Genomic DNA, 57,671 nt, shown 5'->3' on the forward strand with positions numbered 1-57,671 from the left:
GAAAGTAGTAAAGCAAGAAAAAGAAAATAAGTCAAAATTCCACCCTTATGAGCGGAGAAACAAGCAAAGGGGTGGAAATCCTGGAAAGTAGTAAAGCAAGAAAAAGAAAGCAAGTCAAAAATCCACCCTTATGAGAAGAGAAACAAGCAAAGGGGTGGAAATCCTGGAAAAGTAGTAAAGCAAGAAAAAGAAAGCAAGTCAAAATTCCACCCCTATGAGCAGAGAAACAAGCAAAGGGGTGGAAATTCTGGGAAAGTAGTAAAGCAAGAAAAAGAAAACAAGTCAAAATTCCACCCTTATGAGCAGAGAACATTTTTATGGTGCTCAAGTTACCTTGTAATCAATCGTGGAATCAGCAATGAGACGGAGGCGAAGTTTGCTTCATTTGTATACATAGGAATTACTATAGGTAGATTTTTATGCGGATTTGTAGCAGACCGACTAGGTGACAGAAAAATGATTTGAATGGAAATTGTTGTAATTGTAGTTGGCTTAGCACTTATGTTTATTCCTACAGGATTAGATACGATACCCCTTACTGCATTAATAATTATAGGACTTGGATGTGCACCAATTTATCCATCAATTATACATTCAATACCATTTAATTTTGGAAAAGAGAACTCACAATCTGTTATTGGAATACAAATGGCATTTGCGTATGTGGGTACAACTTTTATGCCACCACTATTTGGTATAATTTCGCAACACATAACAATAGCGTTATTTCCTGTGTATATTTTAATTTTTACATTACTAATGCTGTTAAGTACAGAGAGACTTAATAAAATGAAAAGTGTAAACGAAAGAAATTAGATTATGTAAAGTAAAACGATAAATTGGAAATATTAAAACAGAAAAAAGTAAAGTAACTGAAAGTAAATATGGAACAAAAAGTTATAACTACGACCAAAAATCAAACGCAAAACAAAAACTGAAAATATGACTAAAAATCAAATGCAAAACAAAAACTGAAAATACGACTGAAAATCAAACGTAAAACCAAACGAAAACTGAAAATACGACTGAAAATCAAACGTAAAATTTTACGTTTGATTTTTTGAACGATTTTCCAAAGATAAAAATTTAAAGTAAAATGTTTTGTTTTTAGTGCTATAATAGACAGGTAGTGAAAATACTTAAAGAAAAGGGGAAGTTTATTATGGTACTAAAAACGAAAAGAATCTTATCACTAACCTTGGCAGTAGCAATGATAGCTACCGCACCAAATCAAATCCCGGCACAGGAAAATGATATAAAAACACAGGCAGTAAGTCCCGAAACTGTGGAAAAAGTTTTACCGGAAGGCTTTACGGGAGTAACAGCAGAAATTAAAGGTGCGTGGAACAAAATTGACGAGGAAGTTTTGGCAAATGGCAATGCAAATTATCCTGCTGATGATGGCAATAAGCCAACACTCGAAATTTGTCCTGATGAAAATTACACAATACCAGAGGCAATTAATGAGGGAGAAACTCTTCAGGTTATGTATGACGTGGATTTGCTGGTGGGCGCAACTTCAGCAAAAAGAGTCAAGGCTTTTAAAGATTATGTAGACGAAAGCAACCCACACAACACACCAAGTGGTGGGGCAAGACTTAAAAAAAGACCATATTTAATTGGAACTGAAATATGGTACAAGTTGGATGATGCAACCAAGTGGACAAAGGTTCCTGAAAAAACTCAAAAAAGACTGGGACATTATTTTATGCAAATCCCGGCAGATATTTTGTTTGGACATGATCAGGTTACTTTTAAAGTTAGAGCTTATACATATTATGGCGTTAGCAAGTCGGCGGCAAATACTGTAAAAATTAACAGATTAAAAAATGATACAGGAAAAATAAGACTAAATGTTAATGCCGGAGAAGTTATTTCAGGCAGCAAAACTGTTACCGTAAATGACGGAAAAGAAAACAACATATCTGTTAAATTAAATAATCAAAAGCAAAACACTAAAGCCATGTTGGAAAATGGGGCCTATTTCATTGTACAGACAGCAGACACAGCAAATGGCTACAAAAATGCAGTTACAGCAACAAGTAATGGACAAAAAGATATTTTGGCCTTGCTTAATCCTTGGCGAGATTCCACAATGACAAAAGTAATCAGGGTGGATAATAAATATTTTAAATATAATGAGCAAACAAAGGCTTACGATGTTGACCTTACTCTTTGGGCAGGAAACACAGGAACTTCTTTTGAAGAAACATTGTATCCGGAAGTCTTTAGCGAAAACAGGGACGATTACAAAGTGTCTCAACTACAGATGAAATTGCCAAATGGTTCGGTATATTTGCCAACAAAGATTGTACCGGATAATTCAAAAATAAATACAAGCACTGAACTTTCAGCAGTTCATGCAATCGGTGACTCAAAGGGCATGGAAAGCAAAATGACAGTCTCATTTTCAATTCCTGAAAAAGAGGTTGACGCAGTTGGCTGGTTACTTGATACAACTAAACTAAAAGACGGCAAGTACACAATAGTTGCCCAGGAGAATCAGAGTAGCAACAATCAAACAACTACAGCGAATACGCAAGATAGCAACAATCAAACAACTACAGTAAATGCACAGGAAAGCAGCCAGCAGGCAACTACAGCGAATGCACAGGATAGTAGCGAGCAGGCAACTACAGCGAATGCACAGGATAGTAGCCAGCAGACAACTACAGCGAATATCGCAAACAGCAATGACCAGTCGGAGGAAGCAAACAGCATTCCGGAAAGTACAAAAGTAGATTTCGTAGTTGATAACACAAAACCTACAATTAATATAGACATAAAAGATAAAGCAACTTTAAATAAACAGCTTGTAATCATTGAAGGTGATGTGGCAAAAGATGCAAATGGCATAGACAGCGTTGCAGTAACATTAGATGGAAAAGACGTGGAACTTCCAGGGGTGATTTCTCCTGACGACCTAAAAGAAGGTTCACATCAGCTGGCAGTTGTGGCAAAAGATGTGGCAGGTAATATCACTGAAAAAACAGTAACTTTTAATGTTAAAAACTCTGCAATTACAAGTACAACAGAAAAGATTACAAACAATACTGCTACATTATCGGTGAATGTGGGCAGTAAAAAAACTAATGTAACTTTTTACAAGGGCAAAGCCTTAAATGTGGCAAACAACGGTATAGTGAAAGGACAGGTTGTTTCAGGTAACAATGGCAAAGCTCCCTATGAAATTTTTAAGGTGAACACAGGAAGTGTTAAAGCTCAGGAGAAAATTGTTGTTAATTGGAGTGGAAAAACCACAGGAATTGACAGTGACCATAAGCTTACAATGTTTGTTCAAAATATAAATACAGGCAAGTGGAAAGCTATTGGCGAGGAAAAATCAGGAAAAATAACAGGTAAATTTGTAGCCAAGGACTATGTAAAAGATGATAAGGCAACAGTTGCAGTACAGGTAATTGCTAAGGACGGCAATCCTGAAATAGAGCAAAGTGAAGTCACAAAAGTTGCTAACCAGACGTTATGGGATGGAACAGGAAAACCTGAAAATTATGATTTTGCATTTGCATGGGAAACAGACACACAGATATATGCAGAAAGTTTTCCATATCATTATAAAAACATGAATCAGTGGATTGTGGACAATAAGAAAGATTGGAAAATCAAGTATGTCCTACATACAGGTGATATTACCGATGATTATGACATGGAGACTCAGTGGAAAAATGCCGACACTGCAATGAAGATTTTTGATGATGCAGGCATGCCATATGGTGTTTTGGCTGGAAATCACGATGTTGGCGCCGGTTTGGAAAATTACACAAATTATCAAAAATACTTTGGTGCAGACAGATTTAAAAACAAAGATTATTACGGTGGTTCATATAAGAATAACTTAGGTCATTATGATTTAATTACTGAGAATGGACAGGATTTTATTATTTTATATATGAGCTGGGATATTTACACAAATGAAATTAACTGGATGAATCAGGTGTTGAAAAAATATCCTAACAGAAAAGCAATCATTGCCCTTCACCGTTACACAAGAGGCTCTGAAAAAGCAAACACACCGATTACAGACTATGCAGGAAAGTTGATTCAGACTAATGTTGTTGCTAAGAACCCTAACGTAATAGCAGTGTTAAACGGACATTACAGTGGTGCCAGCATGAATGTAATGGGATTTGATGACGACAAGGATGGCGTAAAAGAAAGAACTGTTTACGAAATTTGTACCGACTATCAATCGAACGCCCAGGGCGGAGACGAATACGTTAAACTGTTATATTTTGATTTGAAAAACAACAAGATTTATGTTAATTCATATTCTCCATATAAGAAGGATTTCAATTATTATGACAATCCTAAGTTGGAAAATTACAACCAGGGAACAGTTGTTTATAAGCAGGATATTGTAGAATTAAATTATAATTATGTTGATAAAAAACAAAGCCTGATAACAAATTCAATTAATGGCTTTGTGGAGACAGCTGACGCAATCAAGAGTGTAAATGGGAAAACAGGCAAAGTTTCATGTACATACTCAGGCTTGAAAGCGGATAGCGAATACAGTTGGTATGGAAAAGTAACTAACAGTGATGGTGAAGAATTTTATACAAATGCTAATACCTTTAAAACATTAAAGGTATTAGCACAACCGACAATAAAAGTAGGAAAAACATATACTGTTGGTAAGTTTAAATACAAAGTAAAATCTACAAAGAAGGGCATTACAAAGGTAGCAATTTCGGGTAAAAACAAGAAAATTAAGAAACTTGTTATACCTTCATTTGTAAAAATAAAAGGCAAAAAATGTAGAGTTACTGAAATTAATGCAAATGGCTTTAAGGGTTACAAAAAACTAAAAACCATTGCTATTAAATCAAAGTATTTAACAAAAATTGGCACAAAGGCATTTTATAAATGTAGCAATCTTAAGACTGTTAAGTATTATAAGAACAAAAAAATTAAAGTGGGAAGAAAAGCTTTTGCAGGGTGTAAAAAACTGAAAAAAAAGTTCCCAGCTAGAACCTTTTAAGAGTAATGTTATTTTCAATAATGCAAAAATTAAATTTACAAATTGCATTAAGTACTAGATAAAATTAAAAAAAGTCTGTATCATTGTATGTGGCTTTGCAGAGCAATATCTGCAATTTGCCAATAGAGTTTAGAATTTTACAATGATACAGGCTTTTTCTGTTTCACCATAAAATTTATTTTCTACAAATATGCTAATAATAAAATAAAAGAATAAAGGAGACAAGCAAAATTATGAAGTACATGAGACAGTTTGGAATCATCATGTTTGTTACCTGTTTGGGAGAGGTTTTAAAATATTTGATTCCATTGGCAATTCCATCAAGTATATATGGTCTTTGTCTGATGATGTTATTTCTTGTAACAGGAATTGTAAAAGTTGACAGCGTAAGAGAATCAGGTTCATTTTTAATAGAAATCATGCCCATTATGTTTATTGGTTCCGGTGTGGGAATTGTTGTTTACTGGAATCAGTTAAAAGGCATGTTAATTCCGTTAATTGTAATCACCATTATCTCAACAATTCTGGTAATAGTGGTAGCTGGAAAAGTTACACAGTTTGTAATTAAAAAAAGGAGCAAAAAAAATGAATCAGGTAGTAATTAATTCAACAACAATTGGGATAGTTATAAGTGTTTTAGGTTATGAATTAGGTATGCTTCTAAAAAGAAAATTTAAGCTTGCCGTTTTTAACCCACTACTTATTTCTATTATTTTTGTAATTATATGTTTGGGGATATTTAACGTAGATTATGAGAGTTATAATAAAAGTGCCCAATATTTAGGCTACTTATTAACACCGGCAACAGTATGCCTTGCTATACCGTTATATCAGCAGATTAGACTTTTAAAAGAAAATATTTGGGCTATATTTCTTGGTATTTTATCAGGGGTATTAACAAGTCTGGGATGTATTTTGGCGTTTGCGTTATTGTTTGGTTTCAACCATAAAGAGTATGTTACACTACTTCCAAAGTCAATTACGACAGCAATTGGTATGGGTGTTTCAGAGGAACTTGGTGGTTATGTAACAATTACAGTGGCAGTTATAATCATAACAGGAGTTCTTGGAAACATACTTGCAGATGTGGTTTGTAAAATTTTCAGAATAACTAATCCAGTGGCAAAAGGAATTGGAATTGGGACAGCCTCACATGCCATCGGCACAGCAAAGGCAATGGAAATGGGAGAAATAGAAGGGGCAATGAGTAGTTTGTCCATAGTAATAGCAGGAATTTTAACAATGATAGGAGCATCAGTTTTCGCTAATTTTCTGTAAACATACGACTATTTCTAAAATTAAAATAAATACGTGAATATCTCAAAAGTTACGCAATAATTTATATGTTAATATTAAAAAAATGATAATATATGCATGAATATCTTGAAAATTAAAACAGGATATACTAAACATGACGTTTACAAAATGAAAATATTTATATGTAAAATTCAAATTCTGGGAGGTAAAACATGATTATTACAATAGCAAGACAATGTGGAAGTGGCGGTCATGAAGTGGCACAGATTTTAGCTGACAAATTAGGTCTGGAACTTTTTGATAAAAATAGATTATTAGAAGAAGCAAGAAAACTTGGGAAGGAAGATGAGTTTAGCGACTTTTTTAATGAAAGACCGGTAAACAGTCTTTTGTATGGAATAGCCATGAGTTTTGGAAACGAAAAGCCAATGTCTAAGGCACTTGATTTTATAAAAGAAGTAACCAAGGATAAAAACGCAGTTATAATTGGACGCTGTGCAAACATTATTTACAAAGATAATCCTGAAGTAATGAAGGTCTTTCTCCATGGAAACGAGGCTTGGCGAGTTGATTATGTGGCAGAGCGTGATAGCATTAGCAGAAGAGAGGCAATTAAAAATATTAAGGAAGTGGACGAAAAAAGAGCATCTTTTCACAAATATTGTACAGATGCAGTGTGGGGAGATGCAAGAGATTACAATCTTTCAATTGACACATCTGTAATAGGAATAGAGAAAACAGCAGAAATTATTTTAAAGTATATAAATGATTAGATTTATACAGACAGCCAAAGGTTCACGGATAATTAAGAGCATACAAATAAAAAATTGCATTGATTAAAAATTTATGTTTTTAATATTTATGATTTATTAATAACATATCGAGGAAAATATGACATTAGAAGAATTTATCAGAAAATATCAAATAAATTTAACAAAACAACAACTTGAAGGGGTTACATCAATTGAGATGCCAACCCTTCTTTTAGCTGTGCCGGGAAGTGGAAAAACAACTGTTTTAGTATACAGATTGGGCTATATGATATATTGCAAAAACATAATGCCAGAAAAAATTCTCACACTTACATATACAGTGGCAGCTACAATTGAAATGAGAAAAAGATTTGCTGGAATTTTTGGCGAAGAAATGGCATCAAGACTTGAATTTAGGACCATTAATGGAGTATGTGCCAAAATAATACATTATTGTGGAGTAAGACTGGGAATTAAGCCATATAATTTAATTCCAGATGAAGGTTTTAAAGTGAAGCTTTTAACAGCAATCTATCAACATATACAGGGTAGCTATCCTCTTGAAAGTGATGTTCAGAATCTTATAACACTGATTACTTATGCAAAAAACATGATGTTATCAAAAAAAGAGATAGAGAAATTAGGAAATCAGGAGAAGATAAAATTATTAGAAATTTATGAAATGTATAACAGAGAGTTAAGCAGAAAATCATTAATGGACTATGATGACCAAATGGTTTACGCCCTGAATCTTCTTAAATCAATACCTGAAATTCTTGAATATTTTCAGGAAAAATATCAGTTTATTTCTGTTGACGAAGCACAGGACACTTCAAAAGTTCAACATGAAATCATTAGAATACTTGGTGGCAAATACAAAAACATCTTTATGGTAGGAGATGAGGATCAAAGTATTTACGGTTTCAGAGCTGCATATCCCGAAGCGTTGTTGGAATTTGAAAAAACATATCCTAACGGAAAGATTCTCTTAATGGAAGAAAACTTTAGATCTAATGGTGAAATTGTTGTGGCAGCAGACAGGTTTATTCAAAAAAATACTCTGCGACATAAAAAGAAAATGAAGGCTTTTAGACCAAACAATAATAAAATTAGATTAATCGACATAAAAACAAGAAAAGGGCAGTACAAATATTTAGAGAAAGTAGTAACAGATTGTGAAAATGAAACAGCTGTGTTGTACAGGGATAATGAAAGTATTTTGCCGGTAATAGATTTGCTAGAGCAGAATAACATACCATACAAAATCAAAAATAAAGATTTAACTTTTTTTACTAACAAAGTTGTAATGGATATTGAAAACATAATTAATTTTTCAAAAGACCAGACAAATACAGAGATGTTTATGCAGATTTATTTTAAAATAAATACTTACGTGGGAAAAGTCGTTGCTGAAAAAGCTTGCGTAATTAGCAAAGAAAAAAATATTTCCCTACTAGATGCAGTTCTTCAGTGTCCACAGACACCTAAAGGAACGGTGAAAAGCGTAAAAGAGATTAAGTTGCATATGAAAAATCTCGCAAACGAAAATGGTGCCAGCGGTCTTTTTAGAATTATAAATGCAATGGGTTATAAAGACTACCTTGAAAAAAATCATATAAAAGATGGTAAGTTGGAAATATTGCAGACAATAGCACAGAATCAAAGGTCCGTATTTGATTTTGTGGCTCGTTTGAAAGAACTGGAACAACTTGTAAGAAATAAAGAAAATGACGCTAGCTGTAATCTGATTTTCTCCACAATGCATTCCAGCAAAGGTCTGGAATTTGATAATGTGTACATAATGGATGCGATAGATGGTGTTTTTCCTGAATATATACCAGGGAAAAAAGCAACAGATGAAGAAATAAAAATATATGAGGAAGAAAGACGTTTATTTTATGTTGCCGTAACAAGGGCGAAAAATAATCTTTGTATTTTTTCAAAAAAAGGCAGTAATACTTTTATTTGTGAATTGTTAGGAACAAAAGCGCCAACAGCTCCAATTGGTAAAGGCGAAAGCACACCAATAGTTACAAAAACGGAAAGAAAAAGGACGAATAATATAGGAAAAACCAAACCTTATGCCTACAATAATTCAAAAAAAGGTTATAAAACATCAAGTAAAATTATTACAGAGTCAGAATACTGGGATAAGTATGAAGAAATAAAAAATACAGGAAAAATAGAGCACAAAACTTTGGGAGAAGGTGTAGTTAAAAGGATTTCAGGGGATACAATTGAAGTTGAATTCGAAAATAAAACAAGCAAAATGAAACTGAAATTTTTAATGGAAAAGGATTTACTACGATAAATAAAGGGACATTATTTAAAAATTGTCACAAAAATATTAAGAAATATCAAAAAAATCTGTGCAAAATTTAACCTTGCAAGATTCGACAATAAGTGATAAAACATAAAAAGACAAACAAATAACAAGTTGCGTTGAAAGGGATACATTGCAAAGAGTAGCTTGATTACAGAGAACCGAGGTAGCTGAGAATCGGAAGAAAAGCCTTATTGTAACATCACCCTGGAGCATCTCTCCTAAAGCTTTTAGTTAGTAGGCAGGGACGTGTTCTTCACGTTACAGAAGAAACTGTTTATTTAGACAGTGTTAAGTGGTGATAATTAGCAATAGTTATCTCAAACAAAGTGGTACCACGGAAATGATTTATCCGCCTTTGTTGTCCTAGGACAACAAAGGCGTTTTTATTTTTTTATTACAGTGTTGCAATAGGTAAATGCACCTGTGCTTGCACAAAGGTGCATTTACCTATTGACAACACGCCCCACAAATGAGCATAAAAGCACGACGAAGTCGGGCGATATGCGAATGTGTGGGTTGGATTGCGGGAGTGCGAAGTACGTAGCAATCCAAATAATAAAAAAATATAGTATAAGCAAGCAAATTGCTAGGATTGCGAGAGTGCGAAGCACGTAGCAATCCAAGGTAATAAAAATAATGTAAGTATGTTATTTGGATTGCGGGAGTGCGAAGTACGTAGCAATCCAAATAATAAAAAAATATAGTATAAGCAAGCAAATTGCTAGGATTGCGGGAGTACGAAGTACGTAGCAATCCAAGGTAATAAAAAATAATGTAAGTATGTTATTTGGATTGCGGGAGTACGAAGTACGTAGCAATCCAAGTAATAAAAAATATTAGATTGCACGTAGCAATCCAAATAATAAAGAAGAAGAGAGGTAATACAAATGAATGGAATCTTAATGATGGTGATTGCAATCGTAGTTCTTGGAGGAGCATATCTTCTCTACGGTCGCTATCTTCAGAAAAAGTGGGGAATTGATCCTAACGCAAAAACTCCAGCGTATGAAATGGAAGATGGAGTTGACTATGTGCCAGCTGATACAAACGTAGTATTTGGACATCAGTTTGCATCTATCGCAGGTGCAGGCCCAATTAACGGTCCTATTCAGGCAGCAATTTTCGGATGGTTACCGGTTTTATTATGGATACTTATAGGTGGTGTATTCTTTGGAGCTGTTCAGGATTTTGCATCAATGTACGCATCAGTAAAAAATAAAGGTCGTACAATTGGTTATATTATCGAAGAATATATTGGAAAATTAGGAAAGAAATTATTCTTATTATTCTGCTGGTTATTCTGTATTTTAGTAGTTGCAGCATTTGCAGACGTTGTAGCCGGAACATTTAACGGCTTTACAGTACCTACAGTAGCAGGTGAAGCTGTAAAGAAAGTTGCAGCAAACGGTGCAGTAGCAACAACATCAATTCTATTTATATTTGAAGCTGTTGCATTAGGTATGATTTTAAAATATGGAAAATTACATAAATGGATTAACACAGCAATAGCAATTGTTATGTTAATAGCAGCAGTTGTAATTGGCTTAAACTTCCCAATTTACTTAACAAGAGAAACATGGCACATTTTAATTTTTGCTTACATTTTTGTTGCCAGCGTAGTTCCTGTTTGGGCATTATTACAGCCTAGAGATTACTTAAACAGTTATTTGTTAATATTTATGATTGTAGGTGCTGTTATCGGTGTATTTGTTTCAAATCCATCATGTAACTTACAGGCATTTACAAGCTTTAATGTAGATGGACAGTATATGTTCCCAATTTTATTTGTAACAATCGCATGTGGTGCTGTATCAGGTTTCCATTCACTTGTTTCATCAGGTACAGCTTCAAAGCAGATTAAAAATGAAAAGAACATGTTACCAGTATCATTTGGTGCAATGCTTATGGAAAGTATGCTTGCAGTAATCGCATTAATCGCAGTTGCTTCATTTGCAAAAGGCGAAGCAGCAGCACAGGGCTTAACAACACAGCCACAGATTTTCGCAGGTGCAATCGCAAACTTCTTATCAGTTATTGGTTTGCCACATAGCTTAGTATTTACATTAATTAACTTAGCAGTTTCAGCATTTGCTTTAACATCACTTGATTCAGTAGCAAGAGTTGGTCGTCTTTCATTCCAGGAATTCTTCTTAGATGAAGGAGTAACAGAAGAAAATATGACACCATTCCAGAAGGTAGTAACAAACAAATATTTTGCAACAATCATTACATTGGTACTTTCATTCTTACTTGCAAAAGTTGGTTATGCAGAAATTTGGCCATTATTTGGTTCAGCAAACCAGTTATTATCAGTTCTTGCTTTAGTAGCATGTGCAGTATTCTTGAAGAAAACAAAACGTCAGGGTTGGATGTTATGGGTACCTATGTTCTTCATGATGGCAGTAACATTTACAGCTCTTGGAATGACAATTTACAAATTAGGTGGCGCATTCCTTTCAACAGGATTAACACTTGGAAACACATTGCAGTTAATCTTTGCAATTTTACTTTTAATCCTTGGTGTAATCGTTGCAGTACAGGGTGTTAAGAAATTATTCGAAAAGAATACAGAAAAAGCAGTTGCATAGGGCAACAGTTATAATTAAATAAAATAATAAGCGAAAGCGTAAATTCTATACCATTTTCAAAATTTTAAAATAGCTTGATTTTGGAAAGGTATAAAGAATTTACGCTTTTTCTATTCAAAATATTAACTGCAAATAATTTGGCATGTAAATTGAATTTATTGACATAAAAAATACTCGTTGTTAGAATAATTATCGGAGAAAATAATTACATGTAATGATTTATGAAAACAAGCCTAAAAATCAAAAAGATACAGGAGAAAAAATATGAAAGATATTAAAAAAATTGCAGTTTTAACAAGTGGTGGAGACGCACCGGGAATGAACTCAGCTGTTAGGGCGGTTGTGTTTAGTGCATTTCATCATAATATAGAAGTTGTGGGAATTTACAGAGGATATGAAGGGTTAATTGATTGGGAGACAAAAGACCTTACATTAGATGATGTGAGAAATATTAATAGTCAGGGAGGAACTTTTCTTTTAACAAGTAGAAGTGAAAGATTTCTTGAAACAAAATATAGAGAACAGGCAGCAGAAAATCTTAGAGCAAACAATGTAGATGCGTTAGTTGCAATCGGAGGGGATGGAACTCTTAGAGGCGCAATTGATTTTAAAGAACAGGGTGTCAATGTTGTGTGCATCCCTGGAACAATCGACAGAGATATTTCATGTAGCGAATACACATTAGGTTTTGATACAGCTGCAAATACTGCTACAGAGGCAATTGATAAGATAAGAGATTCTTCAATTTCCCATGGAAGATGTAGTGTTGTTGAGGTAATGGGTAGAAAAAGAGGTTACATTGCTTTATGGGCAGGGATGGCAACATCTGCAGAGGCTATCGTACTTCCTGAAAAATGGAATGGTAATTATGACACAATTACTGATGCAATAAAACAGCGACACGCAGAGGGAAGAAACAGTTACTTGGTAGTAGTTGCAGAGGGCGTTACAGATGCACCAAAACTGGCAGAAATAATTTGCGAGAAAACAGGCATAGAATCAAGAGTATCTGTGTTAGGCTACATACAGCGTGGTGGCAATCCAACAGCAAAGGACAGAATGTATGGTTCATTAATGGGTGCTTATGCTGTTGAAATTTTAACTCAGGGAAAACAAAACCGAATTGTTGCAATTAAAAATGACAAGCTTATTGACTATGATACAGCAGAAGCAATAAACATTCATAATAATATGTTAGATTCATTCCAATACGAATTGAGCTTGATGCTGTCAGATTAAAAATATAAAACCTTAATTGAAAAAATTAACGCAACAAAATCATTGTGATTTTTAAGAAGTTGTTGCAATAACTTTTGCAGAAGAAAATGCTAGCCGCTATTTTGGTATGCAAACAATTAAGATTTTTTCAACAGTTTTAATAGGATTATAACACATAAAATATCAGAAAAACCGAAAATACATTATTTAATGTATTGGAAAAAACTTCGATTTTGCAATGAGTTTTTCAATCAATGTTACTGATTTTATTTCACCCCCGCAACTCCCTAGGAGTTAGGTTATATTTTTGCTTAAAGAGCCTATTAAAATATGAAATATTATTAAACCCACATCTCCCGGCTACTTCCAGAATGCTTAAATCGCTTTCGCTTAAAAGTTTTTTTGTCTGAATTAATCGATAGTCATTTAAGTATTTAGTGAAGCTTGTGTGCAGATGTTCCTTAAAAAAGCGCATAAAGTGAGATGGGCTGTAATTACAAAAATCAGCAACTTCTTTAAGTTTAATATCTTCATAATAATGTTCATGAATATAAGAAATAATTTCCTTAACCTTCTCTTCAGATTTCTTATTATCTTTAGATTGGGCAGCTTTCATGTTTTGAATAAGAATATAAAAAAGTTTAAATAAATTGCTTTTTATCATAATCTGAAAACCAAAATCTCTTTTTTCGCTTAATGAATCCATATTTTTTATAATGTTAGAAAAATCATCATAGAAAGAAAGTTTCGGTGTAATAAAATTTTGGATATTAATTTCACCTCTAAATAAAGGCTCAAAAAATTTTGAATTTATAATATCTTCTTTTGCAGAAAACAGAAGTTCTTTCTTAAAAATAATATTCTCATATTCCATACGTTCTCCTGAAATTTCACGTATAGAGTGTAGGTGCCCCGGGAGTACAATAATGGTATTGCCGGCTTCAACTTCATATTCAATAAAATCTAAAGTGACAAGTCCCTTTCCTTTTTGGATAACAATTAACTCAATTTCTTCATGCCAGTGAATTGGCACAGATGGAAAATCAAGCGGAATTGTACAAAGGTAAGTGTTGTATGGAAACTCATCTGTGGTATGTGATTTTTGCTCTTTATAAGTTTGAAACTCTATTGTATTCATAAAAACTCCTAATTGAAACCAGTATTTATGGAAATAATATATTGATGATAGTATTGTACAATAAAATGAGATAATATTGCAAGAATACACTAAAAAATGATGATATATTACTAATAACAAAAGACTGGTACAGTAAAGCCAGCAGGTAAAACAATAACGTAACTATTGACACCTTTTATGGTAGTGCATAAACACATCTTATAATGCATTTTAATTAAAAGGCTTTTTAAGGAAAGGGTTTTATATATGAATATTAAAGAAAGATTACAGCAGCAGTTAGGAAAAGAAATTTCACAAAGTAGTAACAGCGAAATTTATAATGGACTTTTAAACATTACACAGCAGTTAGCAGATGAAAAAGAAAGCAACGAAGGAAAGAAAAAAGTTTACTATATTTCAGCAGAATTTCTTATTGGAAAATTGCTTTCAAACAACATGATTAATCTTGGCATTTACAATGAAGTAAAAGAAATGTTAACACAGGCAGGAAAGAATATTTCAGAAATTGAAGAAATAGAAGTTGAGCCATCACTTGGTAATGGTGGTCTTGGAAGACTTGCAGCCTGCTTCTTAGATTCAATTGCAACATTAGGCCTTCCAGGCTCAGGTATTGGAATTAATTATCATTTAGGATTGTTTAAACAGGTTTTTGAAAACAATATGCAGAAAGAAACACCTAATCCTTGGATTGGTGAAAATACATGGCTCAAGAAGACAGACGTAACATATCCAGTTCAGTTTAAGGATTTTACAGTTACATCAAGAATGTACGAAATCTCAGTTACAGGTTATGAGAATAGAACTAACAAGTTAGAATTATTTGACATTGATACAGTAGATGAAAATATTGTAGGTGATGGAATTGACTTTGATAAAAATGACATAGCTAAGAACCTTACATTATTTTTATATCCTGATGACAGCGACGAGGCAGGAAGAAAATTAAGAATTTACCAGCAGTATTTTATGGTAAGTAATGGAGCAAGACTTATAATTGATGAGTGCAAGGCAAAAGGAAGCAATTTATATGACCTTTATGATTATGCAGTAATCCAAATAAATGATACTCATCCAACAATGGTAATTCCTGAATTAATTCGTTTGTTAGTTCAGGAAGGTATGTCAATAGATGATGCAATTAATGTGGTAAAGAAAACATGTGCATACACAAACCATACTATTTTGTCAGAAGCTTTGGAAAAGTGGCCAATTAGTTATTTACAGGAAGTTGTTCCGCAGTTAGTACCAATTATTGAAATTTTAGATGATAAAGTAAGAAGACAGTTTGATGATGAAAGTGTTGTTATTATAGATAAAAATGATACTGTACACATGGCTCACATCGATATTCATTATGGATTTAGTGTAAATGGTGTGGCAGCACTTCACACTGAAATTTTAAAGAATTCAGAACTTAATAATTTCTACAAAATTTATCCTGAGAAGTTTAATAACAAAACAAACGGAATTACATTTAGAAGATGGCTTCTTCATTGTAACAGTGAATTATCAGACCAGATTCAGGCATGGATAGGTGATGGATTTAAGAAGGATGCAATGGAGCTTAAGAAACTTGAAAGCCTTATGGATAATCAGGATGCTTTAAACAAATTGCTTGAAATTAAGGCTGATAATAAGAATAAGTTGAAAAAATATTTAGCTGACACACAGGGAATTAATTTAAATGAAAATTCAATTTTTGATATTCAAATTAAACGTTTACATGAATATAAACGTCAGCAGATGAATGCTTTATATGTTATTCACAAATATTTAGAAATAAAGAAAGGTAACAAACCTGAAACTCCAATTACAGTAATTTTTGGCGCAAAGGCTGCCCCTGCTTACATTATTGCTAAGGATATTATTCATTTGATTTTATGTTTACAGAAAATCGTAAACAATGATCCGAAAGTTAGCCCTTACTTAAATGTAGTAATGGTTGAAAATTATAATGTAACATTAGCAGAAAAACTTATTCCTGCCTGTGATATTTCAGAACAGATTTCATTAGCATCAAAAGAAGCAAGCGGTACAGGAAACATGAAGTTTATGCTTAATGGAGCAGTAACTTTAGGAACTGAAGATGGCGCAAATGTAGAAATTCACCAATTTGTAGGAGATGACAACATTTACATTTTTGGTGAATCAAGCGATGAAGTAATCGAACATTATGCTAAGTCTGATTATGTTTCAAGAAATTATTACAAAAGCAACGAAAAAATAAAAGAAGCTGTTGATTTTATTACAAGCGATGAAATGTTAAAGGTTGGTAATAGAGAAAATCTTGAAAGATTAAAAAATGAACTATTAAACAAAGACTGGTTTATGACATTTCCTGATTTTGACCAGTATGTTGAAACAAAAGAAAAAGCTTATGCAGAATACAACAATAGAATGGAATGGGCTAAGAAAATGCTTGTAAATATTGCAAATGCAGGATTCTTCTCATCAGATAGGACTATTGAACAGTACAATGAAGATATTTGGAAATTAAAATAAGTTAAAAATTATATAATTTAAGAAAAAATACGATGCAATAAATTTGTTGCATCGTATTTTTATTGTCATTTTTTATTTAGATTTTTTTATTAGCTGTAATGTTAGTATGCAAACATAAACGCCTATTATCATAAATGGCAAAAATGTTATAGTTTGAAATACTTCGAAGCCAACAACCGCAGCTACAATCTGAAGCACTATGGCTACAATAGTATCAATATAACTAGATGCCTCTAAAATCCATATTACATTTAATCCGACTACAATGCCTAAAACCAGCATAATAATTGAACACCATACAAATTGATATGTAGCATTATATGTAGTGCTTACCTTGGCCTCTACCATATAGTTTAATTTCTGAGCAATTATTACTGCTATTGCTAAAATCAAACTTGATAAAATAGTTTTGAATTTCATAGCTTTCCTCCTTTTTCAATAACTCAATATTTGTATAAGCTTAAAAAATTAAACTGTATTAACCATATCGCTATATGCTTATATGGTCAAGAATAAACTGACAAATGTAAAAAAAACGACATAAATCTGATTGTGGATGCATTAAGAAGGTAATCAATTCCCTTCTGGAATTGGTTAAAAAATAAGAATATATAAATTACATGTCTCATATACTTAAAAAGTGTAACCATAATAGTTTATAAAATAATGTTAAAGGGTTTTAACTTCATAAGATTGCTTATAAGGTTCATAAAAAGATTTAAAAAGGTGTAAATTTTAATAGTCGAAGATTTTACACCTTTTTGTAAGATTTACATCTGTTTAAAAACTATTTTAAATGATACTATTTGGTTATCACACAAAGGGATGAAAAATTTTTAAAGAAAGAGGAGGAGAATTAGTATGAGAAAAAAATTTTTATCAACTGTGCTTGCGTTGACTATGGTTGTTACTATGGCTGTTGGATGTGGAAAGAGTGCAGACACAAACAGTAGTGCAAAGAAGGGAGACGACAAGGTTACTCTCAAGGTGTTCACAAATCTTCCAGACAGAAAGAATGGTCAGGGTCTTGTTGAACAGCAGATTATTGATGAGTATATGAAGGAAAACAAAAACGTAACTATTAAGGTTGAAGCTTTAGATGAGGAAGCTTACAAAACAAAGTTCAAGGCTTATTCAATGGAAGGTATGCCGGATGTTGTTAGTATTTGGGGACAGCCTTCATTCTTAGATGAAGTTCTTGATGCAGGAGTTTTAGCTGAGTTAAATGAAGATGACTACAAAGATTACGGATTCATTTCAGGTTCATTAGATGGCTTTAAGAAAGATGGAAAATTATATGGTCTTCCAAGAAACACAGACGTTGCAGGTTTCTATTATAATGAAAAAATGTTTAAGGAAAATGGATGGACAGTTCCAAAGACATATGATGAATTGTTAGAACTTGCTAAGAAGATTAATGATAAGGGAATTATTCCTCTTGCAATGGATGGTGGAGATGGATGGCCAATGGCTGTTTACCTTTCAGACATTCTTTACAAATTAACAGGTTCTGATTATTCAAGTACTGTTTCAGATGCAATTAAGAAGGGTGACTTCTCAGATGCAAATATTAAGAAGGCTACAGAAATTTTAAAGCAGACAGCAGATGCTAAGATGTTCCAGAAGGGATATGACTCACAGGATTACGGAACAGCGCAAAACCTTTTCACAAACGGACAGGCAGCTATGTTCTACATGGGTAGTTGGGAAGCTTCAATGGCATTAAATGAAGACATTCCTAAGGAAATTAGAGAAAACATCAGAGTATTTACAATGCCAATAATTGACGGTGGCAAAGGAAAAGCTACAGACATTGCAGCTTGGAATGGTGGTGGATACGCAGTATCTTCAAAATCAGAACACAAAGAAGAAGCTATTAAATTCTTAAATTATATGTATCAGCCAGATAAACTTTCAAAGTATGGTTGGGAAAACGGAGTTGGAATGTCAGCTCAGGATCAGTCAGCATACATGACAGGAAAAGAAACAAAATTACAGATGCAGTTTGTTGATGCAGTAAACAATGCAACAAGCTTATCAGGAACACCTATTAACGATTGCGGTCCTTCAACATTTAAGACAAGTATTGAAAGCGAAATTCAGAGCGTTTCAAATGGAAGCAAGAGTGTTGATGACTTCTTAAAGATAATTGGCGATTCATGTAAATAAAAAAGAAACATAAATAATTATTGAAAATCTACATATGACCGCCAGAGAATTATCCCTGACGGTCATATCTATCTAAAAAGATAGGGGAAGGAGAATGAGGTGAAGAAATTATATGGTAATAAACTTGTAATTTTAAGCTTAGTATTGCCAGGGCTGTTATTATTTGTTTTTGCAATATTAGCACCTATATGTTTAAGTGTGTACTATGGTTTTACAGACTATTCAGGAATGGGAACAGCAGATTTTATCGGCTTGGCAAATTATAAAGAATTATTGCACGATAAGGCATTTGCAATATCACTTAGAAACTCTTTGTTATTAGCAATTGGTTTTATCTGCATACAGCATCCACTTGCCATGATTGTAGCAGCAGTATTAGATAAACTTGGAGGAAAAGGGGAAAATTTCTTTAGATGCGTTTACTTCATTCCAAATGTAATTTCTGTTGCGGTAATTGCTTACCTTTGGAAATTTATTTACAATCCTGACTTTGGGTTATTGAACAACATAATTAAAGCATTTGGCGGAAAAGGTGACATAAACTGGTTCGGCACGGACACAGCTATTTGGTCAGTGCTTATAGTATTAATCTGGCATGGATTTGGTTGGGGAATGTTAATTTACTACACAGGAATTAAAAACATTGATCCTACTTTATATGAAGCAGCCGCTATTGATGGAGCTTCACAAACACAGACATTTTTAAGAATAACACTTCCATTAATGAAGCCGGTTATTCAGGTAAACGTAACAATGGCGGTTATTTCAGCTTTAAAACAGATGGAAACAGTATATTTGTTGACAAACGGTGGACCTGGAAACAGCACACAGTTTGCTGCAAACTATTTATACCAGCAGGCGTTTAAAGCTTTCAAATACGGATATGGTAATGCCATTGGTGTTGTATTCATTATTATCTGTTTAATAGTTACAGTGCTTTTGAATAAAGTATTTGAAGACAAAGATGTTGCAAAGTTAAAAAGACAACAAAGACAGAGAATAAGAAAGGTAAGGGAGGTATAGTATGAAGACAGCAGGAAAGAAACAGAAAAAAATCACAAAACCTATTTTGTGGATTGTGCTGATTATAATAGCAATTATACAGATATTCCCTCTTATCTGGCTTATAGATTTTTCATTGGCGAGCAGCAATGAAATGTTTACAAGTGGACTTTTAATCATACCGAAAAAAATACAATGGGGAAATTATGTAAAAGCTTTTGTAGATGGACACTTCCTATTATATTTCAAAAATAGTATACTTATAAATGTGCTTGCGGTAGTAATAGTAGTTTTAGTATCCATAATGACAGCATTCGCCTGTAGAAGAATGCGCTGGAGACTTAGCGGTTTTACTAAAACATTATTATTAATGGGAATGATGATTCCTATTCACGCAACACTGCTTCCAAACTATAAGATATATAGTCAGTTGGGATTAACCGATACTATTTGGGCATTGCTTATTCCTTATGTAGCATTCTCATTGCCACAGGGATTATTCTTAATGACAAGTTTTATTGACCAGATACCATTAGAATTAGAAGAAGCCGCTATTATGGACGGTTGTGGTATTTACAGAATTATTTTTAGAATAATAACACCTATGTTAAAACCATCAATTGCAACAGTTGCGATTATGGCATTCCTTAACAACTGGAATGAATTCATGATGGCTAGTACATATTTAAGTTCACCAAAATGGAAAACACTTCCATTCTCGGTGTTAGAATTTACAGGGCAGTATTCTTCTAACTATGCTGTACAGTTTGCGGTTATGGCATTAACAGCAGCGCCGGCAGTAATTGTCTATATTATCTTAAATAAGCATATCACAAAGGGTGTAGCTATGGGAGCCGTTAAGGGTTAAAGATATTATAATAATGTTCCGATGAACGTTAAGCTATCTAAAGTCTAAAATTTTAGATGATATAGCGAGGGAAGAAACAATATGAAAAGATTAAAGCAGTGGGTCAGCAAACTAAGTGTAAAGAAAAAGTTGATTTTTTATGGGTATTTAATTATAACCCCTGTTTTAGTAGCAGTATGTATTGTACTTGTAATTTACAATTACAATAATCAAATTAACAAAGTATTAGAAAAAGACATATCAGGCATTAATACACTATCGGAAAGTATTAATGTGTTACAAACGGAAATAAAAGATTTCTCAACGTATATATGCATTAATGGCGATATTAATGCACTCCTAAAGACTACTGATTGTAGTAGCAAAAATCAAAATGCAAAGTTGTGGCTTGAAGAGGCACCGATGCAGATAATTCAGGACATGATGGCTATAAAAGGAAACATTCGTACAGTAGCTATCTATCCTGAAAATGGGATAAGATCATATTTAAGATGTATGGATGGAAGTTCATATATTGCTAACAAAAAGACAGTACAAAGTACAAAAACATATAAAGATGTTTTTACAAAATGTGAAAACGGTATGATGTGGAAAAGTGTCAGCAAAGGTTACGGAGATACTTTTTCAACCAATCGTTCAGATAAGATCGTATTGTATAGAAAAATAGTGGATCTTGCTCATAATAAAAATTTAGGTTACCTTGTTATTGGTACTAATAAGGAGCCTTTCACCAGACTATGCGAAAGCATAGTTGATGGTGATGAAACAGGTATTGTGGTCATTGACAAAAACGGTGGTGAAATAGCCGGTGCCGGAAAAATCAATAAAGATGTACACAAATATCTATTAAGCAAGAAATTTGTTAATCAGAAATACAATACTAGAGAAGAACATTTTTCATACAGGAATTATGAAATAATATGTAGTCAAATGGGATTAAACTCAAGTATTATCTGTAAGGTAGTTCCAAAGTATAGCATGCAGATGCAGGCTTATGACATAGCATACATGCCTATTTTACTTTTAGTTGGAATGCTTGCAGGTCTATTGCCATTGTTGGTGATTATTTCTAATATTTTCACAAAGCCTTTAAGACAGGTGAGTGAAGCCATTAGAAAATTTGCCAAAGGTGATTTTAATCAGCAGGTGGGAGTATCTACAAGTGATGAAATCGGTGAAGTGGCAAGGTGTTTTAACAAAATGGTTGGAGATATAGAAAAATTAATTAACGAAAACTATGTAATAACTCTGAAAGAAAAAGAAAGTGAGTTAGCAGCACTACAATCTCAAATCAACCCCCATTTTTTGTATAACACATTGGATTCATTGTATTGGCAGGCAACGGAAGCCGGAGATGATGATATAGCAGAAAGCGTTTACGCATTGTCCCAGTTGTTCAAATTGGTTTTAAGCAAAGGACAAGGTGTAATAACTGTAGGTCAGGAAATAGAACTGGTAGCCAGATATTTGCAAATTCAAAAAATGAGATTTTCAAAGCGACTAAATTATAACATTAGTGTTGATGAAAACATTAATAAAGCAAAAATTCCAAAGCTTATTATTCAGCCTTTTGTTGAAAATGCAATTGTACATGGTTTTGAAAATGTAAGTAAACCATGTGAATTAAATCTTTCAGGAAAAAGAGAAGGAGAATTCTTACATTTTGAAATAGAAGATACGGGAATTGGAATGAGCAAGGACCAGATACAGGAAATCTGGAAACAGGAAACAGACAAATATGCAAAGCAAAGAATTGGTCGATATGCTATTAAAAACATAAAAGAGAGACTTGAATTAAAATATGGAGATAATTTTAAATTAGAAATTAATAGTAAAATCGGAGTTGGAACAACGGTAATTTTGATATTGCCTTATGAAGGGGAGGAAGTATAGTGTCAGTAAAATTATTAGTAGCTGATGATGAAGATACAATAAGACGAGGAGTTGTAAAATACTTACAGTTGCACACAGACAGGTTTGACAAAATATATGAGGCAGAAAACGGACAGGAAGCTATAGACGCTGTATTAAAGTTTCAGCCGGATATGATTTTGTTAGATGTGCAGATGCCATTAAAAAACGGAATTGAAGTAATGAAAGAAGCTATAAAGGCAGGACTTAATCCAGTAATTATAATACTAAGTGGATATGATGAATTTAAGTATGCACAGCAGGCATTAAAGTATGGAGCAAAAGAATATTTGCTTAAACCTACAAGAGCAACAGACATCTTAGAGTGTCTTAACAGATTGGCAGATAAGTATATTGGAAAAGAAGAAAAAATTAAGATAACCGGAGAAGGGAAGCAGACAAATCATTTAGTAAATCAGGCTTTTGAATATATTGCTGAAAACTATGCTGAAAATTTATCGCTTGCAGAAGTGGCAGAACAGCTTGGAATATCAGGAGGATATTTGTCATCTTTATTTAATCAGAACGTACATTGTGGTTTCGTGGATTATATCAATACTGTTCGTGTGGACAGGGCATGTTGCTATTTGGAACAGGATTATTTGAAAACATATGAGATTGCATACAAAGTTGGATTTAATGATGAAAAATATTTCTCAAAAGTCTTTAAGAAAATAAAAGGTGTTTCCCCAAAGCAGTATAGAATTGGCAAAAGAGAGGGGCTTGTATAGAAATTAAGATAACGGAACGGAGATAATTATGAAATTAAATTTAATAACAACTACATATAAGGATAATGTAAAGAAAACAGTAAATGAAAATATTACTTTTATTAAAGATGATGAAAGGGAAAATGAATTAATTAACTTATATCCTGAAGTTGAGTACCAACAGGTAGAAGGATTCGGTGGAGCTTTAACAGATTCAGCAGGATATGTTTATTCATTAATGGATGATGAACAGAAGAAAGAAATGATATTAAACTATTTTGGAAAAGATAACATGAAATATGATTTAGTTCGAATTCCAATTGACAGTTGTGATTTCTCTTTGGAGCATTACGAGGCTGATTCAGATGAAGCAGATGAGAACTTTAATAAGTTCTCCTTTGAGAGGGTAGAAAAATATATTATACCGCTGTTAGATGATGTGGAAGAGAAGTATGAAGAAAAGATTGAAATTATGTTATCACCATGGAGCCCACCGGTTTATATGAAAACAAATGGAGACAGAAATTATGGTGGCAAGCTAAAAAAGGAATATACAAAACGTTGGGCAGATTATATTTGCAGATACATTGAAGAGTACAGAAGCAGAGGCTATAAAGTAACAAAGCTTACAATGCAAAATGAACCTGAGGCTGTCCAAACCTGGGACTCATGTATATATACAGCGCAGGAGCAGAAAGAATTTTTGAAAAAATATATGTGGCCGGCATTAGTGGAACATAAGTTAGATGATATTGAAATCTATATTTGGGATCATAATAAAGAGCGAGCTTTTGAATGGGCTAATACAATTATTGATGAAGAAACAGACCATATGGTTGCTGGAATCGCGTTCCATTGGTACAGCGGTGATCATTTTGAAGCTTTGCAGATGATTAAAGAAAAGTTTCCAAATAAGAAGTTACTTTTATCCGAGGCTTGTATTGAATACAGCAAATTTGCAGCAACAGATTATTTGAAAAATGCGCAAAAGTATGCTCATGATATTATAGGAAACTTCAATAATGGCATGAACACATTTTTAGACTGGAACATTGTGTTAGATGAAATAGGTGGACCAAATCACGTAGGGAATTTCTGTGACGCACCATATTTATATGACACAAAAAATAAGAAGTTAATTGAAAGTAATATATGTGGTCACTTGTGGCATTTTAGCCATTTTATTGAAAAAGGTGCAGTAAGAATTGGATTTACAAAATATACAGACAGGTTAGATGTTACTGCGTTTAAGAAAGATAATAAGATTGCAGTAGTAATGCTTAACAGAACAGAAGAAAAAATTCCTGCATACTTGAGATTAAATGGTTATTGCGCAGAAATGGAAGTGGAACCAAATGCAATTGCCACAGCAGTAATTGAAGAATAGAATAGTATAAGAAATATAGCTATAGTTACAGTATGAAAAAACTGTAGCTATATTTTTTGCGATAAGATAATACATAACATAATGAAAATTAAAAGAATAAGGGCTGCCAATTAGTGGCAGTCTTATTCCTTTAGTTTAAATTGATTTTTATGAAATTCAATCATACCTTCATCTCTCATCTTACAAAGCTCCTTAGACAAGGCACTTCTATCCAAATTAAGAAAATCAGCAAGCTGTTGCCTGTTAAATGCAATTGAAAATTCATTACTTTTGTTAATCATAACCTGTTGGGAAAAGTAGATTGAAAGTCTTTCCCGTATGGTTTTAGGTGCAGTACAAAAACTTCTATTTGATAAAATAATATTTTTGTTTGTAGCAATTAACAGAAGATTTTTTTGGATTTTAAACTGCCATGAGTAAGACTGATAAATTTCTTCCAGCAATACGTTCAAATTAAAAAATACAACAGTAGAATTTTCGGCAGCTACGGCATCTACTAACATAGGAGATTTTGTGTATCCGTATGATTCTGCAAAAGCCTGTCCTTTTTCAACAACACTAAGAATACTACGATTGCCCCACAAATCATTACTTTCAATAAAAACCTGTCCTTTTACTACAATTCCCATTCTTGAAACAACATCGCCGGTGTGAAAAATAATATTGCCTTTAGGAAAAAACTTTTCAGAAAAAGCCCCAAGATTGTTTAATTCCTGCAACTCGTCAATAGTGACATTTTTGAAAAATTTTAATTTTGATATATCGTTTAAAAATTTTAAATTAGATAATTTCATATAATAAATCCTTTTAAAAAAAGTTTAAAAAACGTGGTTATAACAACGTAAATAATAATTTCATTCTAATATAATAACCATTGTAAAGCAACAAATACATTAAAACAAAAATAAAAAGAACGCAAAACAAATTGCTTATGGAAATTCAAATTTGCGTAGGAGCTTGTGAGAAAAGTTTAATTGCAAAATAAGGATTAAAAATTACAAATTATATTAGGAGGTTGTAATGATTAGAAAGATTATACACATTGATGAGGAAAAATGTAATGGATGCGGAGCCTGTGCTACAGCCTGTCACGAAGGTGCAATTGGCATGGTTAATGGAAAGGCAAAACTGCTTAGAGATGATTACTGTGACGGATTGGGGGATTGCCTACCATCATGTCCAACAGGTGCCATAACATTTGTAGAGCGCGAGGCAAAGGCTTATGACCATGAGGCAGTTATGGAAAATATGAAGAAGAAAAAAACAGAACAGTCTGAAAACCAAAGTGGTTGCCCTGGTAGTAGAATGAAAGTTTTGAATCATAGTAATACAGAAAAAGTTCAATCTGAGAAACACAGTGGCTGTCCCGGAAGCAGAATGAGAGAATTGAACAATAATGAAAATAACGAAGAAATTGTCACTTCTTACGGAAAGCAACAGTCAAGACTAGGACAGTGGCCATGTCAGATTAAGCTGGTTCCTATTAATGCCCCATATTTTGACGGCGCAAAACTTTTAATCGCAGCGGATTGTACAGCCTATGCTTACGCTAACATTCATGAAGAGTTTATGAAAGGAAAAATAACTCTCATTGGCTGTCCGAAACTTGATGAGGTGGATTATAGCGAAAAGCTTACAGAGATAATTAAACAAAATAATATTCAGGAAGTAACCATTATTAGAATGGAGGTTCCATGTTGTGGTGGCTTGGAAATGGCTGCAAAAAATGCTCTTCAAAACAGTGGGAAATTCATTCCATGGAGAGTTGTAACAGTATCAATTAATGGAGAAATACTTGATTAAAATTTCTTAATGAAAACTTAAATCAGCTGCGTATAAAATTGTATGCACATAATAAAAATAAGAAAATTAAAAATCATATGTTAGTAATAAAAACAGGAAAATCTTAAATTGCGTATAAGAAATAAAAACAGATAAATTTCAAATTGTGTAATAAGTTGAATACACAATTTGTTTAACTAAAGAAATAATAACAAAAAAAGAAAATAATAAAAATATAATTAAAAACAGGAGAATGAGAAAAATGAGTAATACAAAAACAAATTTAGAAAACTTAAATAGCATGTTTTGCTTTCAGTGTGAGCAGACAGCAGGTTGTAGTGGTTGTACAAAGAGTATTGGTGTTTGCGGTAAAACAGCCAACACAGCCAACTTGCAGGACCAATTGACAGGTGCTTTGATTGGCTTGGCAAAGGCATGCGGCAATAATCAGAAAACAGAAAATACAGACAGAATTATTATCGAAGGTTTATTTACAACAGTTACAAACGTAAACTTTAATGACAATACTTTAGAGGAAATGATTGAAAAAGTTCATCAGGAAAAAGACAGAATTGTACCAGGCTGTGTTGCCTGTGTAGCCAGATGTGGAAATACAGATGATTACAATATGGAAGAATTATGGAATGCAGATGAAGACATTCGCTCATTAAAATCCCTTATATTGTTTGGAATTAGAGGTATGGCAGCATACGCATATCATGCATTAATGTTTGGGATGGAAGATAAGGAAGTAAACGACTTTTTCTACAGAGCTTTATCAGTAATAAGCTATGACTTAGAAGGGGACAAGTTGTTAGAAACAGTATTGAAAGTTGGAGAAGTTAATTTAAAATGTATGGAACTTTTGGACAAGGCAAATACAAGTGCATATGGTTCTCCGGTTCCTACAAAGGTACCACTAACAATTGAAGCCGGTCCATTTATAATAATATCAGGTCACGATTTAAAAGACTTAGAATTATTGCTTAAGCAGACCGAAGGCAAGGGAATCAATATTTATACTCATGGCGAAATGTTACCGGCACATGGTTATCCTGAACTTAAAAAGTACAGCCACTTAAAAGGAAACTTTGGTACAGCATGGCAGAACCAGCAGAAAGAGTTTGATAATGTACCGGGACCAATTTTATTTACAACCAACTGCCTTATGCCTGTTAAGGAAAGCTACAGGGACAGAGTGTTTACAACAGAGGTTGTGTCATATCCAGAAATGGTACACGTTGGTGAAGATAAAGATTTTACACCTGTAATTGAGAAGGCTCTGGAACTAGGTGGCTATAGTGAAGACCACAAAATGACAGGTATAAATGGCGGTGAATTCGTAACAACAGGATTTGCTCACAACACTGTTTTATCAGTTGCTGACAAGGTAATTGACGGTGTTAAGCAGGGTAAAATCAGTCACTTTTTCTTGGTAGGTGGTTGTGATGGTGCAAAAGTTGGTAGAAATTATTATACAGATTTTGTAAAACAAACACCTAAGGATTCAATTATTTTGACATTAGCTTGTGGAAAATACAGATTTAACGATTTAGATTTAGGTGACATAGATGGGCTACCAAGAATAATGGATATGGGTCAGTGTAATGATGCCTATTCTGCAATTAAGGTAGCAATAGCATTAGCAGAAGCTTTTGAATGTGATGTTAATGAATTGCCATTGTCAATGGTATTGTCATGGTATGAGCAAAAGGCAGTTTGTATCTTACTAACATTGCTTCATTTGGGTATAAAAGATATTTTTCTGGGACCAACATTGCCGGCATTTATTTCTCCTAACGTGTTGAAAATACTTGTAGACAATTACAATATATCACCAATTAGCACACCGGAAGAAGACTTAAAGAAAATTTTGGGATAAAAGTAAGTCAAATCGCAAATGTTGAAAATCAAAATCAGACAGAGCCGGAAAATGGTTAAAAAATAAATTTGTAATAATTGAAAGATAATTAAAAATAAAAGTACAACTATTTATGAAACATGATTTGCCAAGGAATGGCTGAACTCATAAATAGTTGTACTTTTTGTTTATTAAGCCTGTACTTTATCGCAAATATCTCTTGCAACAAATACACCGCTTGCTGAGGCATGTGAAAGTGAATGTGTAACACCACTGCCATCCCCAATAATGTATAAGCCGTCATATTTACTTTCAAGATGGTCGTTGATGTCTACTTCCATATTGTAGAATTTTACTTCAACACCATATAACAAAGTATCGTCATTTGCTGTACCGGGAGCAATTTTATCAAGGGCATAAATCATTTCAATAATACCATCTAAAATACGCTTTGGTAAAACCAAGCTAAGATCACCTGGAGTTGCAGCAAGAGTAGGAGTTACAAGACCTTCCTCAATTCTGTTTTCGGTACTTCTACGTCCTCTAACTAAATCACCGAAACGCTGAACAATTACTCCACCACCAAGCATGTTTGAAAGGCGGGCAATGCTTTCGCCATATCCGTTACTGTCCTTAAATGGCTCAGAGAAATGCTTTGCTACAAGTAAGGCAAAGTTAGTGTTTTCTGTTTGCATTTCTTCACCCTCGTAGCTGTGACCGTTTACAGTTACAATACCATTAGTGTTTTCATTAACAACAATACCATGTGGATTCATACAGAATGTACGAACATTATCTTCAAACTGCTGTGTACGGTAAACAATTTTACTTTCGTATAATTCATCTGTTAAATGAGAGAAAATAACAGCAGGAAGTTCCACACGAACACCGATATCTACACGATTTGACTTAGTTGGAATATCCATTTCATTACAAACATGTTCCATCCATTTACTTCCGCTACGGCCTACAGAAACAACACATTTATCACTGTGGAAAGTTTCGTCTTTTGTATGAACTAAATATCCATCATCTAAATGCTCAATAGAAGTAACAGGAGTATCAAAATAGAAATCTGCTTTATCTTCAAGTTCTTTATAAATATTTTCCAAAACAATATAATTAATATCAGTTCCAAGATGACGTACTGATGCATCAAGAAGTTTTAATTTATTCTGCATGCAGATTTTCTTGAAACCTGTGCCGGCAGTTGAGTATAACTTAGTACCTTCACCGCCATATTTCATATTAATTTCATCTACATATTCCATTAATTCAATGGCGTGTTTTTTACCAATGTGCTCGTAAAGTGTACCACCAAAATCGTTGGTAATATTATACTTACCATCAGAGAAAGCACCAGCACCACCGAAACCACTCATAATTGAACAGCTTTTACACTGAATACAGTTAGGTATTTTGTCTCCGTCGATAGGGCATTTTCTTCCGGAGAGCTTGTGACCTGCTTCAAAAACTGCTATGGATAGGTTGGGCATTTTCTTTGACAACTCGTAAGTTGCAAAAATACCGCCGGGACCAGCACCAATAATAATTACATCATATTTCTTCATTAAAAATCCTCCTTATAATGTAACCAATTCTCGAAGAGAATTGATTACCTACTTGCGCACAAGCACTAAGGTATCCTCCCATTCTAAAAGAACGGGTCCCTCCTTAGTACAAGCACTAAGGTATCCTCCCATTCTAAAAGAACGGGTCCCTCCTTAGTACAGGGCACAAAAAAACTGCTACAAATAGTTACACTAATAAAGAGATTATAGCAAACTATTTGAGGCAGTTAGTAGAAACGTTCAACCGTATTATGAACTTATATAATCCTATGACATAATAGCAAAATACTACTATTAAATCAACAGTTTTACGAAATAAGATTTATCGTTATTTATTTTTTATATGAATTTCAGGAATTGCAACTGAATCAAAACTAATTGATGTTTTTTTCTTTTTTGAATCTGTTGACTCATTACCTTCAACTGATTGTGAAGCCACTGATTTTTTTACAGTGTTTTCGTTATTTGTATCTGCATTTGCATTGTCCTTGTGAGTTCTGTGTAAGTGAACTTCAGGAATTGCTAAATTATCAAATGACAGGTTAATCTTTCCTTTGTTGTCGTTATCTTTTTTCATGACTTTTTCCTCCGATAAAATTAAACAAAATTAATAAAGAATGTAATAACTAAACTGTTAATAAAGTCTGCAAATAAACTTCCTATTAAAGGAATTAAAAGGTACGCCTTAATTGATGGAGCATATCTGTCGCAAATAGCCTGCATATTTGCCATGGCATTAGGTGTGGCACCCATACCGAACCCACATGTACCGGCAGATAAAACTGCTGCATCGTAATCTCTTCCCATAACATTGAAAACAACAAAGTATGTGAAAAAGAAAATAAGTACAAGCTGTGCACCTAAAAGAATAATTAAAGGTAGCGCAAGGTCAGCTAATTGCCATAACTTCAAAGTAATCATTGCTATACCTAAAAATAATGAAAGACAAATACCACCAAGGTCATTAATTTCACCCATGTGAATTGTGAATTTTCCTGAGTATTCGCTTAAGTTTCTAATAAGAGCGGCAGCAAGCATTGCACCAATATAAATTGGGAATGTCATACCTGTTTTTGTGAGTAACCAAGAGAAAATAGTTCCAAGACCAACAGCTAAAATAGTTTGGAAAACTGCTGCGGCATACATGTTTGTATGTCTCTCATGCTTGATTTCGTCTTCAACTAACAGGCTGTCATCTTCTGTTGTAACTGTATTCATAAGGTTTTTCTTTTCAATAAGTTTTCTACCAATTGGACCACCAACCAAACTTCCGGCAATAAGACCGAATGTGGCAGCAGCTGTACAAATTGTTGTGGCACCTGAAATGTTGAAATCTTCAAGAACCGGTCCAAAGGCACCGGCAGTACCATGCCCACCAACCATTGGTATAGAACCTGTACACAAACCAATTAATGGATCAAGTCCTAATAATTTTGATACCCCAACGGCCAAACCGTTCTGAAAAATAATAAGTAAAACAACAAGTGCCAGGAAAATTATTAAAGACTTTCCGCCACTTTTTAAAACTTTTAAGTTTGCCTGAAAACCTACAGATGTAAAGAAAAATACCATGCAAACTTCTCTTAAAGTATCGTCAAATGAGAATTCTGCTAAACCTGTTGCATAACAGATGCAGGTGAATATTGCAAAAAGTAAACCACCTACAACCGGTGCAGGAATACAAAATTTTTCAAGAAAATCAATTTTGCTTTTTAAAAATTGTCCAAGTATCAACACTACAACTGCTATGGCAAGTGTCTGATACATATCTAACTGTATATTCATTTTATTCCAATATACTGTAATAACATTCATTATGAAAGTTATTTATCAATATACTTTTCCTTTCTTTTTAATTCTTGTCTTCTGAAGAAACTGTAATTCCTTTTTCCTTATAGTAAGCACAGGCTCCCGGATGGAAAGGAATTGTTATACCCTTTGTAGCATCGCTTTCGTTGAAATCCAAATCAGCCTGTAGTGAATACTGGAAATCTTTTGCGTGCTTAAAAAGAAGGGCTGTTAATTCTTTTACAGTGTCTTCTGACATGTCATCTCTGGCTAACAATACTGACTTAACACAAAGTGTTGAAACATCTTTGGTTTGGCCTGTATATGTATTGGCTGGAATAGTAAATGAATCATAAAATTTGTAAGATGCTTTTAGCTTCTTGGCACACTTGCTGTCAATATCAATAAAGCGGATACTGGCATGTTTTGCAAGCTCCTCAACAACAGTTGTCTGCACACCTGAAGTACAGAAGAAAGCATCTATCTCACCATCTTCTAATTGTTTTGCCGCATCTGTGTAATCAAGATTTTTTGTTTTTACTAAATTATTATCCCACAAACCGCTGGCTTTAAGAATTTGTGTGGCATTTAATTCCGTACCTGACTCAGAAGCACCGATACTTACTGTTTTGTCTTGTAAATCATCAAGGGTTTTAATTGAAGACTTATCAAGGACTACAATCTGGCAGGCTTCTTTGTACAGACCGGCAATTGCTGAATAGCCGTTGTATTTCTTGCCGTTAAATTCTGGTGTTCCATAGTAGGCATCATCAATTAAATCCATCTGTGAAATACCTACATCAATATAGTTTTTTGACAAAAGACGTAAGTTAGCTGCTGAACCGGCAGTAGTCTTAACGTCAAATTTTAGCTTGTCGTTTTCTTTTGTTGCAAGCTCCGTAAAAGCCGTACTGAAAGAATAGTACATGCCACCAAGTCCTGCAGCACCAAAACGAATAGTGCTATCCCCGAAACCACAACCTGTAAGAGTTATGGTTACAAGGGTTAAAATAATGCATAATAATTTTTTCAAAATCGTTACTCCTTGTTCTTTAGTAGTGACTTAAAAATCATCAGAAATATTTAACATAAAGCAAGAAAACATATTCGTGTTTGTTTAAAATACTTACTGAATATAATCGTTTATTATATAGAAGTTTCTGAATTCTATAAGTACATTAATATTTTACACTATAATAGGAAAAAATTCAAAAAAGTCAGTTGACAACAAAAAATTATTATGCTAACTTTTTGCGGTAAAAAATAATTAAAAAGTAGTGAAATCAAGGCAGGTAATTACAAATAATTAAACTGTGGAAAATCCCCCCCCCCCGAAGCCTGAAACGGCTCCTGAAATAAGCTACAGAGTTTAAGGAGAAAAAAATGCCACATAATAAGAGAGAAAGTTTGATTTTTACAGTCATGATGTGTTTTACAATGGTGTTTGTTATGAGTATTTATAACGTATCACTTAATATGGGAGGCTTGTCAGCAGCGTCGATAAAGGAAGCCTGGTTGGGATTTCCAATTGCTTATATTTTTGCAATGTGTTGTGACTGGTTTGTTGTTTCAGGATTAGCAAAGGGTTTTGCCTTTAAGTTTCTTGTAAAGCCAGGTGATGGCCCATTAAAAACAACAATTTGTGTGTCAGTTTCAATGGTCGTACCTATGGTAATTATCATGTCATTATACGGAGCTGTAGAGGTTTCAGTTACTACAGGTCAGTGGTCAAATGTATTATTTATATGGTTACATAACATACCATTTAACTTTATAATGGCATTGCCGTTACAGTTAATCGTAGCAGGACCATTAGTAAGAAAAGTTTTCAGAACAGTTTTCCCTGAAGGAAAAGTTCTGGCATAAACGTAAAAAAGTATCCAATTAAAAAATAATATTCAAATTCAAATTTTAAAATTTAGTATTTATATGAAGAAGTTGTAGTTAAACATCCCATATACATTCGGTTTATGGTATAATATAAAAATTGGTGCGATTAATTAGATTGTAAAGAGGTACAATATGTTTAATTACGAAATTCTTAAGTCGTTTAATGATATGGAGATGCTGGTTTATGACTACATTATGAAGAACAAAAATGTAGTAAAATACATGACTGTAAGGGAGTTAGCTGATGAGGTTCATGTATCAACAGCCACTGTTATGCGTTTTTGCAGAAAAGCAGGTTTTGATGGATATTCTGAATTTAAAGTGAAATTCAAAATGTATCTTGAAGAAGAGACAAAGAAAAACAAAAAGAACAACGAAGATGTAAAGGAGATACAGGAGTATTTTTATAAAATAGGTTCCGGCATACATCAAAAGGAATTGGATGAAATTGCCCAGGTTGTAAGACAGGCTGACCAGGTTATTTTTATTGGACTTGGTACGTCAGGTATCCTTGGAAAATACGGTGCAAGATTCTTCTCAAATTTGAGAAAATTCAGTCAGTACATAGAGGATCCATATTTTCCTATTATGGAAGGCATAAAGAATGCGGTTGTAATTGCACTTTCCGTTTCAGGAGAAACAGAACAGATAGTTCAAATGGCAAATGATTTTAAAAAGAACAAATGTAAAATAATCAGTATTACAAATAAGGGAACATCAACCTTGTCAAATCTTTCTGATTATAATTTGACCTATTATGTTACGGACCATGAACATGGTAATCATATTAATACAACAACTCAGATACCTGTCATTTATTTGATAGAGGCAATTGGAAGAAGGCTGTAGATTTTATCAAATAAAGACAAAAGATAGAAGGCTGTAGATTTTATCAAAAGAAAACAAAAGATAGAAAGCAGACAAATCATATTATTTAAACGAAAATCATGAGAAAAATAGGAGCACAATCGTAGAAATTAAATAAATGAAAATTAATCAAGGATATGTTACAAGGTGTTACGGCTTTGTAACATATTTTTTTCGTCCTCATACGTTACATAAAACGCAGATTTGTAGAAATAAAAATCTTGTATGATAAAATATTCTTAGTTGATAAAGAATTGATGGAAATATAGAAGAGAAGGAGAGAAAAACATGGCAATCGATTATTACAAGACAGCTATGGAGCTGTTAAAAGAACTTGGCGGTAATGACAACATTACCAACGTAACTCATTGTGCTACAAGACTTAGATTTATACTTAAAGATGAATCAATAGTAAACAAAGACAAAGTAGCAAAAATTCCGGGAGTAATTACTACAGTACAGGCTGGGGGACAGTTTCAGGTAGTAATTGGAAATCATGTAAAGGACGCTTACGAGCACATGATTAAGATGGTTACAATTGATGAAGAAGCAGCAAAAGGAACAGGAAACAAAAAAGTAGGTATAGTAAGTAGAATTATTGATGTAATTTCTGCAATATTTGCTCCATTTTTATACACATTGGCAGCATGTGGTATTCTTCAGGGTATCTTAGGTGTTTTAGTTGCATTAAATGCAATTGATACAGCAGGTGGTACATATCAGATTCTAAACTTTATTTCATGGACAGCATTTACATTTTTACCTGTACTCATAGCAGTTACAGCGTCAAAGAAATTTGGTGTTAATACATTTATTGCATTAGTTATTGCCTGTGCACTTGTTTGCCCGGATTACATTGCAATGGTTAATGCAGCAAAACCTGTTTACTTTTTAGGCATGAAAGTACAGCTTTTAAGCTATACATCATCAGTAATCCCAATTATTTTATCAATTTGGATTGCATCATACGTACAGAAATTTTTCGATAAATATTTACCAATCGTTATTAGAAACTTATTTACACCAATGTTTACAATAGCAATTATGGTTCCACTTACTTTATTAGCATTTGGACCAATTGGAAATACAATTGGTGGAGCAATTGGTGGTATTTACAATACATTATACAATTTAAGTCCTATAGTTGCCGGACTTGTAGTAGGTGGCTTATGGGAAGTTCTTGTAATTTTCGGTGTTCACTGGGGAATTACACCTGTAACAGTAGGAAACTACGCGAACTTAGGTTATGACACATTTACAGGACTTCAGGCATCAGCCGTATTTTCACAGGCAGGTGCAACATTTGGAGTTTTCCTTAAGACAAAAAATAAAGACATGAAGGGTGTTTCAGCATCAGCAGCAATTACAGGACTTTTCGGTATTACAGAACCTGCAATTTATGGTGTCAATTTAAGATTAAAGAAACCAATGATTTGTGGCTGTATTGCCGGTGCAGTTGGTGGTGCTATTGGTGGAGCTTTCCATGCAGTGTCATGGAGCTACAATATGCCTGGTATTGCTACATTACCTGCTTACTTTAAGGCTGGTCATTTAACACCATTTATCGGTTTGGTAATTTCAATTGTCGTAGCATTCGTGCTTGGTGCAGTGCTTACATACATTGTTGGTTTTGAAGATGAAGCAGATGATGAAACAAAGGAAATTGAAACATCAAATGAAACAACAGAAACAAATGGTGAGGCTACAAGTGAATTTGTAGCACCTGTAACAGGAAATGTTATTCCTGTAAATCAGGTAAAAGACGAAGCTTTTGCTTCAGAAGCAATGGGAAAAGGTGTAGGAATTGAACCTGAAAATGGAAAAGTATATGCACCTTTTGATGGTAATGTTGACGCAGTATTTCCAACAGGCCATTTAGTAGGCTTATCAGATGGAAATGGTGCAGAAGTATTAATTCACATTGGTGTTGATACAGTAAAGCTTGAAGGAAAAGGTTTTAAAACTTATGTTTCACAGGGAGATAAAGTCAAGAAAGGTGACTTACTTGTGGAATTTGACGTGGAACTTCTTAAGAAAGAAGGCTACGATGCAACAGTTATGTTTATAACAACTGATACATCAAAGGATGTTCAGGTTTTATCAGGAAGAAAGGAAGCTGTTAAGGATATTGCATTTTTAACAGTATAATTGAGAGGAGTTAGATATGGGCGTGTTACCAAAAGATTTTTTATGGGGTGGAGCTGTTGCCGCGCACCAGGTGGAAGGTGGATGGAATAAAGGAGGCAAAGGTGTAAGTATAGCCGATGTTTTAACAGCCGGAGCTCATGGTGTAGATAGGAAAATCACAGACGGAGTACAAGATGGATATTATTATCCAAATCATGAAGCAGTAGATTTTTACGGGCACTATAAGGAAGACATAAAGTTATTTGCTGAAATGGGATTCAAGTGTTTTCGTACTTCAATTGCCTGGACAAGAATTTTCCCAAATGGGGATGATGAACAGGCAAATGAAGAGGGATTAAAATTCTATGACAATCTTTTTGATGAACTACTAAAATACGGAATTGAGCCGGTGGTAACACTATCTCATTTCGAAATGCCATATCATCTTGTGAAAGAGTACGGGGGCTGGAAAAATCGAAAAGTTATCGATTTTTTTGTAAAGTACTCACTAACCGTTATGGAAAGATATAAAAACAAAGTAAAATATTGGATGACTTTTAACGAAATTAATAACCAGAAGAACTATGAGTATCCACTTTTCGGATATACTTGCTCAGGTGTGATTTTCAATAATGAAAAGCATCCTGAAGAATGTATGTATCAGGTGGTACATCACGAATTAGTGGCAAGTGCCATGGTAGTAAAAGAAGGACATAAAATTAATCCTGATTTTAAGATTGGCTGTATGATGGCGTGTGTTCCATTATATCCATATTCATGTAAACCGGAAGATATGATGTATTCAGTTGAAGCAATGCATGACCGCTATTTATTTGGTGATGTTCATGTAAGAGGCGAATACCCATCTTATGTATGGCCTGAGTGGAAAAAGAAAAACATTCACGTTCAAATGGAAGAAGGAGACAGGGAGATATTAAAAGAAGGCACTGTTGACTTTGTAGGATTAAGTTACTATATGACAAATGCTGTAAAAGCCGACCATGTTGCAGATGGAAATGGTGTAGATGGCTTCCCTGGAAGCGTTCCAAATCCTTATGTAAAAACAAGTGATTGGGGCTGGCAGATTGATCCAATTGGACTTAGATATGCACTTAATTTGTTATATGAAAGATATCAGGTGCCACTATTTATTGTGGAAAATGGATTTGGCGCAATTGATACTGTAAATGAAGACGGAACAATCGATGATGATTACAGAATAGCTTACTTAAAAGCTCACATTGAAGAAATGAAAAAAGCTGTAATTGACGATGGGGTAGAACTTATGGGGTACACACCATGGGGCTGTATTGACTGTGTTTCATTTACAACAGGAGAAATGAAAAAACGTTACGGATTTATCTATGTTGACAAAGATAATGAAGGTAATGGCACACTAAAACGAAGCAAAAAGAAGTCATTTGACTGGTACAAAAAGGTAATAGCTTCCAATGGTGAAGAATTATAATAAAACATAGTAGTAATCGAAGGGACTGTACTTTAACAGCTTGAAAATGTTAAGGCACAGTCTTTTTTTTTACCTTTTTATTTGCTAAACTTTTAATTTGCTAATGCAATAAATAGTAAAAATCCTACGTTTAAAAGTATATAGATAAAATAATGTGAAAACTCTTGCACCGTTATTTGAATTAATTAAAAAAAATGTATAATGTAAATAGAGTATGAAGTAATTAAAACAATGTAGAACAATTTAAGCGAAGAAAAGATTACTTACATATTTAGCAAGTAATCTTTTCTTTTTTCTCAAAGGAGGTTTTTTTATGAAACAAAAACTATGTAAAGTAACAATGATATTTAGTATATTGGTAACAACAATATTATTTGGGATTAGTGTTAGTGCAAATGATAATATTACTAATATTGAAGATGTAAAAGGACATGGAACATCATACGATAAGATTTATATTGATGAAAATTATCGTGGTGATGCAGTGTACAACACAAAATACCAATATGTAGATTGTAAAAAAGAGTTTGTAGTGGCAGAAGGAAATTCAAAATATAAGGCTATAGACGGGGTGCTTTATTCAAAAGATGGAAAGATTTTATATTATTTTCCAAGAAGTAAATCACAGTCATACAAGTTAATTACAAGTGCCGAAGTTATAGAAAATAAGGCTTTTTATAATTGTACATCATTGAAAAAGATTGATTTAAATAAAGCAAAAAAAATAAATTCTAATGGAATTTCACAATGCAAAAATCTAAAAGAGATTGTGTCAAATAATATTAGCAGAATTGAAGAACAGGGTATAAATAATACCGCAATAAAGCAAATAAAGTTAAATCAGAAGGCAAAGCTGGATATACGTGCTGTAGACAGCAATATTTTAATAAAAACTAATAAAAAATTTAAAGAAATAAAGCCATATGTATATAGCTGTAATAGATGGTATAAGATTTCAAAAGCAAAAGGCTATGATGTTAAGAGCGTAATATATAGTGGATTTAAACCAAAAGACAAGAAAATTGTAAGGGCAAAAACATCAAAAAATGTCTATGACAAGAAAATAAGAAAAAAAGTTTTAAATAAATTTAGAGAATTAAATTACGACTTTAGATATGACAAAAATTTAAAAATAGATTTTTTTTCGGAGTATAAGCACTATTTTATAAAAACAAAGGTAAGGGCCTATAAATACATAAAGAATAAAAAAGTGTATACAAAGTGGAGTGATTATATGGTTTATGATTCATGGCATGATGCAGATTAAAGGAGGAGAAAGTTATGAAAAAATTCTTACTAATATTATTAGCGTTTACTATGTGTTTTCAGGTAAATATTGTAGGTGCCAGCGAGAATACAGGCGGTGAAGTGAGCATAGATAAAATTTAGCATGGCTCAGATTACAGAGTAATAACAATAGACAAAAATTATACCGGAAGTATAGATGAAATTTGGCATTGGACAATGAATAGCATTGAAAGTGTAAATGTTGATAAAGACAATCCTAAGTATATGTCAGAAGATGGAATTTTATTTTCAAAAGACAAAAAGACTATACTTTATTATCCAAGACAAAAGAATATTGGTGGTAGCTATACCATCCCTGAAACAGTTGAGAAAATAGCGGAACATGCATTTAATAATGCACAGTTGAAAACTATCAAAATGGAAGACAACATTACTTCAATAGGTACTTATGCATTTGCCGGTTGCGGAGTTGTAGATATAACGGTTCCTAAGAAAGTTAAAGTGATAGCAGAACATGCATTTGCAGGAAGTTACATAAAGAATATCGACTTAAATAATGTAAACAAAATAAAAGACTATGCATTTTCAGAATGTAATTATCTAACAAAAATCAATTTAAAAAATGTTAAAGATGTTGGAAAAGAGGCTTTTGCAAACTGTGGCAAACTTAAGACAGTTAAAGGTCCTAAAGTAAAAAACATTGGAAAAAATGCTTTCTACACAGCCAAAGTAAAGAAAATTTATTTGCCCAATTCAGTGAAAATGGCTGAAAGAGCATTGAATACTGTTACAAAAATAAGCTACACTAAATCTTTTAAAAAGATAAAGCCTTATATGTTATATCCATTTACTTGGAATGATGTTGACACAGCTAAAGGTTATCAGGTAAAAATAACTATTAGTAGTAAAAAGAATAAAAAAATCAAAAAGACTTTTGTGGAGAAAACTAAAAAAAGTTACATTCCAAGTTATGGTAAACTTGACAGAAAAATGGGCAAGTTTGTAAGCAAAAATAAAATTGCACCTAAAGACGTAAAAAGCATATTCCAATATAGAGCGTATAGAAAAAAAGGTGGCAAGACATTGTACACAAAATGGAGCAATGTTGTGAAATTATAAAGATAGCTTATAAAGAGAGTGTATTAATAACTAATAATATAAATTTTAAATTTATATTGATAATTAGAAGCTCTGGAAATGTATTTCCAGAGCTTTGTTATATAATAAGAAATTCCTTCAAAATTTCTTATTATATAAAAAACGTTCCACTATGGATGCCCACTCGCGCGAAAGGAAAAATGTTGCTAAAGCAACACGCACTCGGTGCGTAGAATGTCGTAAGCGACATCCTTTCTTGTAGAAATTTGAAATTTGGTGTTATTAGCTGGTGTTTCTAAGAATTTATTGAACATAGACTATTGTGTGTTATAATTAAAGATAATTGTCAAAATTTAGGAGGGAAGAGTGAAAAATGGAAATAAAAAAAATGAGAAAATCAAATATAGAGTTGTTGAGAATTGTTTTGATTATAATGGTAATAGCACATCATTATGTGGTAAATTCCGGTATAAAAGCGTTCTTTACACCAGCTAAAATGTCAGCAAAAATGATAGGGATAGAAATATTCGGATGTGGTGGAAAGATTGCTATTGATGGCTTTATAATCATAACAGGTTTTTTTATGTGTAAACAATCAGTCACATTATTAAAGTGGTGTAATTTGGTTGTGAAATATGCTTTTTACTTTCTGGTAATTAATGGGGCTTTTCTGATTGCAGGATATTATCCTTTAGGAAAATATAATCTGTTGTATGGATTTGTTCCTTTTATAAAAAACTATGGAACAGGATATGATAGTTTTGTAGCTTTATATTTGGCATTATTTTTGTTGATTCCTTTTATTAATAAGCTTATAAATGCTATGAATAAAAAGGAAATGATTATATTACTATCTATTTTAATAGCATTATATTCTATTTTTAGCACGTTCTTTTTTCAGATAGACAGTGAGGGATATTTATTTGTTAGAGACAATTTTGAAGGATTGGGATGGTACATTACAGTATATTTAATTGGGGCTTTTATAAGAAAATATGGTAATAAAAAATGGGATAATTTTAGAGTGGGATTAGTAGGCACAATTATTTCTGCTGTAGTAATATGTATTAGCATCTATGTGTTTAATTACACAATGAAAATTGATATATATCATTTTGTCATTGGAGCTAATAAATTTATGGCTATTACAATGGCAATTATGTTATTTATCTTATTTAAGAACATAAATATTAAAAATAGCAAAATAATTAATACATTGTCAAAAACAACATTCGGTATTTTATTGATACATGCTAACAGTGACACGATGAGATACTTTTTATGGAATGATATTATCAAGTGTCCGGAAAAGTATTTGGAAGGTGGAGCAATGTTAATAGTGAGTGCAATCACAAGTGTTATTTTGATTTTTATTGTATGTGCGTGCATAGACATTATATGTGAAAAATTTTTGAATAAGGTAGTAATTAGCAAATTAAGGAATATAAAAATATTAAACAAGGAATTGTATTAAAAAATAAAGTTGACATTTAGATATATGTAGAGTATAGTCTTAAATGAAAATTGAATAAATCTTCAGGGCAGGGTGCGATTCCCTACCGGTGGTAAAGCCCACGAGCCGGAAGGCATGATTCGGTGAAACTCCGAAGCCGACAGTAAAGTCTGGATGAAAGAAGATATGGAATAAATTTAAAATTTATATTGATAGTTATATGCTCTGGAAAGATATTTCCAGAGTTTTTTTTGAATAATAATATGTTTGGCAGATATGTTCAAAATTAGTAATTATCATATAGCAAATTTAAAATGAAATAATGTTAATAATTACTTCAATAATTTACTTAAATGTTAATCAGTATTAACAAGAATTAATTAAGTAACTTAGATTATTCGAAAGCCCTGAGCATATGCTCAGGGCTTTTCGATTATAAAAAATCAGGAGGTGAAAAATGAATTCTGAATATTATATGAGAATGGCACTGGATTTAGCAAAAAAAGGAATGGGTTATACATCGCCGAATCCAATGGTAGGTGCCGTTATTGTGAAAAATGGAAAAGTTATTGGCAAAGGCTACCACCACAAGTATGGTGACTTGCATGCGGAAAGAGATGCTCTTGCAAACGCCACTGATGATGTGACCGGAGCTACCATGTATGTTACATTGGAGCCTTGTTGTCACAAAGGAAAACAGCCACCATGTGTTGATGCAATTATTCAGGCTGGTATAAAGAAAGTTTGTGTAGGTTCAGATGATCCTAATCCATTAGTAGCAGGCAAAGGAATTAAGATTTTACAGGATAATGGAATAGAAGTTGAACCCCATATTTTAAAAGAAGAATGTGACAGTTTAAATAAAGTTTTTTTCCACTATATTCAAACAAAAACACCGTATGTAATTTTAAAATATGCAATGACTATTGATGGGAAAATTGCTACTTACACAGGAGAGTCTAAGTGGATTACAGGGGAAAAAGCCAGAGAGCATGTACATAATAATAGACATAGATACAGTGGAATTATGGTAGGGGTTAAAACAGTGTTGGAAGATAATCCAATGCTTACCTGCAGAATCCCTGAAGGTGTAAATCCAACAAGAATTATATGTGATACTAATTTAAGAACACCTATTGAATCGAATATTGTACAGTCAGCAAAAGATATTCAAACAATAATTGCAACGGGAAATGTTGAAGAAGAAAAGGTGAAAATTTATGAAGAGCTAGGATGCAAAATTCTTCAGCTACCTGATGAAAATGGCAAAGTAAGTTTGGAAAGCCTGATGAAAAAAATAGGGGAGATGAATATTGACAGTGTCATTGTTGAAGGTGGTGGAACTCTTAACTGGTCAATGGTATCCAAGGGACTTGTTAATAAAACAGAAATTTACATTGCACCTAAAATTTTTGGCGGGAAAGATGCCAAGACACCGGTTGAAGGACAGGGATTTAAGTTGCCAGCCGAAAGCTTAAAACTTGAAAAAAGTAAGGTCAGCATTCTTGGTGAAGATATTTTAATTGAAAGTTACATAAAGGAGTGAGGCTAATGTTTACAGGAATTATAGAGGAAATGGGGACTGTTAAAACCATAAGAAAATCTGCCAACTCAGCAATATTAACTATTAGTGCTACAAAAGTTTTAGAAGAAACAAAAATTGGTGACAGCATTGCAGTAAATGGAATTTGCTTAACAGTAACTGAAATAGAAAGTCAGTTTTTCAAAGCTGATGTAATGCATGAAACTTTGAGACGTTCATCTTTAAATAATCTGAAAACCGGCAGTAGGGTAAATTTAGAAAGAGCAATGGCTGCTAATGGACGATTTGGTGGTCACATAGTTTCAGGTCATGTGGATGGTGTAGGCACAATCGCAAAAATAGAAAAAGACGATAATGCAATTTGGTACACCATTAAGACAGCCCCTACAATACTTAAATATATCGTAGAAAAAGGTTCCATAACAATAGACGGAATCAGCCTTACTGTTGCAAAAGTGAGTAATGAGAATTTCGCAATCTCAGCAATTCCACATACAGTTCAGGTAACGATTTTAAAAGATAAAAAAGTTGGTGATGTTGTTAATTTGGAAAATGACATTATTGGAAAATATGTGGAACGGTTGATTAGCTTTGGCGGAGGTGTGGTTGAGTGTCATAATCAATCATTAAAAAATAATGAGTCATCAGACAATAAGCAAACAAAAAGCCATTCAGGAATAACTATGGAGTTTTTAAGTAAGCATGGTTTTTGATAGAAAGAGAGGTAGAAAATGTATCAGTTTAATACAGTAGAAGAAGCTTTAGAAGAATTAAAAAATGGAAAAATTATTTTAGTAACAGATGATCCTGACAGAGAAAATGAAGGAGATTTTATATGTGCAGCAGAGTTTGCCACAACTAAAAATATTAATTTTATGGCAACTTATGGAAAGGGACTTATTTGTATGCCAATGTCAAAGGAGTATGTGGAAAAACTTAGAATTCCTCAAATGGTTACAAATAATACAGATAATCATGAAACAGCTTTTACAGTTTCAATTGATGGGGTAGATACAACAACAGGAATTTCAGCAGCAGAACGTTCAATTACAGCTATGAAGTGTGTTGACGAAAATGCAAAACCGGAAGATTTCAGAAGACCGGGACATATGTTTCCACTTTTGGCAAAAGATAATGGCGTGTTAGAAAGAAACGGCCACACAGAAGCCACAGTGGATTTGTGCAGATTGGCAGGTCTAAAGGAATGTGGACTTTGCTGTGAAATTATGCGTGAAGACGGCACAATGATGAGAACTAAAGAATTAGTTCAGTTGGCTAAGGATATGAATATCAAAATGATTAGCATTAAAGATTTACAGCACTACAGAAAAGTACACGAAAAATTAGTGGATAGAGTGACAGTTACAAAAATGCCAACAAAATATGGTGAGTTTACAGCATATGGATATGTAAATAAATTAAACGGTGAACACCATATTGCGTTAGTAAAAGGTGATATTGGAGATGGTAAAGACGTTCTTTGCAGAGTTCATTCAGAATGTCTTACAGGTGATACTTTTGGTTCCCTTAGATGTGACTGTGGACAGCAGTTTGCTGCCGCAATGACTCAAATTGAAAAAGAAGGCAGAGGAATTTTACTTTATATGCGACAGGAAGGTAGAGGCATTGGCTTGATAAATAAATTAAAAGCATACGAGCTTCAGGAAAAAGGCATGGATACTTTGGAAGCAAATTTAGCATTAGGATTCAAAGGAGACGAGCGAGAATACTATATCGGCGCTCAGATACTAAGAGATTTAGGCGTAAAAGGTTTGAAACTTTTAACAAATAATCCTGACAAAGTATACCAGTTAGAAGAATTTGGAATGGAAATATCTAAACGAGTTCCAATTCAAATGGACGCAACAGAATATGACTTATATTACTTAAAAACAAAACAATACAAAATGGGACATATTCTCCAGTACAAATAATAAAAGAGAAGATTAATAAATAATCAAAGACAAAAATAAATAAGTAAAAACAACAACTAAAAATATTCTCTGCACAGCTAAAGACTTTATAAGAAAGTGCTGTGGAGCCGTCGGTCCATAAAGGCAGCGTAGTCGGCTTTATAGGACCGCTACGAGCGGAACGCAGCGGGAGCGTGCTTTCGATAAAGTATTTAGCTGGGCAGAGAATAGGGGATAGTGTTGATATATTAAGATATGAAAGGTAGGAAAGAAAATGAATATTTTAGAAGGAAAAGTAGTAGCAGAAGGCATGAAAGTTGGAATTGTAGTGGCAAGGTTTAATGAGTTCATTACATCAAAATTGCTTAGTGGAGCAATTGACGGTTTGGTAAGACATGATGTAAACGAAGATGATGTAGACGTTGCATGGGTGCCAGGTGCTTTTGAAATTCCACTTGTTGCATCAAAAATGGCAAAAAGCAGAAAATATGATGCTGTAATTTGTTTAGGAGCTGTTATTAGAGGAAGCACAAGTCACTATGATTATGTTTGCAATGAAGTATCAAAAGGTATTGCAGCAGTTTCAATGGAAAATGATATACCTGTAATGTTTGGTGTAATTACTACAGAAAATATTGAACAGGCAATTGAACGTTCAGGAAGCAAGGCTGGAAACAAAGGATACGAGTGTGCACTTGGCGCTATTGAAATGGTAAATCTAATTAGAAAAATAAAATAATATTAATTTACAAATTTAAAAAATTGCATAAAATAATTACAACCTAAATGCAAAATAGTGAGATTTTCTGCTGAAAAAAACATCTGTTGGTGGTATACTAATCATAATAAAAAAGTATGATTTAAATTTTAACCAGGATTTAATTTTAAACAATAATGTTGCAAAAATATTGGATTTTATCGGATTCAAATTTAAATAGCAAAGGTAAATTTCGGAAGAAATGAAAGTACAAAGGGGTGAAATTTTATGCACAGGGACAATGAAAAAATCGATGCAGGGTTAAAAGAAAACTACAGAATCGAGGAAGCTATTGAGGCACTACAAAAAGAAAGTAGCTATGAAATGTTGGCACATACTCTTACGGTTATTCGTAGAACAATGACAAAGAAAGCACAGATGATTATAGCTGTGGAGCCACCAAGGGGAGATAATCAGATAAGATTACAGGTTGTGGAAACTCCTGATGGCAAGAAATGGTGGGCAGCGTTTACAAGTTTTGATGAGGAAATGAAAGGTGGAAATCAGGTAATGTCCACATTCCTTGCAGACATGGATCAATTGTTGAAATCATCTTTAAGTGCAAATGATATTGAAGGTGTAATTTTTAATCCATGGAACAAAACAATAATGCTAAATAAGAAATTAATTAATATTGTATTAGGAAACATTGTGTAAAACAGGACAGGTTGTTAATTCATAAATGGGAAGAATACAATAGATAAAAAACAAGCAGTCATAAATTACTAAAATGGTACGAATACTTAACCATTATTGTTAGTAGTTTATGAATGCTTGTTGTTTAAAAATATAATTACACTAGCAAACACGCATTTGACCTGTAAGTTAGTAAATTATATTCTTTATAATTTTTTATTCTATATTCATTTTCTTTTGGAAAAGAGTTTTAATAATTTGTGCTGTTTCATCAACGCCAAAGTCATCGGACTTAATACACAAATCATAGTTTTTAACATTACCCCAGTCTGTTTTAGTAAAATATTTACAGTGAACAGCACGTTCATGGTTTACTTTTTTAACTTTAGCCTTAGCAGCCTTTTCTGAAATGTTATCACGAGCTGAAACTCTGGCTATTTCAGCGGCAGTATCAGCACTGATGAATACATGGTATGCAGTAGGCAGTTCTTTTAACATGTAATTGGCAAGTCGACCAACAATAATGCATGGACCTTTCTGTGAAATCTCACGTATAAGTTCAGATTCTTTAATAAAAAGCTGATTTACTTTAGGTAGTTCTGTTTCTTCCAGTGGCTCGCCATACCAGGCAAAGAAATCATGGAGAACAGGATTTTTAAGAACCTGTTCATTTTTCTCTACAAATTCAGGTGAGTAACCACTTTTTTCAGCAACAAGTCGTATGAGTTCTGAGTCATAGTAATCAAAACCAAGCTGTTTTGCCAAAATCTTACCAATTTCTCTACCACCACTTCCAAATTCTCGTGAAATGGTAATTACATAATTTGAAGTAAATTCATCATCGGATACAGCGGCTTCGTCGGTTTTACCAAGTAATTTATCACGCTGTTTACCGAAAGCACGATTAACAACACCTACTAATGTACCAACTAAGATGGCAGCAATAATTGTACCTATACCAACACTGCCAAGGCTATGTAATGCACCAAGACATGTAACGGCTGATACTACAACCATTGTACAGTCGAAACCAATTTTTACTTTTGAAAATTCAATACGGGTAACAGAAGAAACAGCCTGCATACAGCCCTCTCCTGCAAGTGGAATCAAATCTGCCGGTAAATATAGAAAAATACCAAATGCCACAAATACAGTGCTTAAAAGTACCATAAAAATACGAATTGCTAAATTCTCAGGTGTTGGAAGAAAAGATACCATATAGTTACAAAAAGTTGTAAAGTATCCAAATACTACGCCAACAGGAACCTGTAATAACTGCACCGGTTTAAAATTTTTTCTAAGTAGTAAAATCTGAAGAATTACCAGTATGATGTGGAAAAGAATAGTTGCCTTTCCCATTTCGATACCCCATACACAGGTAATAGTGTAAGGAATAGAACTAACAGGTGATACACCAAGATTAGATTTTACGGAAAGTGCAATACCAATAGTCATTATAAAAAGTCCAATAAAATACATTGGTATTCTGATTTTTAAATGTTTCATTAATTCAAGCCTTCTTTCTTTTTAGTATTTGCCATATTTTCATATACGCGATAGAGCATATTATGTAACTGATTTGTTTCTGCTTCAGTAAAACCTTTTAATGCATCTGTTTCGATTTTTGCAAATTCAAGGTTTAGACGGTCAGCGTATTTTTTCCCGGTTTTTGTAAGGTATACATGAAGTGAGCGGCGATTATTGCCTGCTGTTTTTCTTTCAATATATCCCTTTTTTTCCATACCGTTTAAAATAGATGTTAAAGATGCCGGTTCAATGTGACAGAACATGGCAATATCTTTTTGAATAGCCCCATCATGGTGAAGCAAGTAGTCAAGTATTTTCGGTTGCCCGGGAGTTAGCCCGGTGTCTTTTACACTTGCAACCAAAGCTTTTTGTACCATTAGATGATCAGACATCAATAGGTAGTGAAGTGTTTCCTGCATAGTAACCTCCTTAATTAGAAATCTAATTGTTAGAAACCTAACTAAATATAAACGACAAGTTAAAATTTGTCAAATGAGAGAACTGGGAACAAGTGTGCATCCTATGAGATAGAGAAAAATGAGTACACATTCATAGTAGAACAGTTTTGTGCAACAGAATTATGGAAGAATGTTTATTCCATAAAAAATGTTTACAAATAAGATACACAAAAGGCATATCCATATATGTATAATAGGTATTAGACATGGTAAAGAAGTCAGTGTTATATTGAATATGGTGTGGGATTAGGTTTTGATAGAATCAATCAAAGAAGGAGTGATACATATGAGTAAAGTATTAGTAACATATTTTAGTGCAAGCGGAGTAACAGCAAAAACAGCTAATAAGTTAGCAAAAGAGGTAGATGGTGATGTATTTGAAATTGAGCCAAAGGAAAAATACACATCAGCAGATTTAAATTGGATGGATAAGAAAAGTCGTAGTTCTGTAGAAATGAATGATCCTGCAAGCAGGCCTGAAATTGCAAAGCAGGTTGAAAATATGGACATGTATGATACAGTATTAGTTGGATTCCCAATTTGGTGGTATGTTGAACCAAAGATTATTGATACATTTTTAGACAGCTATGATTTTTCAGGTAAGACAGTAATACCATTTGCTACATCAGGTGGAAGTGGAATCGAAAATGTAGAAAAGAACTTACAAAAAGAATACCCTAATATTAATTGGGGAAAAGGAAAGTTATTAAACGGAAGCGTTAAGGCTTGGTTTTAATTGCCAAGGTTAAAAATATTTATGCAATATGGTTAAACTATAAAAGGATGAAGAATTTATGATTTTTATTTGGATTGTGCTTCCAATTATTGCAATTGGAGTGGTAATATTTTACCTTTTTAGAAAAATTTACAGAGCAGTTGATTTCTGCAAAGGCGAAATGAAAAAGTCTAAAAAGAACATAGCAGCAATAGTTGGTACGGTATTAATTTTAACACCGGCAGTTGCATTGAAAGGAACTTGGTTTTTTGTTCTTTTACATTTGGCAGCATTCCTGCTTATCATAGATCTAATAATGTGGATTGGAAAAAAAGTGAGAAAGAATGATGACATGCCGAAGGCTGTGAGCTTTTTACATAGAACAGGCATAGTCGCAATAGCTCTTACAGTGGCAATTTTAACATACGGATATTTTAATATTTTTAATGTTATATCCACAAATTATACTGTTACTACAGAGAAGAATATTAGAAGTGAAGGCTATAAGCTGGCATTGATTTCAGACCTTCATTATGGAATAACTTTAAATAAGGAGCAGTTGGAAAAAGTTGTTGAGAGAATAAATAAAGAAAGTCCTGACATTGTTATTTTGGATGGTGACCTTGTTGATGAAAGTACCACGTTACCACAAATGAAAGAGGCATTTAAGACTTTAAGTGGTATACATAATAAATACGGAATTTATTATGTTTACGGAAATCATGACAAAAATAATTATACATCAAAACCATATTACACACCAAAAGCATTAGCAGAAGAGATAACAAAAGATGGAATCACAATTTTGGAAGACAATGTTGAAAAAATAAACAATGATTTAGTGCTTGTTGGAAGAGCTGACAGAGGCGATGGAAATTTCATTAGAAAGAACATAACTGCCTTGACTAAAGGGCTGGATAAAAATAAGCAATGGATTGTTTTAGACCATCAGCCATGTGAATATAGTGAAGTGAAGAAAGCCGGTGGCGATATTATTTTATCAGGTCATACACATGCAGGTCAGATTTTACCAATAGGCTTAATTTCGCCAATGTTACATATGAATGATTTGAATTATGGTTATGTGAAGGAAGGTAATTTAAACGAAATAGTCACATCAGGAATTGCAGGTTGGGGCTATCCAATAAGAACTGAAAAGCATTCGGAGTATGTGATTATAAATATAAAAAATAAATAAGGAACACATAATGGCAAAGAACATAGATTTAACAAAAGGTAATATTTCAAAAGGCTTGTGGGCATTTGCAATCCCATTGATGCTTGGAAATGTAATGCAACAGTTTTACAACTTAGCCGATACATGGGTAGTGGGAAGATTCATTGGCAACACCGCTTTAGCAGCAGTTGGCTCGTCATATACTTTAATGACGTTTCTTACATCCATTATTATAGGGTTATCTTTGGGAAGCAGCACTTTTATTTCAATGGCGTTTGGAAACAAAGATAATAGAACAATTAGAAACGGAATTGTTATATCTTCAGAAATTACCTGTGGTCTGACAATAATACTGATAATAATTTCATACACTTTTTTAGATAAAATTATAAAGGCTTTAAATGTGCCAGATAACACATTTGCTGATATGCGGACATATTTGTTTTATGTATTTATAGGATTTTTTGCAACGTATATTTACAACTATTGTTCCAACCTGTTAAGGGCAGTTGGCAATTCTGTAACACCTTTAATTTTTCTTGGCGTTTCAGTGGTGTTAAATATAATACTCGATTTATATTTTGTAATTGGACTTGGCATGGGAATAATGGGAGCAGCAGTTGCTACGGTAATTTCCCAGTATATTGCAGGGCTTGGAATATTGATATATTACATAATAAAATATCCGGAATACAGAGTCAGAAAAGAAGATTGCAGGTGGAGCAAAAGCAATTTTAAAAATATCCTGTCACTATCAGGTTACACCTGTATTCAGCAGTCAGTGATGAACCTTGGCATACTTATGGTTCAGGGAATAGTTAATGGATTTGGACAAAATGTAATGGCGGCATTTGCGGTGGCGGTGAAAATTGATACCATTGCCTATATGCCGGCACAGGATTTTGGAAATGCCTTTTCTGTTTTCGTAGCCCAAAATTATGGTGCCAATCAAAAGCAGCGAATTAAAGAAGGTGTAAAAAAAGCAGGTATTAGTGTAGTCCTATTTTGCCTGGGAATAAGTGCTTTGGTATTTATATTTGCAAGACCACTTATGTCAATATTTGTAAGCAGTAAGAGTGCAGCAGTTATAAGTACGGGAGTGACTTATTTAAGAATAGAAGGTGCCTTTTATGTAGGAATTGGAATTTTATTTATGCTTTACGGTTTTTATAGGGCTATAAATAAGCCATTAATGTCAGTAATTCTTACAATAATTTCTCTTGGAACACGAGTTGTTTTAGCATATTATTTATCAAAAATACCGGTTATAGGAGTAATTGGTATTTGGGTAGCCATACCAATTGGTTGGTTTTTATCGGATTTGACGGGCATATTAGGATACAAATTTATTAATAAAAGCACTGGGAAACCCTTATAAAATGGGCGTTCCGGTGCTTTTGCTTATGCCTATAACGCAAAGGATTATGAGGCAGATGGAAGTGGAAATAATGATTCAAGATGGTCATTAAATTTTGCAGATGATGCATGGCTTATAATTGACCTTGAGAAAACATACATGATTAACAAGGTTATAATTAATTGGGAAGCAGCATATGGAAAGGCGTATGACATTTTAGTGTCAGTTTACGGAAAATAGACTCACAGGCTGAAAGCACAAATTGGAAAGTTCACAAAAAATTCACAAAAAAATTAGCACTCACCTCTTGACAGTGCTAACAAAAAGGACTATAACATAATTGTACAAAGAAAAAGGTACAAAGATAAATACAAAAAGGCTAAAAGGTCTCAACGTGATGGCGCACAACAAATTAGTCGCTACGCTGTAGCGCATGACAAATTAAGTTTTAGTTATGTAATATGGAAGGAGAGATGACTTATGATGATGCCTAGTATTTTTGGAGAAAACTTATTTGATGACTTTATGGATGATTTTTCAAGAGGCTTTGAATTCCCAGAGTTCCCAGATGTTGACAAGAAATTGTATGGTAAACATGCTAAAAATTTAATGAAGACTGATGTTAAGGACACAGAGAATGGCTATGAAGTTTCTATGGATCTTCCAGGATTCAAAAAAGACGAAATAAAGATGAAACTTGAAAATGGTGTATTAACAATTAATGCAGCTAAAGGATTAGACAAGGACGAGAAAGATAAGAAGGGTAAATATGTAAGACGTGAACGTTATGCAGGTAGCCTAACAAGAAGTTTCTATGTTGGTGATCATGTAACTGTTCAGGATGTTCATCCTAAATATGAAAACGGAATTTTGTCTTTCACAGTTCCAAAAGAAAACAAACAGGTTGAAGAAAAAGAAAAATTTATAGAAATTGAAGGATAAATAAATTCTTCATATGGTTGTTTAGAGAATAAGCAATAAATGAAAAAACCTAGGACTACAATAATGTGTCCTAGGTTTTTTGTGCTCCGTATGTTTGTGGACAACATACAGGGCACAGTAGAGTGTATGAATTAAAAACTATTTATTTTCATTCCATAATTTTTCTGCAACAGGTTTCCAATGTTCAGAGTACTTATCACATTTAGAACATAAATGTTCCACAGTTTCAGGTGACTGTAAATCAGTTGAATGGGCACCTGAAGAATTTGTCAAAAATCATACAACTGTCTAAATATTTCCCAGCATAAAATTAAGCTAAAACGGTTCTGTTTATTGTTACGGTTTTCTACATATGTGTTATACTAGTAGCAAAAAAGTTTAGTGAATTATAGACAACAAAAATTTTATGAAAAGAGGCATTAAGTGAATATTTTATCATTAGAAAACATTACACATTCATACACAGAAAGAAATTTATTTGATGACGCAAGTTTTTATCTTCATGAAGGAGAAAAAGTTGGAATCATTGGCATAAATGGGACAGGAAAATCAACACTGCTAAAAATTATGGCAGGCTTAGAAGTACCTGACAGTGGAAATGTCATAAAGGCATCTAATTTGATGATACATTATCTGCCACAGAATCCACAGTTTAATGAAGATGACACAGTAATTGAAAGTGTGCAGAATATGGTACATCATCATGCAAACGAAGACGAGTTAGTTAAGGCGAAAGCCATGATGACAAGACTTGGCATAAATAATTTTGAACAAAAAACAGGTGAATTGTCCGGTGGTCAAAGAAAAAGACTTGCTTTAGTTTCTGTGCTTATTACACCTTGCGATATTTTAATTCTAGACGAGCCTACAAACCATTTAGACAGTGAAATGGCAGAATGGTTGGAGAATCAATTGCGTGCATTTAAAGGGGCGTTGGTTATGGTTACACATGACAGATATTTTTTAGATAGCGTTACTAACAGAATTATTGAGTTAGACAAAGGAAAAATTTACAGCTACAACGAAAAGTATTCGGGGTTTTTACAGCGTAAGGCAGAAAGAGAAGATAGCGAAAGAGCAAGTGAACGCAAAAGACAAAGTATTCTCCGTAAGGAAATTCAGTGGATGCAGCGTGGCGCAAGAGCAAGATCAACAAAACAAAAAGCTCATATACAGCGCTATGAAAACCTTAAGAATCAAAAAGGAATAGTTGAAGATGATAAAATTGAATTAAGCAGTATTAAGTCAAGAATGGGAAAAACTACAATTGAGCTTGATAAAATTTCAAAAACTTACGGTGATGATACAGTTTTAATTAAGGATTTCTCATACAATTTCTTAAAAGGTGACAGAGTTGGTTTCGTAGGAAAAAATGGTTGCGGTAAAACAACTTTAATGAAAATTATTGATGGTAGAATTAAACCTGACAGTGGAACTGTAACAATTGGACAGACTATCAAAATCGGCTACTATACACAGGAAATTGAGACAGACCAACAAGGTGGAATTGCTTACATGGATCCACAGGAAAAAGTTATTGATTACATAAAAAACACAGCGGAATTTGTTCGTACAGAGGATGGACTTGTATCGGCATCGACAATGCTTGAAAGATTTCTATTTCCATCATCTCAACAGTATAGCAAAATAGAAAAATTGTCCGGTGGAGAAAGACGAAGACTTAACCTTTTAAGGGTACTTATGGAGGCACCTAACGTACTTATTTTAGATGAACCTACAAATGATTTAGATATTGAAACAATGACAATATTAGAAGATTATTTGGATAGTTTTGATGGCATTGTAATTACAGTATCCCATGATAGATATTTTCTTGATAGAGTGGTGAGAAGAATTTTCGCATTTGAGGGAAATGGAGTAATTAGTCAGTATGAAGGTGGTTATACAGACTATATTAATAAGAAGAAAGCTGAAAAAGAGTTAGCTAATAGTAACCAAAGTCTGCCTGAACAAAAAAAATGGGGAAGTGGTAAAGAAAACAAGTTATCCGGTAATGAAAAAAAGGAATCTTATAAACATAAAAATAAAAAATTAAAATTTTCTTACAATGAGCAAAGAGAGTATGAAACAATAGAAGAGGATATTGCAAAACTGGAAGAAAAGTTGGAAAACCTTGATATGGAAATGAACAAAAATGCAACCAATTCTGTAAAATTAAGAGAATTACTGGAAGAAAAGGAAGCTGCGGAAATGCTGTTGATGGAAAAAATGGATCGTTGGGAATATTTGGAAGAGTTAGCAAAAAAAATTGAAAATCAGTAGTAAAGGAATATATGTTAAACGATGAATCGTGGAAAATTGCAAATTTGCAACAGCTTTTTATACGTGCTATAGTTAATTTATAAAGGAGAGAAAACTATGGAATCACATAAAACTTCAGCACAAATAATTATGTCCTTATGTAATGAAAAAGGAATTACAAGGCGCGAATTGGCAAGGCGATTAAATGTAACTCCATCTCAGATTAGTCGAATAGTTAATGAAGAGACTAAAACCATAAGCAGCGAAATTCTTATTGGATTAACAAAAGAATTTGGAGTGTCAGCAGATTATATTTTAGGCCTTACAGAAAAAAAAGAAAACGAAAACAAAGGAAATGTGCATATAGATTATAACCCACAAAATAAAGAGGTTGTACGCATACCGATGTTACTTATGAGCTCTTCATTTCAACTTGGAAAATGCTTAGAGTTTATAGAAAGTATTGAAGATGTTCCACAAAAAGAAATGGCATATGCAGAATATTACTACTTTAGTGGACAGCATGAAAAAGCCGTAAAATATTCAGAAATGTATTTAAATCATGAAGACATAATGTTAAAACTTTCTGCAAGTCTTATATACACTTTTGCAAATTTATCTTTAGATAGGATAAATTCTGCTAGAATAGGATTAAATCGGTTAAGAGAATATTTAGAGAAAGCAATGTCAATGGAAATTGATAAAAAGACCCGTGCATGCTGTGTGTTTGTAGCTTCAGCTGCTCATACATTGCTTCATTTACCTGTAGGAAATATTCCACCATTGTCAGAGTATCTTAATGAATTTACTAAAGGAATGCAGTTGTGGGGAGCTTATGTTTTAGCGCATAAGACATATCTTAACAAAGAATATGAAAGGTCACTTGGGATAGTACAGGCATGTATTATGACTTCAGATAAAATATATCCAATAGCTTTTATATATTTAAATTTAGTTGCGGCAATGGACTGCATGAATATGATGGAAAAAGAAAAAGCAAAAGAGTATTTTATGAAAGCATGGGAAATTTCAAAACCAGATGATTTAATAGAAGGCATAGGAGAGCATCATGGACTTTTGCAGGGACTTATAGAGACTTGTATGAAGAAAGAACATCCCGATGACTATGCAAGAATAATTGATATTACATATAAATTTAGTGCCGGCTGGAGAAGAATTCATAATCCTGATACAAATGAAGATGTTGCAGATAACTTAACAACCACAGAGTTTACTATAGCAATGCTTGCTAATAGAGGATGGACAAATAAGGAAATTGCTGAACATTTGGATATTACTACAAGAACTGTAAAACAACATTTAACATGTGTATTTAGTAAATTAAATATAACAAATAGAAAACAGCTTAAAGATTTCATGCTAAGATAGAAAACAGAATATTGTATAAATGTAGTAGAAAAAGTACTACTAATAGAATGGACATTTTTTAATGTTTTTCCATTTTTTATTTCAAATTAATTTTGAAATTATGGAATTAAACAGAGAAAAATGTCCATTTTTTTGAAAAAATGTACGATGCGGAAAATAGTTACTTAATTTATAATTTAATTAGAAAATTATACCTTAGTAAGAAACGTAAATTATAAATATATTGTAAAAGGGAAGGAGAAAGGATTATGTTAAAACACAAATTAGTGACAATGAGAAAAGGTAAAAAAATTCTAAGTACAGTTTTAGCGACGGCAATGATTATAACAAGTATTCCGGCAATGAATTTTTTTAAGGGTGCATTAAATGTAAATGCAGCAGTTACATATGCTCCCAAAAAAATTGGAGTATCTCTATTATGCAGTGATATGTTGTCTGGAAATTATGGTGATAATGTATATAAAGCTTTATTAAGAACCAATTCATTAGCAGAAGACTCCAAAAACGGTAGCGCTTTTAATAATGTAAATATGTTGGGACTTACATATCAAAATCGTCATGGTGATAAAGGAAAATCTTACAGAGCAAGTTTAAAAGACGAAAAATATTCAGGACTGTATGATTTAGCTAAGAAAGGACAAATTCAACAAAGCATTTCTGCAAATGTTAAAAACCATAATCATAGAAGTACCAAAAGACATTGGAACAAAATAAAACAATATTGCAAGGTTATTTTTGGATACCCTTTGGGAAGTAATAATGATTGGTTTAGCGGTAAACTATTTGAATCAAACAATAATTCAGACTATTCAACTATAGGTGGAAACGATTATTGGAATACAATGAATCCGGACAAAGGATATAAAAACCAGTTAGCGGTATATATGACTGCCAGAAAAGGCTGTGAGAATTGTAGTGGTGCATATGTAGAAAATGTATCTATAGCATTAAAGGATACAAAGGCACCAACTATTTCAAAAATAACAATTACATCAGCGCAGAACACAGATAC

Annotated in this window: 44 protein-coding genes, 1 pseudogene, 2 riboswitches and 1 other annotated feature (1 of these 48 running past the window's edge); of the genes and pseudogenes, 36 read left to right on the plus strand and 9 right to left on the minus strand. The window is 33.2% G+C overall.

Annotated elements, in window-relative coordinates; genetic code table 11:
- Window positions 1–465: 465 nt before the first annotated feature.
- The 8 genes from DWZ69_RS07875 to DWZ69_RS07910 all read left to right on the plus strand — a co-directional run bounded on the left by DWZ69_RS07875 (window position 466) and on the right by DWZ69_RS07910 (window position 13,164).
- Window positions 466–816 (plus strand): hypothetical protein, encoded by a 351-nt coding sequence (locus DWZ69_RS07875; protein ID WP_117999674.1) that lies wholly within the window; start codon window positions 466–468, stop codon window positions 814–816.
- Window positions 817–1,162: 346 nt separating this feature from the next.
- Window positions 1,163–5,002: a leucine-rich repeat protein gene (locus DWZ69_RS07880; RefSeq protein WP_118436637.1), complete on the plus strand. Its 3,840-nt coding sequence runs from the start codon at window positions 1,163–1,165 to the stop codon at window positions 5,000–5,002.
- A 233-nt stretch (window positions 5,003–5,235) separates the two neighbouring features.
- On the plus strand, window positions 5,236–5,607 hold the full coding sequence (locus DWZ69_RS07885) for a CidA/LrgA family protein (protein ID WP_117999676.1): 372 nt from the start codon (window positions 5,236–5,238) through the stop codon (window positions 5,605–5,607).
- A complete protein-coding gene (locus DWZ69_RS07890) occupies window positions 5,588–6,280 on the plus strand; it encodes an LrgB family protein (protein WP_117999677.1) in 693 nt (230 codons plus the stop codon). The genes DWZ69_RS07885 and DWZ69_RS07890 overlap by 20 nt, the downstream gene beginning before the upstream one ends.
- Before the next feature lie 191 nt (window positions 6,281–6,471).
- The gene (locus DWZ69_RS07895; protein WP_117999678.1) at window positions 6,472–7,032 is read left to right on the plus strand and encodes a cytidylate kinase-like family protein; all 561 of its coding nucleotides are present in this window, start codon (window positions 6,472–6,474) and stop codon (window positions 7,030–7,032) included.
- Window positions 7,033–7,150: 118 nt separating this feature from the next.
- Window positions 7,151–9,322 carry an ATP-dependent helicase gene (locus DWZ69_RS07900; protein ID WP_118436639.1) on the plus strand — a complete coding sequence of 724 codons (2,172 nt, stop codon included), beginning with the start codon at window positions 7,151–7,153 and terminating at the stop codon, window positions 9,320–9,322.
- A gap of 122 nt (window positions 9,323–9,444) precedes the next feature.
- Window positions 9,445–9,697 (plus strand) — a binding site (T-box leader).
- Between the two features lie 527 nt (window positions 9,698–10,224).
- Entirely contained in the window at window positions 10,225–11,925 is a 1,701-nt protein-coding gene (locus tag DWZ69_RS07905; protein WP_117999680.1) for a carbon starvation protein A, read from the plus strand.
- Window positions 11,926–12,189: 264 nt separating this feature from the next.
- On the plus strand, window positions 12,190–13,164 hold the full coding sequence (locus DWZ69_RS07910; protein ID WP_022164575.1) for an ATP-dependent 6-phosphofructokinase: 975 nt from the start codon (window positions 12,190–12,192) through the stop codon (window positions 13,162–13,164).
- Between the two features lie 250 nt (window positions 13,165–13,414).
- Here the strand turns inward: DWZ69_RS07910 and DWZ69_RS07915 are convergent, their stop codons facing one another.
- On the minus strand, window positions 13,415–14,281 hold the full coding sequence (locus DWZ69_RS07915; RefSeq protein ID WP_117999681.1) for an AraC family transcriptional regulator: 867 nt from the start codon (window positions 14,279–14,281) through the stop codon (window positions 13,415–13,417).
- Window positions 14,282–14,527: 246 nt separating this feature from the next.
- Here DWZ69_RS07915 and DWZ69_RS07920 point away from each other — a divergent pair, with 246 nt between their 5' ends.
- The gene (locus tag DWZ69_RS07920) at window positions 14,528–16,783 is read left to right on the plus strand and encodes a glycogen/starch/alpha-glucan phosphorylase (protein WP_117999682.1); all 2,256 of its coding nucleotides are present in this window, start codon (window positions 14,528–14,530) and stop codon (window positions 16,781–16,783) included.
- A gap of 72 nt (window positions 16,784–16,855) precedes the next feature.
- Here DWZ69_RS07920 and DWZ69_RS07925 read toward each other — a convergent pair whose 3' ends face one another.
- A complete protein-coding gene (locus DWZ69_RS07925; RefSeq protein ID WP_117999683.1) occupies window positions 16,856–17,203 on the minus strand; it encodes a hypothetical protein in 348 nt (115 codons plus the stop codon).
- Window positions 17,204–17,644: 441 nt separating this feature from the next.
- Here DWZ69_RS07925 and DWZ69_RS07930 point away from each other — a divergent pair, with 441 nt between their 5' ends.
- From DWZ69_RS07930 to DWZ69_RS07955, 6 genes are all read left to right on the plus strand, one after another.
- Entirely contained in the window at window positions 17,645–18,952 is a 1,308-nt protein-coding gene (locus tag DWZ69_RS07930; protein WP_117999684.1) for an extracellular solute-binding protein, read from the plus strand.
- Between the two features lie 99 nt (window positions 18,953–19,051).
- A complete protein-coding gene (locus tag DWZ69_RS07935; protein WP_117999685.1) occupies window positions 19,052–19,975 on the plus strand; it encodes a sugar ABC transporter permease in 924 nt (307 codons plus the stop codon).
- 1 nt (window position 19,976) lies between these two features.
- Complete coding sequence (locus tag DWZ69_RS07940; RefSeq protein ID WP_117999686.1) at window positions 19,977–20,822, plus strand: carbohydrate ABC transporter permease; 846 nt, start codon at window positions 19,977–19,979, stop codon at window positions 20,820–20,822.
- An 81-nt stretch (window positions 20,823–20,903) separates the two neighbouring features.
- A complete protein-coding gene (locus DWZ69_RS07945) occupies window positions 20,904–22,715 on the plus strand; it encodes a histidine kinase (RefSeq protein WP_117999687.1) in 1,812 nt (603 codons plus the stop codon).
- A complete protein-coding gene (locus DWZ69_RS07950; protein WP_117999688.1) occupies window positions 22,715–23,464 on the plus strand; it encodes a response regulator in 750 nt (249 codons plus the stop codon). Before DWZ69_RS07945 ends, DWZ69_RS07950 begins: the two co-directional genes overlap by 1 nt.
- Before the next feature lie 28 nt (window positions 23,465–23,492).
- Window positions 23,493–24,830, plus strand: a complete 1,338-nt coding sequence (locus tag DWZ69_RS07955) for a glycoside hydrolase family 30 beta sandwich domain-containing protein (protein ID WP_118436640.1) — start codon at window positions 23,493–23,495, stop codon at window positions 24,828–24,830.
- 122 nt (window positions 24,831–24,952) lie between these two features.
- Here DWZ69_RS07955 and DWZ69_RS07960 read toward each other — a convergent pair whose 3' ends face one another.
- Entirely contained in the window at window positions 24,953–25,624 is a 672-nt protein-coding gene (locus DWZ69_RS07960) for a Crp/Fnr family transcriptional regulator (protein WP_118436642.1), read from the minus strand.
- Between the two features lie 226 nt (window positions 25,625–25,850).
- Here DWZ69_RS07960 and DWZ69_RS07965 point away from each other — a divergent pair, with 226 nt between their 5' ends.
- Both DWZ69_RS07965 and hcp read left to right on the plus strand, forming a co-directional pair.
- Window positions 25,851–26,633: a 4Fe-4S binding protein gene (locus DWZ69_RS07965; RefSeq protein WP_117999691.1), complete on the plus strand. Its 783-nt coding sequence runs from the start codon at window positions 25,851–25,853 to the stop codon at window positions 26,631–26,633.
- A gap of 241 nt (window positions 26,634–26,874) precedes the next feature.
- A complete protein-coding gene (gene hcp, locus DWZ69_RS07970; RefSeq protein ID WP_347475099.1) occupies window positions 26,875–28,494 on the plus strand; it encodes a hydroxylamine reductase in 1,620 nt (539 codons plus the stop codon).
- A gap of 170 nt (window positions 28,495–28,664) precedes the next feature.
- Here hcp and DWZ69_RS07975 read toward each other — a convergent pair whose 3' ends face one another.
- From DWZ69_RS07975 to DWZ69_RS07990, 4 genes are all read right to left on the minus strand, one after another.
- Entirely contained in the window at window positions 28,665–30,044 is a 1,380-nt protein-coding gene (locus DWZ69_RS07975) for an FAD-dependent protein (RefSeq protein ID WP_118436644.1), read from the minus strand.
- A 187-nt stretch (window positions 30,045–30,231) separates the two neighbouring features.
- Window positions 30,232–30,329: riboswitch (purine riboswitch) on the minus strand.
- Window positions 30,330–30,372: 43 nt separating this feature from the next.
- A complete protein-coding gene (locus DWZ69_RS07980) occupies window positions 30,373–30,621 on the minus strand; it encodes a hypothetical protein (protein ID WP_243081041.1) in 249 nt (82 codons plus the stop codon).
- Window positions 30,622–30,641: 20 nt separating this feature from the next.
- Entirely contained in the window at window positions 30,642–31,829 is a 1,188-nt protein-coding gene (gltS, locus tag DWZ69_RS07985) for a sodium/glutamate symporter (RefSeq protein ID WP_117999828.1), read from the minus strand.
- A gap of 67 nt (window positions 31,830–31,896) precedes the next feature.
- Window positions 31,897–32,865: a TAXI family TRAP transporter solute-binding subunit gene (locus DWZ69_RS07990; protein ID WP_118436648.1), complete on the minus strand. Its 969-nt coding sequence runs from the start codon at window positions 32,863–32,865 to the stop codon at window positions 31,897–31,899.
- A gap of 350 nt (window positions 32,866–33,215) precedes the next feature.
- Here DWZ69_RS07990 and DWZ69_RS07995 point away from each other — a divergent pair, with 350 nt between their 5' ends.
- From DWZ69_RS07995 to DWZ69_RS08055, 12 genes and pseudogenes are all read left to right on the plus strand, one after another.
- Complete coding sequence (locus DWZ69_RS07995) at window positions 33,216–33,698, plus strand: DUF2798 domain-containing protein (protein ID WP_118436650.1); 483 nt, start codon at window positions 33,216–33,218, stop codon at window positions 33,696–33,698.
- A gap of 156 nt (window positions 33,699–33,854) precedes the next feature.
- On the plus strand, window positions 33,855–34,571 hold the full coding sequence (locus DWZ69_RS08000; protein ID WP_118436652.1) for a MurR/RpiR family transcriptional regulator: 717 nt from the start codon (window positions 33,855–33,857) through the stop codon (window positions 34,569–34,571).
- Window positions 34,572–34,877: 306 nt separating this feature from the next.
- Entirely contained in the window at window positions 34,878–36,737 is a 1,860-nt protein-coding gene (locus DWZ69_RS08005; protein ID WP_118436654.1) for a beta-glucoside-specific PTS transporter subunit IIABC, read from the plus strand.
- A 16-nt stretch (window positions 36,738–36,753) separates the two neighbouring features.
- A complete protein-coding gene (locus tag DWZ69_RS08010; protein ID WP_117999698.1) occupies window positions 36,754–38,184 on the plus strand; it encodes a 6-phospho-beta-glucosidase in 1,431 nt (476 codons plus the stop codon).
- A gap of 313 nt (window positions 38,185–38,497) precedes the next feature.
- Complete coding sequence (locus tag DWZ69_RS08015) at window positions 38,498–39,451, plus strand: leucine-rich repeat protein (RefSeq protein ID WP_117999699.1); 954 nt, start codon at window positions 38,498–38,500, stop codon at window positions 39,449–39,451.
- Between the two features lie 197 nt (window positions 39,452–39,648).
- Window positions 39,649–40,551: a leucine-rich repeat domain-containing protein gene (locus tag DWZ69_RS08020; RefSeq protein WP_118436655.1), complete on the plus strand. Its 903-nt coding sequence runs from the start codon at window positions 39,649–39,651 to the stop codon at window positions 40,549–40,551.
- Between the two features lie 352 nt (window positions 40,552–40,903).
- A complete protein-coding gene (locus DWZ69_RS08030) occupies window positions 40,904–42,004 on the plus strand; it encodes an acyltransferase (protein ID WP_118436657.1) in 1,101 nt (366 codons plus the stop codon).
- Window positions 42,005–42,058: 54 nt separating this feature from the next.
- Window positions 42,059–42,173: riboswitch (FMN riboswitch) on the plus strand.
- A 267-nt stretch (window positions 42,174–42,440) separates the two neighbouring features.
- Window positions 42,441–43,572, plus strand: a pseudogene (gene ribD / locus DWZ69_RS08035) (bifunctional diaminohydroxyphosphoribosylaminopyrimidine deaminase/5-amino-6-(5-phosphoribosylamino)uracil reductase RibD).
- Window positions 43,535–44,239: a riboflavin synthase gene (ribE, locus tag DWZ69_RS08040; RefSeq protein WP_118436661.1), complete on the plus strand. Its 705-nt coding sequence runs from the start codon at window positions 43,535–43,537 to the stop codon at window positions 44,237–44,239. Before ribD ends, ribE (DWZ69_RS08040) begins: the two are co-directional and overlap by 38 nt.
- 18 nt (window positions 44,240–44,257) lie before the next feature.
- Window positions 44,258–45,460, plus strand: a complete 1,203-nt coding sequence (locus tag DWZ69_RS08045; protein WP_118436663.1) for a bifunctional 3,4-dihydroxy-2-butanone-4-phosphate synthase/GTP cyclohydrolase II — start codon at window positions 44,258–44,260, stop codon at window positions 45,458–45,460.
- A gap of 253 nt (window positions 45,461–45,713) precedes the next feature.
- Window positions 45,714–46,178, plus strand: a complete 465-nt coding sequence (gene ribE, locus DWZ69_RS08050) for a 6,7-dimethyl-8-ribityllumazine synthase (protein ID WP_022164913.1) — start codon at window positions 45,714–45,716, stop codon at window positions 46,176–46,178.
- 246 nt (window positions 46,179–46,424) lie between these two features.
- The gene (locus DWZ69_RS08055) at window positions 46,425–46,853 is read left to right on the plus strand and encodes an SseB family protein (protein WP_022164912.1); all 429 of its coding nucleotides are present in this window, start codon (window positions 46,425–46,427) and stop codon (window positions 46,851–46,853) included.
- A gap of 195 nt (window positions 46,854–47,048) precedes the next feature.
- On the opposite strand, the gene DWZ69_RS08060 is transcribed toward DWZ69_RS08055, so the two are convergent.
- Together DWZ69_RS08060 and DWZ69_RS08065 are read right to left on the minus strand one after the other, a co-directional pair.
- On the minus strand, window positions 47,049–48,338 hold the full coding sequence (locus DWZ69_RS08060) for a cytidylate kinase family protein (RefSeq protein WP_117999706.1): 1,290 nt from the start codon (window positions 48,336–48,338) through the stop codon (window positions 47,049–47,051).
- Window positions 48,338–48,778: a MarR family transcriptional regulator gene (locus DWZ69_RS08065; RefSeq protein ID WP_117999707.1), complete on the minus strand. Its 441-nt coding sequence runs from the start codon at window positions 48,776–48,778 to the stop codon at window positions 48,338–48,340. Before DWZ69_RS08065 ends, DWZ69_RS08060 begins: the two co-directional genes overlap by 1 nt.
- Before the next feature lie 325 nt (window positions 48,779–49,103).
- Between DWZ69_RS08065 and DWZ69_RS08070 the strand changes: the two genes are divergently transcribed.
- The 7 genes from DWZ69_RS08070 to DWZ69_RS08110 form a co-directional block, all read left to right on the plus strand.
- Complete coding sequence (locus DWZ69_RS08070) at window positions 49,104–49,553, plus strand: flavodoxin (RefSeq protein WP_117999708.1); 450 nt, start codon at window positions 49,104–49,106, stop codon at window positions 49,551–49,553.
- Window positions 49,554–49,611: 58 nt separating this feature from the next.
- A complete protein-coding gene (locus tag DWZ69_RS08075; RefSeq protein ID WP_117999709.1) occupies window positions 49,612–50,730 on the plus strand; it encodes a metallophosphoesterase in 1,119 nt (372 codons plus the stop codon).
- A gap of 10 nt (window positions 50,731–50,740) precedes the next feature.
- Window positions 50,741–52,087 (plus strand): MATE family efflux transporter, encoded by a 1,347-nt coding sequence (locus DWZ69_RS08080; protein ID WP_118436665.1) that lies wholly within the window; start codon window positions 50,741–50,743, stop codon window positions 52,085–52,087.
- 459 nt (window positions 52,088–52,546) lie between these two features.
- Window positions 52,547–53,008, plus strand: coding sequence for an Hsp20/alpha crystallin family protein (locus tag DWZ69_RS08090; RefSeq protein WP_117999711.1), 462 nt, complete (start codon window positions 52,547–52,549; stop codon window positions 53,006–53,008).
- A gap of 423 nt (window positions 53,009–53,431) precedes the next feature.
- Window positions 53,432–55,291, plus strand: a complete 1,860-nt coding sequence (locus tag DWZ69_RS08100) for an ABC-F family ATP-binding cassette domain-containing protein (RefSeq protein WP_118436669.1) — start codon at window positions 53,432–53,434, stop codon at window positions 55,289–55,291.
- A 96-nt stretch (window positions 55,292–55,387) separates the two neighbouring features.
- Window positions 55,388–56,659: a helix-turn-helix domain-containing protein gene (locus tag DWZ69_RS12385; RefSeq protein WP_117999713.1), complete on the plus strand. Its 1,272-nt coding sequence runs from the start codon at window positions 55,388–55,390 to the stop codon at window positions 56,657–56,659.
- 248 nt (window positions 56,660–56,907) lie between these two features.
- Window positions 56,908–57,671, plus strand: partial view of a hypothetical protein gene (locus DWZ69_RS08110; RefSeq protein WP_118436671.1) — the 5' end (the start) only. The gene runs 7,120 nt beyond the window's last position; the window shows 764 of its 7,884 coding nt (coding positions 1–764); the start codon lies at window positions 56,908–56,910; the stop codon falls past the right edge of the window.

Origin of the sequence: Eubacterium sp. AF34-35BH, assembly GCF_003477765.1 — a bacterium.
Classification (GTDB): Bacteria; Bacillota; Clostridia; order Lachnospirales; family Lachnospiraceae; genus Eubacterium_G.

Bases quoted from the DNA above. Each gene is read 5' to 3' on its own strand.
- DWZ69_RS08060 (WP_117999706.1), bottom strand. From the start codon at position 48,338: ATGAAACATTTAAAAATCAGAATACCAATGTATTTTATTGGACTTTTT.
- DWZ69_RS07885 (WP_117999676.1), top strand. From the start codon at position 5,236: ATGAAGTACATGAGACAGTTTGGAATCATCATGTTTGTTACCTGTTTG.
- DWZ69_RS08010 (WP_117999698.1), top strand. From the start codon at position 36,754: ATGGGCGTGTTACCAAAAGATTTTTTATGGGGTGGAGCTGTTGCCGCG.
- DWZ69_RS12385 (WP_117999713.1), top strand. From the start codon at position 55,388: ATGGAATCACATAAAACTTCAGCACAAATAATTATGTCCTTATGTAAT.
- DWZ69_RS08065 (WP_117999707.1), bottom strand. From the start codon at position 48,778: ATGCAGGAAACACTTCACTACCTATTGATGTCTGATCATCTAATGGTA.
- DWZ69_RS08015 (WP_117999699.1), top strand. From the start codon at position 38,498: ATGAAACAAAAACTATGTAAAGTAACAATGATATTTAGTATATTGGTA.
- ribE (WP_118436661.1), top strand. From the start codon at position 43,535: ATGTTTACAGGAATTATAGAGGAAATGGGGACTGTTAAAACCATAAGA.
- ribE (WP_022164913.1), top strand. From the start codon at position 45,714: ATGAATATTTTAGAAGGAAAAGTAGTAGCAGAAGGCATGAAAGTTGGA.
- DWZ69_RS07910 (WP_022164575.1), top strand. From the start codon at position 12,190: ATGAAAGATATTAAAAAAATTGCAGTTTTAACAAGTGGTGGAGACGCA.
- DWZ69_RS07875 (WP_117999674.1), top strand. From the start codon at position 466: ATGGAAATTGTTGTAATTGTAGTTGGCTTAGCACTTATGTTTATTCCT.
- DWZ69_RS07915 (WP_117999681.1), bottom strand. From the start codon at position 14,281: ATGAATACAATAGAGTTTCAAACTTATAAAGAGCAAAAATCACATACC.
- DWZ69_RS07945 (WP_117999687.1), top strand. From the start codon at position 20,904: ATGAAAAGATTAAAGCAGTGGGTCAGCAAACTAAGTGTAAAGAAAAAG.
- DWZ69_RS08045 (WP_118436663.1), top strand. From the start codon at position 44,258: ATGTATCAGTTTAATACAGTAGAAGAAGCTTTAGAAGAATTAAAAAAT.
- DWZ69_RS08090 (WP_117999711.1), top strand. From the start codon at position 52,547: ATGATGATGCCTAGTATTTTTGGAGAAAACTTATTTGATGACTTTATG.
- DWZ69_RS08075 (WP_117999709.1), top strand. From the start codon at position 49,612: ATGATTTTTATTTGGATTGTGCTTCCAATTATTGCAATTGGAGTGGTA.
- hcp (WP_347475099.1), top strand. From the start codon at position 26,875: ATGAGTAATACAAAAACAAATTTAGAAAACTTAAATAGCATGTTTTGC.
- DWZ69_RS07920 (WP_117999682.1), top strand. From the start codon at position 14,528: ATGAATATTAAAGAAAGATTACAGCAGCAGTTAGGAAAAGAAATTTCA.
- DWZ69_RS07980 (WP_243081041.1), bottom strand. From the start codon at position 30,621: ATGAAAAAAGATAACGACAACAAAGGAAAGATTAACCTGTCATTTGAT.
- DWZ69_RS07965 (WP_117999691.1), top strand. From the start codon at position 25,851: ATGATTAGAAAGATTATACACATTGATGAGGAAAAATGTAATGGATGC.
- DWZ69_RS07880 (WP_118436637.1), top strand. From the start codon at position 1,163: ATGGTACTAAAAACGAAAAGAATCTTATCACTAACCTTGGCAGTAGCA.
- DWZ69_RS08020 (WP_118436655.1), top strand. From the start codon at position 39,649: ATGAATAGCATTGAAAGTGTAAATGTTGATAAAGACAATCCTAAGTAT.
- DWZ69_RS07900 (WP_118436639.1), top strand. From the start codon at position 7,151: ATGACATTAGAAGAATTTATCAGAAAATATCAAATAAATTTAACAAAA.
- DWZ69_RS07890 (WP_117999677.1), top strand. From the start codon at position 5,588: ATGAATCAGGTAGTAATTAATTCAACAACAATTGGGATAGTTATAAGT.
- DWZ69_RS08080 (WP_118436665.1), top strand. From the start codon at position 50,741: ATGGCAAAGAACATAGATTTAACAAAAGGTAATATTTCAAAAGGCTTG.
- DWZ69_RS07955 (WP_118436640.1), top strand. From the start codon at position 23,493: ATGAAATTAAATTTAATAACAACTACATATAAGGATAATGTAAAGAAA.
- DWZ69_RS07905 (WP_117999680.1), top strand. From the start codon at position 10,225: ATGAATGGAATCTTAATGATGGTGATTGCAATCGTAGTTCTTGGAGGA.
- DWZ69_RS07960 (WP_118436642.1), bottom strand. From the start codon at position 25,624: ATGAAATTATCTAATTTAAAATTTTTAAACGATATATCAAAATTAAAA.
- DWZ69_RS07940 (WP_117999686.1), top strand. From the start codon at position 19,977: ATGAAGACAGCAGGAAAGAAACAGAAAAAAATCACAAAACCTATTTTG.
- DWZ69_RS07975 (WP_118436644.1), bottom strand. From the start codon at position 30,044: ATGAAGAAATATGATGTAATTATTATTGGTGCTGGTCCCGGCGGTATT.
- DWZ69_RS07930 (WP_117999684.1), top strand. From the start codon at position 17,645: ATGAGAAAAAAATTTTTATCAACTGTGCTTGCGTTGACTATGGTTGTT.
- DWZ69_RS08000 (WP_118436652.1), top strand. From the start codon at position 33,855: ATGTTTAATTACGAAATTCTTAAGTCGTTTAATGATATGGAGATGCTG.
- DWZ69_RS07895 (WP_117999678.1), top strand. From the start codon at position 6,472: ATGATTATTACAATAGCAAGACAATGTGGAAGTGGCGGTCATGAAGTG.
- DWZ69_RS08030 (WP_118436657.1), top strand. From the start codon at position 40,904: ATGGAAATAAAAAAAATGAGAAAATCAAATATAGAGTTGTTGAGAATT.
- DWZ69_RS08055 (WP_022164912.1), top strand. From the start codon at position 46,425: ATGCACAGGGACAATGAAAAAATCGATGCAGGGTTAAAAGAAAACTAC.
- DWZ69_RS07925 (WP_117999683.1), bottom strand. From the start codon at position 17,203: ATGAAATTCAAAACTATTTTATCAAGTTTGATTTTAGCAATAGCAGTA.
- DWZ69_RS07995 (WP_118436650.1), top strand. From the start codon at position 33,216: ATGCCACATAATAAGAGAGAAAGTTTGATTTTTACAGTCATGATGTGT.
- DWZ69_RS08005 (WP_118436654.1), top strand. From the start codon at position 34,878: ATGGCAATCGATTATTACAAGACAGCTATGGAGCTGTTAAAAGAACTT.
- gltS (WP_117999828.1), bottom strand. From the start codon at position 31,829: ATGAATATACAGTTAGATATGTATCAGACACTTGCCATAGCAGTTGTA.
- DWZ69_RS08070 (WP_117999708.1), top strand. From the start codon at position 49,104: ATGAGTAAAGTATTAGTAACATATTTTAGTGCAAGCGGAGTAACAGCA.